The organism is Paenibacillus sp. W4I10 (assembly GCF_030816325.1).
Classification (GTDB): Bacteria; Bacillota; Bacilli; order Paenibacillales; family Paenibacillaceae; genus Paenibacillus; species Paenibacillus amylolyticus_B.
This window is the reverse complement of record NZ_JAUSXX010000001.1, coordinates 2,537,547-2,595,217: the sequence shown is the minus strand read 5'-3', so window position 1 is coordinate 2,595,217 and position 57,671 is coordinate 2,537,547. Positions and strand designations below refer to the sequence as shown.

At 43.7% G+C, this 57,671-nt stretch carries 63 protein-coding genes (1 of these 63 only partly in view); 57 read left to right on the top strand and 6 right to left on the bottom strand.

The genetic code is table 11. The features are described 5' to 3' along the window. A protein-coding gene (locus tag QF049_RS11390) for an acetamidase/formamidase family protein (RefSeq protein ID WP_307537495.1) crosses the window boundary here: on the top strand, positions 1–114 show its 3' end. 822 nt of this gene lie to the left of the window's left edge; 114 of the gene's 936 nt are visible here — the last part of the coding sequence; its start codon lies off the left edge, out of view; its stop codon occupies positions 112–114. Between the two features lie 113 nt (positions 115–227). Next, positions 228–752: an HAD-IA family hydrolase gene (locus QF049_RS11385; RefSeq protein ID WP_307537492.1), complete on the top strand. Its 525-nt coding sequence runs from the start codon at positions 228–230 to the stop codon at positions 750–752. 32 nt (positions 753–784) lie between these two features. Here QF049_RS11385 and QF049_RS11380 read toward each other — a convergent pair whose 3' ends face one another. Next, positions 785–1,234, bottom strand: coding sequence for a DUF1569 domain-containing protein (locus tag QF049_RS11380; RefSeq protein WP_307537489.1), 450 nt, complete (start codon positions 1,232–1,234; stop codon positions 785–787). A gap of 157 nt (positions 1,235–1,391) precedes the next feature. Here QF049_RS11380 and QF049_RS11375 point away from each other — a divergent pair, with 157 nt between their 5' ends. The 8 genes from QF049_RS11375 to QF049_RS11340 all read left to right on the top strand — a co-directional run bounded on the left by QF049_RS11375 (position 1,392) and on the right by QF049_RS11340 (position 6,840). Then, on the top strand, positions 1,392–2,168 hold the full coding sequence (locus QF049_RS11375) for a class I SAM-dependent methyltransferase (RefSeq protein WP_307537487.1): 777 nt from the start codon (positions 1,392–1,394) through the stop codon (positions 2,166–2,168). 44 nt (positions 2,169–2,212) lie between these two features. Next, positions 2,213–3,037, top strand: a complete 825-nt coding sequence (locus tag QF049_RS11370) for a methyltransferase domain-containing protein (RefSeq protein ID WP_307537485.1) — start codon at positions 2,213–2,215, stop codon at positions 3,035–3,037. Between the two features lie 90 nt (positions 3,038–3,127). Beyond that, positions 3,128–4,060: a hypothetical protein gene (locus QF049_RS11365; RefSeq protein ID WP_307537483.1), complete on the top strand. Its 933-nt coding sequence runs from the start codon at positions 3,128–3,130 to the stop codon at positions 4,058–4,060. 96 nt (positions 4,061–4,156) lie between these two features. Continuing rightward, positions 4,157–4,963 carry a phosphotransferase family protein gene (locus QF049_RS11360; RefSeq protein ID WP_307537481.1) on the top strand — a complete coding sequence of 269 codons (807 nt, stop codon included), beginning with the start codon at positions 4,157–4,159 and terminating at the stop codon, positions 4,961–4,963. 178 nt (positions 4,964–5,141) lie between these two features. After that, complete coding sequence (locus tag QF049_RS11355) at positions 5,142–5,588, top strand: GNAT family N-acetyltransferase (protein ID WP_307537478.1); 447 nt, start codon at positions 5,142–5,144, stop codon at positions 5,586–5,588. A gap of 45 nt (positions 5,589–5,633) precedes the next feature. Beyond that, a complete protein-coding gene (locus QF049_RS11350) occupies positions 5,634–5,954 on the top strand; it encodes a hypothetical protein (protein ID WP_307537476.1) in 321 nt (106 codons plus the stop codon). Between the two features lie 37 nt (positions 5,955–5,991). Continuing rightward, a complete protein-coding gene (locus QF049_RS11345; protein ID WP_307537474.1) occupies positions 5,992–6,516 on the top strand; it encodes a GNAT family N-acetyltransferase in 525 nt (174 codons plus the stop codon). Positions 6,517–6,564: 48 nt separating this feature from the next. After that, complete coding sequence (locus QF049_RS11340) at positions 6,565–6,840, top strand: hypothetical protein (protein WP_307537472.1); 276 nt, start codon at positions 6,565–6,567, stop codon at positions 6,838–6,840. A gap of 129 nt (positions 6,841–6,969) precedes the next feature. On the opposite strand, the gene QF049_RS11335 is transcribed toward QF049_RS11340, so the two are convergent. The 3 genes from QF049_RS11335 to QF049_RS11325 are packed head-to-tail and all read right to left on the bottom strand — an operon-like array spanning position 6,970 to position 11,334. Next, a complete protein-coding gene (locus QF049_RS11335) occupies positions 6,970–7,935 on the bottom strand; it encodes a sugar ABC transporter substrate-binding protein (protein ID WP_307537470.1) in 966 nt (321 codons plus the stop codon). Then, positions 7,928–9,517 (bottom strand): response regulator, encoded by a 1,590-nt coding sequence (locus QF049_RS11330; RefSeq protein WP_307543208.1) that lies wholly within the window; start codon positions 9,515–9,517, stop codon positions 7,928–7,930. The genes QF049_RS11335 and QF049_RS11330 overlap by 8 nt, the downstream gene beginning before the upstream one ends. Positions 9,518–9,522: 5 nt before the next feature. Continuing rightward, a complete protein-coding gene (locus QF049_RS11325) occupies positions 9,523–11,334 on the bottom strand; it encodes a cache domain-containing sensor histidine kinase (protein WP_307537468.1) in 1,812 nt (603 codons plus the stop codon). Positions 11,335–11,577: 243 nt separating this feature from the next. Between QF049_RS11325 and QF049_RS11320 the strand changes: the two genes are divergently transcribed. The 35 genes from QF049_RS11320 (at position 11,578) to QF049_RS11150 (ending at position 41,856) form a co-directional block, all read left to right on the top strand. Continuing rightward, the gene (locus QF049_RS11320) at positions 11,578–12,600 is read left to right on the top strand and encodes an ABC transporter substrate-binding protein (RefSeq protein WP_307537466.1); all 1,023 of its coding nucleotides are present in this window, start codon (positions 11,578–11,580) and stop codon (positions 12,598–12,600) included. An 85-nt stretch (positions 12,601–12,685) separates the two neighbouring features. Further along, positions 12,686–14,197: a sugar ABC transporter ATP-binding protein gene (locus QF049_RS11315; protein WP_307537464.1), complete on the top strand. Its 1,512-nt coding sequence runs from the start codon at positions 12,686–12,688 to the stop codon at positions 14,195–14,197. A gap of 4 nt (positions 14,198–14,201) precedes the next feature. Beyond that, positions 14,202–15,245, top strand: a complete 1,044-nt coding sequence (locus tag QF049_RS11310) for an ABC transporter permease (RefSeq protein WP_307537462.1) — start codon at positions 14,202–14,204, stop codon at positions 15,243–15,245. Then, entirely contained in the window at positions 15,235–16,209 is a 975-nt protein-coding gene (gene yjfF, locus QF049_RS11305; protein ID WP_091017081.1) for a galactofuranose ABC transporter, permease protein YjfF, read from the top strand. The genes QF049_RS11310 and yjfF overlap by 11 nt, the downstream gene beginning before the upstream one ends. A 108-nt stretch (positions 16,210–16,317) precedes the next feature. Next, positions 16,318–17,370 (top strand): ABC transporter substrate-binding protein, encoded by a 1,053-nt coding sequence (locus tag QF049_RS11300; protein ID WP_307537458.1) that lies wholly within the window; start codon positions 16,318–16,320, stop codon positions 17,368–17,370. 220 nt (positions 17,371–17,590) lie between these two features. Next, positions 17,591–18,655 (top strand): polysaccharide deacetylase family protein, encoded by a 1,065-nt coding sequence (locus QF049_RS11295; protein WP_307537456.1) that lies wholly within the window; start codon positions 17,591–17,593, stop codon positions 18,653–18,655. A 191-nt stretch (positions 18,656–18,846) separates the two neighbouring features. Further along, a complete protein-coding gene (locus QF049_RS11290; protein ID WP_307537454.1) occupies positions 18,847–19,407 on the top strand; it encodes an AAA family ATPase in 561 nt (186 codons plus the stop codon). Beyond that, on the top strand, positions 19,397–19,882 hold the full coding sequence (locus QF049_RS11285; RefSeq protein WP_307543206.1) for a GNAT family N-acetyltransferase: 486 nt from the start codon (positions 19,397–19,399) through the stop codon (positions 19,880–19,882). Before QF049_RS11290 ends, QF049_RS11285 begins: the two co-directional genes overlap by 11 nt. Positions 19,883–19,894: 12 nt before the next feature. Further along, positions 19,895–20,425, top strand: coding sequence for an AAA family ATPase (locus QF049_RS11280; RefSeq protein ID WP_307537452.1), 531 nt, complete (start codon positions 19,895–19,897; stop codon positions 20,423–20,425). 73 nt (positions 20,426–20,498) lie between these two features. Further along, complete coding sequence (locus QF049_RS11275) at positions 20,499–21,041, top strand: GNAT family N-acetyltransferase (RefSeq protein ID WP_307537450.1); 543 nt, start codon at positions 20,499–20,501, stop codon at positions 21,039–21,041. Between the two features lie 116 nt (positions 21,042–21,157). Then, positions 21,158–21,646, top strand: coding sequence for a DUF2691 family protein (locus QF049_RS11270; protein WP_307537448.1), 489 nt, complete (start codon positions 21,158–21,160; stop codon positions 21,644–21,646). Positions 21,647–21,973: 327 nt separating this feature from the next. Beyond that, positions 21,974–22,408: a hypothetical protein gene (locus QF049_RS11265; RefSeq protein ID WP_307537446.1), complete on the top strand. Its 435-nt coding sequence runs from the start codon at positions 21,974–21,976 to the stop codon at positions 22,406–22,408. Between the two features lie 37 nt (positions 22,409–22,445). Then, positions 22,446–22,802: an NIPSNAP family protein gene (locus QF049_RS11260; protein ID WP_373428343.1), complete on the top strand. Its 357-nt coding sequence runs from the start codon at positions 22,446–22,448 to the stop codon at positions 22,800–22,802. A 28-nt stretch (positions 22,803–22,830) separates the two neighbouring features. After that, the gene (locus tag QF049_RS11255) at positions 22,831–23,328 is read left to right on the top strand and encodes a GNAT family N-acetyltransferase (RefSeq protein ID WP_307537442.1); all 498 of its coding nucleotides are present in this window, start codon (positions 22,831–22,833) and stop codon (positions 23,326–23,328) included. Positions 23,329–23,330: 2 nt separating this feature from the next. Then, positions 23,331–23,873, top strand: coding sequence for a GNAT family N-acetyltransferase (locus tag QF049_RS11250; RefSeq protein ID WP_307537440.1), 543 nt, complete (start codon positions 23,331–23,333; stop codon positions 23,871–23,873). Continuing rightward, a complete protein-coding gene (locus QF049_RS11245) occupies positions 23,870–24,439 on the top strand; it encodes a P-loop NTPase family protein (protein ID WP_307537438.1) in 570 nt (189 codons plus the stop codon). Before QF049_RS11250 ends, QF049_RS11245 begins: the two co-directional genes overlap by 4 nt. Continuing rightward, entirely contained in the window at positions 24,433–24,894 is a 462-nt protein-coding gene (locus tag QF049_RS11240) for a GNAT family N-acetyltransferase (protein ID WP_307537436.1), read from the top strand. Before QF049_RS11245 ends, QF049_RS11240 begins: the two co-directional genes overlap by 7 nt. A gap of 68 nt (positions 24,895–24,962) precedes the next feature. Continuing rightward, entirely contained in the window at positions 24,963–25,397 is a 435-nt protein-coding gene (locus QF049_RS11235; RefSeq protein ID WP_307537434.1) for a GNAT family N-acetyltransferase, read from the top strand. A 45-nt stretch (positions 25,398–25,442) separates the two neighbouring features. Next, positions 25,443–26,387 carry a serine hydrolase domain-containing protein gene (locus QF049_RS11230; protein ID WP_307537432.1) on the top strand — a complete coding sequence of 315 codons (945 nt, stop codon included), beginning with the start codon at positions 25,443–25,445 and terminating at the stop codon, positions 26,385–26,387. A 20-nt stretch (positions 26,388–26,407) separates the two neighbouring features. After that, the gene (locus QF049_RS11225) at positions 26,408–26,875 is read left to right on the top strand and encodes an NUDIX domain-containing protein (protein WP_105598302.1); all 468 of its coding nucleotides are present in this window, start codon (positions 26,408–26,410) and stop codon (positions 26,873–26,875) included. A gap of 376 nt (positions 26,876–27,251) precedes the next feature. Then, positions 27,252–27,770: a GNAT family N-acetyltransferase gene (locus QF049_RS11220; protein ID WP_307537429.1), complete on the top strand. Its 519-nt coding sequence runs from the start codon at positions 27,252–27,254 to the stop codon at positions 27,768–27,770. Further along, positions 27,767–28,402: a hypothetical protein gene (locus tag QF049_RS11215; RefSeq protein WP_307537427.1), complete on the top strand. Its 636-nt coding sequence runs from the start codon at positions 27,767–27,769 to the stop codon at positions 28,400–28,402. The genes QF049_RS11220 and QF049_RS11215 overlap by 4 nt, the downstream gene beginning before the upstream one ends. A gap of 50 nt (positions 28,403–28,452) precedes the next feature. Next, positions 28,453–29,481 (top strand): alpha/beta fold hydrolase, encoded by a 1,029-nt coding sequence (locus QF049_RS11210; protein ID WP_307537425.1) that lies wholly within the window; start codon positions 28,453–28,455, stop codon positions 29,479–29,481. A 26-nt stretch (positions 29,482–29,507) separates the two neighbouring features. Next, the gene (locus tag QF049_RS11205; RefSeq protein WP_307537423.1) at positions 29,508–29,924 is read left to right on the top strand and encodes a hypothetical protein; all 417 of its coding nucleotides are present in this window, start codon (positions 29,508–29,510) and stop codon (positions 29,922–29,924) included. Between the two features lie 207 nt (positions 29,925–30,131). Next, positions 30,132–31,319, top strand: a complete 1,188-nt coding sequence (locus QF049_RS11200) for a glycoside hydrolase family 5 protein (protein ID WP_307537421.1) — start codon at positions 30,132–30,134, stop codon at positions 31,317–31,319. 204 nt (positions 31,320–31,523) lie between these two features. Beyond that, positions 31,524–32,063, top strand: coding sequence for a GNAT family N-acetyltransferase (locus QF049_RS11195; protein WP_307537419.1), 540 nt, complete (start codon positions 31,524–31,526; stop codon positions 32,061–32,063). A gap of 166 nt (positions 32,064–32,229) precedes the next feature. Beyond that, complete coding sequence (locus QF049_RS11190; protein ID WP_307537417.1) at positions 32,230–32,505, top strand: hypothetical protein; 276 nt, start codon at positions 32,230–32,232, stop codon at positions 32,503–32,505. Positions 32,506–32,516: 11 nt separating this feature from the next. Beyond that, positions 32,517–33,317: a phosphotransferase gene (locus tag QF049_RS11185; protein WP_307537415.1), complete on the top strand. Its 801-nt coding sequence runs from the start codon at positions 32,517–32,519 to the stop codon at positions 33,315–33,317. Positions 33,318–33,554: 237 nt separating this feature from the next. Continuing rightward, positions 33,555–34,436: an AraC family transcriptional regulator gene (locus tag QF049_RS11180; protein WP_307537413.1), complete on the top strand. Its 882-nt coding sequence runs from the start codon at positions 33,555–33,557 to the stop codon at positions 34,434–34,436. 22 nt (positions 34,437–34,458) lie between these two features. Further along, entirely contained in the window at positions 34,459–35,730 is a 1,272-nt protein-coding gene (locus QF049_RS11175) for an ABC transporter substrate-binding protein (RefSeq protein WP_307537411.1), read from the top strand. Between the two features lie 91 nt (positions 35,731–35,821). Continuing rightward, positions 35,822–36,727, top strand: coding sequence for a carbohydrate ABC transporter permease (locus tag QF049_RS11170; protein ID WP_105598307.1), 906 nt, complete (start codon positions 35,822–35,824; stop codon positions 36,725–36,727). Between the two features lie 5 nt (positions 36,728–36,732). Beyond that, on the top strand, positions 36,733–37,551 hold the full coding sequence (locus QF049_RS11165) for a carbohydrate ABC transporter permease (protein ID WP_373428342.1): 819 nt from the start codon (positions 36,733–36,735) through the stop codon (positions 37,549–37,551). 53 nt (positions 37,552–37,604) lie between these two features. Beyond that, the gene (locus QF049_RS11160; RefSeq protein ID WP_307537405.1) at positions 37,605–40,112 is read left to right on the top strand and encodes a hypothetical protein; all 2,508 of its coding nucleotides are present in this window, start codon (positions 37,605–37,607) and stop codon (positions 40,110–40,112) included. A 35-nt stretch (positions 40,113–40,147) separates the two neighbouring features. Further along, a complete protein-coding gene (gene bglB / locus QF049_RS11155; protein WP_307537403.1) occupies positions 40,148–41,218 on the top strand; it encodes a beta-galactosidase BglB in 1,071 nt (356 codons plus the stop codon). A gap of 137 nt (positions 41,219–41,355) precedes the next feature. Next, complete coding sequence (locus QF049_RS11150; RefSeq protein WP_307537401.1) at positions 41,356–41,856, top strand: DUF1648 domain-containing protein; 501 nt, start codon at positions 41,356–41,358, stop codon at positions 41,854–41,856. 74 nt (positions 41,857–41,930) lie between these two features. On the opposite strand, the gene QF049_RS11145 is transcribed toward QF049_RS11150, so the two are convergent. Continuing rightward, positions 41,931–44,207, bottom strand: a complete 2,277-nt coding sequence (locus QF049_RS11145) for an FAD-dependent oxidoreductase (RefSeq protein ID WP_307537399.1) — start codon at positions 44,205–44,207, stop codon at positions 41,931–41,933. 153 nt (positions 44,208–44,360) lie between these two features. Between QF049_RS11145 and QF049_RS11140 the strand changes: the two genes are divergently transcribed. The 12 genes from QF049_RS11140 (at position 44,361) to QF049_RS11085 (ending at position 57,336) form a co-directional block, all read left to right on the top strand. Next, complete coding sequence (locus QF049_RS11140; protein WP_307537397.1) at positions 44,361–45,128, top strand: helix-turn-helix domain-containing protein; 768 nt, start codon at positions 44,361–44,363, stop codon at positions 45,126–45,128. 199 nt (positions 45,129–45,327) lie between these two features. Continuing rightward, positions 45,328–47,148, top strand: coding sequence for a cache domain-containing sensor histidine kinase (locus QF049_RS11135; protein WP_307537395.1), 1,821 nt, complete (start codon positions 45,328–45,330; stop codon positions 47,146–47,148). Positions 47,149–47,171: 23 nt separating this feature from the next. After that, on the top strand, positions 47,172–48,023 hold the full coding sequence (locus QF049_RS11130) for a response regulator transcription factor (RefSeq protein ID WP_307537393.1): 852 nt from the start codon (positions 47,172–47,174) through the stop codon (positions 48,021–48,023). A gap of 168 nt (positions 48,024–48,191) precedes the next feature. Then, positions 48,192–49,508: an ABC transporter substrate-binding protein gene (locus QF049_RS11125; RefSeq protein ID WP_307537391.1), complete on the top strand. Its 1,317-nt coding sequence runs from the start codon at positions 48,192–48,194 to the stop codon at positions 49,506–49,508. 209 nt (positions 49,509–49,717) lie between these two features. Then, complete coding sequence (locus QF049_RS11120) at positions 49,718–50,599, top strand: carbohydrate ABC transporter permease (protein WP_076249702.1); 882 nt, start codon at positions 49,718–49,720, stop codon at positions 50,597–50,599. Between the two features lie 16 nt (positions 50,600–50,615). Further along, positions 50,616–51,512, top strand: coding sequence for a carbohydrate ABC transporter permease (locus tag QF049_RS11115; protein WP_373428229.1), 897 nt, complete (start codon positions 50,616–50,618; stop codon positions 51,510–51,512). Between the two features lie 185 nt (positions 51,513–51,697). Next, positions 51,698–52,246, top strand: a complete 549-nt coding sequence (locus QF049_RS11110; RefSeq protein ID WP_124114201.1) for a glutathione peroxidase — start codon at positions 51,698–51,700, stop codon at positions 52,244–52,246. An 80-nt stretch (positions 52,247–52,326) separates the two neighbouring features. Next, the gene (locus QF049_RS11105) at positions 52,327–53,175 is read left to right on the top strand and encodes an AraC family transcriptional regulator (RefSeq protein WP_307543203.1); all 849 of its coding nucleotides are present in this window, start codon (positions 52,327–52,329) and stop codon (positions 53,173–53,175) included. Positions 53,176–53,311: 136 nt separating this feature from the next. Beyond that, a complete protein-coding gene (locus tag QF049_RS11100) occupies positions 53,312–53,566 on the top strand; it encodes a hypothetical protein (protein ID WP_307537387.1) in 255 nt (84 codons plus the stop codon). 146 nt (positions 53,567–53,712) lie between these two features. Next, positions 53,713–54,312 carry a nitroreductase family protein gene (locus QF049_RS11095; protein WP_036670536.1) on the top strand — a complete coding sequence of 200 codons (600 nt, stop codon included), beginning with the start codon at positions 53,713–53,715 and terminating at the stop codon, positions 54,310–54,312. A 93-nt stretch (positions 54,313–54,405) separates the two neighbouring features. Further along, positions 54,406–56,037, top strand: a complete 1,632-nt coding sequence (locus QF049_RS11090) for an S-layer homology domain-containing protein (protein WP_307537384.1) — start codon at positions 54,406–54,408, stop codon at positions 56,035–56,037. A gap of 381 nt (positions 56,038–56,418) precedes the next feature. Then, positions 56,419–57,336, top strand: a complete 918-nt coding sequence (locus QF049_RS11085; RefSeq protein ID WP_307537382.1) for an NAD(P)/FAD-dependent oxidoreductase — start codon at positions 56,419–56,421, stop codon at positions 57,334–57,336. 121 nt (positions 57,337–57,457) lie between these two features. Here QF049_RS11085 and QF049_RS11080 read toward each other — a convergent pair whose 3' ends face one another. Then, positions 57,458–57,667, bottom strand: a complete 210-nt coding sequence (locus QF049_RS11080) for a hypothetical protein (RefSeq protein WP_091017011.1) — start codon at positions 57,665–57,667, stop codon at positions 57,458–57,460. Positions 57,668–57,671 lie beyond the last annotated feature (4 nt).

Genomic DNA, 57,671 nt, shown 5'->3' with positions numbered 1-57,671 from the left:
GATCGAGTGGAAGCGATTGCACTTGGAAGCGCGGTAATTGACCTGCGTATCACCCAAATTGTAAATGGCGTTAAGGGTGTGCATGCTGTCCTTCCACATGATGCTTTTAAGTAACTTTAGGCCTGTTATACGTCGTATTAGATGAACTTGGGGGTCGATAAAATGAAAGGCAGACCACAGATCGTTTTAGATATCGCAGGGGTTTTGTTAAGTAATATGTCGTTGACGTGCTGGAAAGATATGAGTCAGGAAACCAACCTATCGGCAGAATCTTTGAAAGTACACATTTTGCAGGAATCAAACGAAAGCTCTGGACAGGAATGATGAGGGAAGAAGAGTTCTGGCAATCGTTGAAGGAGATGTATCCCGAATTATCAATAAGCCGAGCGAAAGACATCTTGTACCATTCAATTGTTCCCTTACCAGCCGATCAATACCTTGAACGATGGAGTGAGTCCGCCGATATCCATCTACTCAGCAATCATTGCAAGGAATGGATTGAGCCGAATCTGAGCCGTTTAAGCTCATTTACCAAAAGTATAACCATCTCTAATCAAGTGGGTCTATGCAAGCCTGAGATTGAGATATACCAACGGGTCGAAACCTTCCTGGTAGCTGGAGAAGAGGTTCTATTTATAGATGATCAAGAGAAAAATTTACATTCTGCTAAGCTACTTGGCTGGGAGACTTTACTGGCTGACGAAGAAGGAGATTGGGTTAATGAAGTTGAGTTATTGCTATTTAGAATGTAATCCAGAAACCAATAAGTTCCGGGTATTACCTGCTAAACTCCAAATTGCTTTAGATGATGATCTAAATGCTTATATATGCCTTTACCCCATTGTTCGGCTGTTAATTTTCCGAAGAAGGGATGGGGGTGGCGCGAGAATTTTTCTGAAGCACCTTGTTGAAAGATATTAATCTGCTGCTCGAGTTTTTCTTTTTCTGCTATAAACTGTCGATGGTCATCAATAATGATTGTCGGGATCGTAGACATATTATGGGGCAAGGGCTTGTCATTATAAAACATTGGTTTTGCGAACCGTCCTATAAGTCTCCCAAGTAATCCTCTAGGTGGAAAAGCATTTCCTAAGGGGATATCATGAAATGCTGAACAGTGAGCCAGCATTTGAGAGACCTGCATCGTGCCCCATTCAGGGATGGAATTTTCACTAAGTTGATCCATGCGCTCTGTAATTTCAGCAGCATTTATCGTATCAAATATACTTTTCACAAGAACACCTCAGTCCTTCAGGATATATAATTTGAACTTGAACTATCATCATTCTATTATTGAAAGGTTTATCCTCTTACTATCAAGAATAATAAGATATGGTAAGTTTAGTCAATGTATTATGGGAAAATCACAATTGAAATCGGAGGATGCGAACTTGGAAAATAAGGAAACATTTAATCTCGTAGCAGATGAATATGAACGATATAGACCTGTCTATCCGAGTGAAATGTTTGATGATATTTTTACATACCTGAATCTTAATAAAGAGGATTCCATTCTTGAGATTGGCTGCGGAACGGGACAGGCCACAGGCGGATTGGTGAGCAAAGATTATACAAACATCACCTGTATTGAATTAGGCAGTAACTTGGCACAGTTCACCGCAGACAAATTCAAGTCATATCCATCGATTCAAGTAATCAACACTTCCTTTGAGGAATGGAATAACGAAGGAAAGCTATTTCAATTGATTGTGTCAGGAACGGCCTTTCACTTCATTGATCCGGAAGTTGGTTACCACCGGGCTTGGGAATTGCTAGAGAATACAGGCGGCATTGGTCTTTTCTGGACGATTCATGTACCGGTCTATGACCAGCTACACAATGAAATTCGTTCCCACTACATAGCATTAGCCCCTCATCTGGATGATTCTCAATATCCTTCGCCAGATGAAGTTATCCAGGAGCGTAAAGAAATAACAGAAAAATCCGGCTTGTTCACGGATATTGAGGTTAAGGAGTATAACTGGATACAGACTTGCTCCAGCGAAGAATATGTCGCTTTATTAAATACCAATTCCAAACATCAGCAGCTTTCTATTGATGTTCGGCGTTCACTTCTGGAGCGAGTCAAAGATTCCATTGATGCTGAAGGTGGAACGATCGATAAACAGCACAAGGTTGCTCTTTTCCTAGGGAAGAAGAAGGTCTAAGGATATATGTTTTTATTATTCTACTTAAGAACAGGAGAGAATATATGAGTGATCCGCGTTCAACATACAGTATCCAAACGGCAGTGTTAAGTTTACAAGAGGAATTAGAGAGGTTAAAGATGCAGGCGGTAATGGGGTGGTCCAAAGAATTCCGAAATCTAGAGTGGTATGGTTTGAAAAATGGAATGCGTGTATTGGAGGTCGGAAGCGGACCAGGTTACATTACAGAGCAACTATTGAACAGTCTGCCGGACAGCGAGCTTACCTCACTTGAGATTGATCGTTCACTGCAAGCACAAGCCAAAGAACGGCTGAAAGATATTCCTTCCAAGCGATTACAATTTGTAGAGTCATCCATCTACCAGATGGATCTGCCTGATGATTCTTTTGATTTTGTCGTGGCAAGACTTATCTTTCTTCATTTGAACAATCCTGACGAAGCTGCAAAAGAGATATATCGTGTACTGAAACCTGGCGGCCGCCTTGCCATTATTGATGTAGATGACGGCGTTTTTGGAGCAGTGAATCCTGATGTTCCTGCTTTGCATACGGTATTAATGAAAATTTCGGACTATGTGGCACAACACGGCGGTAATCGCTTAATTGGCAGAAGTCTGCCACGTCTCCTTTCTGAGAGCGGATACATCGATGTTGACATTGATTCTGTCCTTCAACATAGTGATGTACTGGGCATCGAAGGTTTCAAGCAGCAGTTTAATCTCAATCGTTTTATACATTTTGCTGAAAAAGGTGTGATCAGTTCGGAGGAATTTGCTCAGCTGCAACACGCTTCTGAAGCGATAAATCATTCGCCGGAAGCCTATGCCATGATGAATTTCATTACAGCTTGCGGCACGAAGCCATTGTAAGAACTGTGTACGTTTGAATTAAGCTTTACTTGCTCGGTGCTCGGACACTGTCTATGACAGACTAAGCTTCCTAAGAGACGGAGGATGGGAATGAATATCGCTCAAGCTTTCCAGGAAACTGTAGTGCGAGGAGATCATCAGGGTATGATTGATTTGCTCAAAAAATATGAACAATCCAGCAAGCTATCTGTCAATGAACGAGGTTGGGTCTACTGGAATATTTCCGATGGTTACGCCTTGTTAAGAGAGCCTGAACATCTTTATGCGAATCATCGGGCATTCTTCGAATGGGGGAAAGAAAACCTCGCCCCCGAGCAGTTACACTGGATCGTTTCGGATTCAACACAAGCGTTGTCATTATCTCGGGGGAACTACTTTGATCATTGGGTTGATTGGTACCAATATGCTTGTGATCATGCCCCGAAGTTGGATACCAACCGAGGTGCTCGATTCGAGAGCCATCGGGCTTTGGGTGGTTCGCTTTGGGTTTTGGAGAGATACAGTGAAATGGACAGTGTGCTTGAAAATATGAACCAACTCATACAAGAAGATGATACATGGTCCAATATTCTTTTTGCCCGGATTACATATAACAAACAGCGTCTGGCCTATCTGTATCATTCCAGTGACGTTAGAGAAGTAAATCTGCTTCTGGATGAAACGATGAATTTGGTAAACAAGATCGACTGGTCAGCATTAGGTCAAATAAAAAAAGAGGAAGTTGTAGGTAGCTGGGAACAATTGAATTCATCCAATAACTCACAGAGAGCTATTCACATTGCGATGAACAATCTGGCATGTATCTTGACAGATATTGAAAAGGTAGAGGGAAGTTTGGAGTTATTCAAGCGGCTGCAGGACAGTGGATATGCTTTGAATGGGTATGCTTTTTCTAAATATGTCTGTTCGGTCTGGAAGTCAGAGGGGGTTGAAGCTGTTAGGGAAGCGTTAGGAGCCAATAAATCTTTTGAAATCGCTGAACTGATTAAACATAGCCCTGTGCTTTCAGAGATCGAAGATTAGGTTTGAGTTTGTATAAAATAGGACTGCACTTCAAGGAATAAGAAAGAAGGAATGCATGAAGTGAACAATGACATCTTGTTAAACAGATTTCCAAATGTGAACATTGTTAAACTAACGGGTGGTTATACCAATACGACTCTTTTACTTGAGGGAACTGATCCGCAGATGATTGCTAAAATCTATCATGTAGATAATACAGATGCACGGACAGAAATAAACGCGCTAACGTTGTTAAATCATTCTGGTGTGACTCCTCGAATACATGATTGCTTTGAAAAAGAAAACAGGCTGTTTGTTATGATGGATTACGTTCCAGGTATAAACGCACAGATGCTGCTGGATCAAAATGGACGTGACCAAGGCAGAAAGATTTATGAGCAGCTTGGTATATATCTCGCCAGAGACGTGCACTCCATCAAACGATATGATTGCGAAGCAGAGCTGCCAGTCATAACGAAGTCCGCTATTGATGTGGAGGAACTGGAGTTTATCCCCTCTGGAATCAAAAGCATGGTAAAAGAAGTGTTGGACATTTCGGAACATGGGGAGCAAACTCTGATTCACGGAGATTACGGACCACATAATGTCATGTTATCCAACGATTCAATATTCATTTTGGACTGGGAGTGGGCAGGATGGGGCAATCCGTTGTTTGATATCGCATGGGTGGTGTGGTTTGTGCATCTTCATTATCCTCACATGGCAAAGGATCTGTCAGAAGTCTTCTTAAATGCATACACAGAACGTACAGATATTGAAGTAACAAATGATCTAATTAGGGCATATTCCACATCCAAAGTAATACAGATCATGAACCGAATCAAGAATGCTCATCCAGATGTACATAGGGAATGGCTGTGCAGATTAGAATGGACACTGCAAGCGAGCTTTGGCAAGGCTTAATCGGAAAAATTCGTTTAAACGCTTAAATATGTGAGAGGAGTGATGTGCTATGAGAAACAATACGAATCTGAGTAGAAGAAATGGAGTTGCCAGAGGTGTTTTTGTCTAGCGCAGAGGACCCAGGGAAGGGTTCTGAGGGATTCCTCTGTGTAATTCTCACTAGGAGGAATTTCAATCTATGATTCATTTAAAAAGTGTGTCGGTGGATAATTGGTATGCATGCACCCAACTGAGTGTAACCGAAGAACAGAAAAAAAGTTTTCCCGCGCCGGTTGTATATTGGATTGCTGAATCCAAGGTTGTGACCGATTTTCGACCCATGGCCATCTATGTTGATTCGGATCTGGTTGGTTTTGCTGTGTACTCAGATAAGCCAGATCATGACGATAACTATTGGCTTCTTGCGCTAATGATAGATACCAAATATCAGGGCAGAGGTTATGGAAGAGAATCGCTTAAGAAGTTGATTGATCTAATGAAAGAATCGCTGAATTGCAAATGCATCATGATTGGACACAGGCCGGAAAATGGTATCGCCGGGAATCTGTATGAATCACTTGGTTTTCAGAGAGTAAGTGAGGGATTGATCGATGGCGAAGTCGTTCGGCTTCTAAGATGCAAGTAGTGCCAAAAAACACGCGATTTGGATTGTAAAGGAGGTAGCTTTTCTTTGAAGCATGTACACATTATTTTCTCATTACTCTTTATCATGTTAGGAATTGTGATTATTACGATCTCGAAAATGATTGAAGAGGTGATTCCCAAGCTAGGGTATGCAGCATTCCAGTCAGCAGCAGCTGGAAGTTATACTCCGAGTGATTATCAAGTGAATTTTGCGCTGAATTATTGGATAGGCGCGATATGCGTTTTGGGTGGAGTTATCTGTTTATTAGCTAGAATGAATTGGGTTCAGAACTCCATCCGTGAAATGAATATAAGAAACAAAGCGTTTGATGAAACTCATCATGCCGACACAAGAGAACTGAAATAGACTATGATATGACATAAAAAAGAAAGGGCAGATCAATATGATTACATTCCAATACTTTGAACCGGAAGATTTTGATCAACTAATCGAATGGAGTGGAGATGAAGCGTTTCTGCTCCAGTGGGCTGGCCCGCAGTTCCATTATCCACTTTCCAGAGAACAGCTAGCAGATTATTTGCATGGTGCGAATGATAAGAACACTTCGAATAAGTTCATTTATAAAGTGCTGGATGAAACGACTCAGGAGATTGTGGGCCATATTGCTCTTGGCGGTATCGATCGCTATAATCGTTCAGGACGTATCGGTAAGGTGCTTCTTGGTAAGCCATATCAGGGTAAAGGCTATGGAAAGCAAATGATCGATGAGGCACTTCGAATTGGATTTGAAGAGGAGAAGTTACACCGGATCAGTCTGGGCGTATTTGATTTTAATGTCTCAGCCATCCGATGTTATGAAAAAGCGGGCTTTGTACAAGAAGGACTTATTCGTGATGCGAGAAGATACGAAGATACCTTCTGGAATCTAATCGAGATGAGCATATTAGAAAATGAATGGAAAAAATAGCTTCTCAAAAGGGATCATCATACTTGAGAGGAGGTTTACCCACTCGTCATGCTGAACATTCTGAAAAAGCTGACTTTTTGGTTTGTTATTTTCTCGCTAACCGTATGTTTTATTAATCTATCAGGGAACGATGATAAGAATATTCTGATTTACCTAACGAATCCTATAAATCCGTTGCTGAATGACTGGTTGACCAAAATAAATACAAATCCAGAGACGAACTCATTGTTCAGGCCGTTGATATACTTGTTCCATTTGATTTTTTGGGGCGGTGTGGGGTTCATCCTGGATCGGGTCATCATGAAGCTTAACCGTAAAGGTTAGATATGAACAACTCTCGGAAAAAGGTTATCTTTCTTGAGAAACACTTCGATGAACGGATGTAATAACAACGTGTACGATAATTTAAATGGGGATGTTCACCTGTCATCAGAATGACAGGAGGACATCCCCTTAATTAATTGCTTCCTGGTTTATTTCAAAGATCCCCGTATCAATGAATTCCTTCACAGGCACACCGTCGCTAGCGAGTAACAGGGTCTCCATCATTTTGGCACCCCAGACTCCTTCATTCTGCGAAATAACGGCAGACAATTGACCGTTGAGCAACCCGTTTTCACTGGTCGGGCTGTCACCGAACGCGATCAAATGCCGGTTAAGGCCTTTCGCTTTCCAGATCAGGGTAGAGGCAGAGACGGAAACAAAGTCGAGTCCGATAATCGCATTGAAGTGAGGGTGAGCTTGAATCATGTTCTCCATATCGGACATGGCGCGATCTTCATTCCCTTGATGATAACGAACCTCCAAGATTTCGATGTCTGTTTCACTGCGGATATAATCAATGAATCCATTAAGCCGCTGTTGTAAACCTTGCATCTCCTCCAAGCCATTCTCGACAAGAATCATACCTTGATTATGCAGGAGTCGTGTAGTTGTCATCGCGAACTGCTGGCCAGTGCGATAGTTATCGGCGCCCACATAAGCGATTCGATGACTGGATGGGACATCTGACTCAAATGTAATGACAGGAATACCCGCAGCTTGGGCTGCATCAATAACGGGTGTAAGTGCAGCAGCATCCACAGGAGAAATAGCTATCCCGTCCACATGCTGTTTGATCATATTCTCCATGATACGGATCTGTTGTTCGGTATTGGCTTCATCAGGTGCGTTTACAATTAACGTAATATTGTGTTTCCCTGCATACTCCGTTGCATCCTTCGTGATCATCTCATAGGTTGGATACGTCATTGGATAGATAATACCGAAAGTTTTGCTCGCTGCAGATTTCTCTACAGGTGAAGTCGCAGGAAGTGTTGCAGCCATCTGCTGTGGACGAATGTTTGCCGAACCGAATGAAATGATCATCGGGAACACAAGTATTAGTGTAAGTAAAAGTGCAAATCTGGCTTTATTCATACATTGGCTCTTTTCTCATATCTGATGGTCTGGTCTGCGATGCCTCGGTCCCTTGAGTTCGGTATTCTCTTGGTGTAAAACCTGTTGTTTTCTTGAATATATTAGAAAAATAGTGAGAGTCATTGTAACCAACTTTGTAAGCAACCTCAAAGGTTTTGTTGTTGGTTGTTTTCAGCAGCTCCTTGGCTTTGCCGATTCGAATCTGGGTTAGATACTCCGTTATCGTTTGACCGGTTTCCTGACTGAAAATCTTGCTAAGATGACTTGGACTGATTCTGACGTGTGCAGAGATCATCTTCAACGAGACCTGTTCGTTATTGTATTCACGAGATACATAAGCTTTCACCTGATCAATGACGTCACTGTATTTCCCGGAGCATGCTGCTCTTCTCTGCCATAACAGGTTAAGTAGGGAGCACAGATATTGAGTGCAATCTTCCCAGCACGTAATCTTCCGAATTGTCTGCTGTAAGGAAGTAATGTTCTCATCCGAATGGTCACTCATGCGGAACAACTGATTCGCGAGCCGAAACGACTCTAGCGTAAGATCATTCAACAAATAGAAGCCATACGAGGAGGACTTCCAGTCGAAGGACTGTAATGGAGCGGCAAACTCCTGCACAAAATGGTCACGCAGATTGGGGCTGCCGATTTTGAGGAATTCAAGAAAAGAATTCCTGTCGAGAAAAAGAGTCGTGTGCTCATCCGGGTTGATTTCACGTAGAGAAGCTCTGTTCTGAAGGGTGAGCCGGGTAATATATTTATCCTCCTCCGCTTCCAGATACGAGACATGGATTCCTTGCAGACGCTCCTGCTGACTGCCAATGCCCAGAATAATATTACATTTGAACGTATGTTCAAGTTCCATACGAACCTGCCCGCGAAGCTGCTCCAGATATACGGATATGCTGTCATCGGAGTGATACTTGAGCAGAAGCACCAACTCGGTTCGGCTTCGAATATAAGGAAGAAGTTCAACGTGGGGATCACGAGTTTCCTCCAGTATGGGAAGTAGCTTCTTCATCAGGGATTCCGGGTCCCGGGAATCATCTGTTAATCGAACGTCGATAATGACAATGGTATAATACCTGGCCGAGAGAGGAAGTGAGAGTTGTTTGGCTGATTCAATTGCATCGGTTGTACCGATGAGTCCTCCGCACAGATCGGCCAGCAGTTTCTCTTTGGTGATCGTCCGGTTTGTCATGCGTTGATGTTCTTCATCCATTTGTTTGCTGACCTTATGCAGCATTTGGATTAGCTCTGCTGCACTAATGGGCTTTAGACAGTACTCGGTCACCCCAAGTCGGATGGCCTCCTGGGCATAGCTGAATTCATCATGACCACTCATAATAATGATTTTGATGTCAGGTTGTTGAGTGCGAACGATGGAGGTCAGTTCCAATCCGTTCATAAATGGCATTTTGATATCTGTAATCAAAATATCCGGAGCCCACTCATGAATTAAAGGTAACGCAAGCTCGCCGTCGGGTGCATCCCCGCAGTAGTGAAAACCTTCCTTTTCCCAATCGATGCAGCTCCGTATATTCTCCCGAATTCCAATTTCGTCATCCACGATCATCACCTTTTTCAACGGTTAACCTCCTTGCTTTTGGGGATACGAATCATAAATGTGCTGCCTTCCATATACGTACTTTCCATTTCAACACCATAAGATGGTCCAAAATATAGTCGAATCCGGTGATGTACATTGAGCAGACCGAATCCGCCTTCCTGCTCGTCATCTTGGGGTGAACGGGAAGCGGCCGGCTTCTCCAGCTCTTCACGTAATTGTGCCAATCGATCCGCAGACATGCCAATTCCGTTGTCCTGTACGGTGAGAATGATGCTATTGTCCTCTACATATCCGTGTATGGATATCAGCCCTTGACCGCGTTTGTTCTTGATCCCATGATAGAGCGCGTTTTCAATCAGGGGCTGCAGCGTCATTTTCAAAATGGGATAATCCTGAAGCTCACGATCAACGCTGATCTCGTAGGTGAGAATATCGTGGTACCTCATCTGTTGAATAACCAAGTAACTCCGCGCATGTTCAAGCTCGGTTTGAATGGATACCCAGTCGAATCCTTTGTTCAGACTCAAACGAAAGAACTTCGAGAGGGCTTGCACAAGTTTGATTACATTTTCTTTTTTCTCTGCTTCAGCCATCCATAAAATAGACTCCAACGTGTTATACAGGAAATGAGGGTTGATTTGAGCTTGCAGCGTACGTAGTTCAGCTATTTTCACCTGTTCATTCTCCCGGATGCTCTTTTCGATTAGCATTTTGAGCTTATCCAGCATCACATTGAAGCTTTTGCCCAGATCAGCAATTTCGTCCGAGCCGTGTGGTGTGACTTTGGCTTCCAAGTAACCGTTTGCAGCTTTACGCATCTTGTTCATCAGAATTTGGATGGGAAGAATCAGTCGATTATTCAGGAAAAAATATAACGATATTGCAAAGAAGGCACTTAACAAAACCGTGATGATGATCAATTGGCGAATGCTATTGGCCTCTGCAATGATTTCCTGATAAGGAGCTACCCCGATCATTTTCCATCCGGTCTGTTTTGAGGTGCTGTATACAACAAACTGGGGCTTGGATCCTGCAGACAGAATAAAGCTGTCGTGCTGTAGATGTAAAGGGACCGATCGGATCTGATCCATCATGGTTATGGATGTCGTGGTGGCATCCGGCCTGAAGAGTGTATTTCCGTGTTGATCACTAATATAGAAAAAACCGGAATCCTTAATGGGGGTATTCGTCAAAAAATCATCAATGAACGAATCATTTAAATCAATTACTATGAACCCGATGACCTCATGTGTAATTCTCTCTTTGACCGTGGTTATAATTGAAAGCGCATTCTGTTTAGGGTAAGCAAACCCATCCAGCCTGTTATATTCGGCATAGGCTGCAGAATGAGGAATGCGCAGAATGGCATCCGGATACTGTATCAGATACTTGAAGTACGGGTTACGCAGCGGATTTCGTTCCAGCTTGAACACGCCTTTTCGTTCACTTATGCCTTTTCCATAAAAATTCACGAACGAGATATTAAGTACCTTGTCATACTTGTAGGTTTCCCGATAAAGATTGTATGTCTGAAGGATGGCTTTGGCTTCCGGGTAGGACTCCGATTGAGAATACAGATATTGAAGCACTTGCGGGTTCTTGCCCAGTTCGAGCAGCCGTTCCGTATCCTCAAACAAGATGTCAATGTTCCTGGCAAGCTGGTCGGCAACCAGTTGTGTCGAGGCCTTGTTATGATTGGATACGACCGTATAGGATTTGTGGTAAGAAATCAATCCAACCACGATCAGTGGTACTGAACTGAGGATGATAAACATGCTGAGTAATTTAAGCCTGAGGCTTGAAGCAATCCATTGAATGAGTTTCAACGTATTCCACTCCATCTGAAGGGATCAAAAATGTATCATTAGTATAACATGATTTTCTAATATGTAAGAGAATCGCTAAATACTACACAATAAAACAAAAAAATTACACTTTTTAAACTCCATTTTTTGAAATTACTAAATTATTACATAAATAAAGTATGAGACTCCATATAAGCTCGGAATGAAAGCGTTCTATAATGTGGTCACACCACAAGGTGAAACGAAAAAAGGGAGGATCACAACATGCGAACCAAAAAAAAGTGGGGACTTGCCATAACATTGGCTATGGTGATGCTGGTCAGCACGGCATGTAGCAGTACCAATGGAGGAGCAGGCTCCGATAATGAAACTTCAACAAATGGCAATGGGGGTACACCTGCCAGCGCCAAAACAATTACGCTTGGTTTTTCGCAGGTTGGTGCGGAGAGTGGCTGGCGTTCGGCGAATACCAAATCGATTCAGGATTCAGCCAAAGAAGCGGGTTATGACTTGAAATTCTCCGATGCGCAGCAGAAGCAGGAAAATCAAATTAAAGCTTTGCGATCCTTCATACAACAGAAGGTGACGGTGATTGCTTTTTCCCCTGTTGTAGAATCCGGTTGGGATACCGTATTAAAGGAAGCGAAGGATGCAGGCATTCCCGTGATTTTGACGGACCGTGCTGTGGATTCCCCGGATAAAACCCTCTACAAAACCTTTATTGGCTCCGACTTTGTAGAAGAAGGACGCAAAGCAGGTCAGTGGCTTAGTGACCAATACAAGGACACACAAGACGAGATCAACATTGTTGAGTTGCAGGGTACAACAGGCTCCGCACCAGCGAATGACCGTCAAGAGGGCTTTATGGAATTGATTGCTTCCAATTCGAAGCTTAAAGTGATTGCTTCACAATCGGGTGACTTTACACGTGCCAAAGGCAAAGAAGTCATGCAAGCTTTCCTCAAAGCACATAAAAAAATAGATGTTCTCTATGCACATAATGACGATATGGCACTTGGTGCAATTCAGGCCATTGAAGCGGCAGGATTGAAACCAGGCGTAGATATTACCATTATCTCTGTGGATGCCGTGAAGGATGGGATGCAGGCTGCTGCTGATGGCAAAATCAACTTTATCGTTGAATGTAATCCGTTGTTAGGACCTCAATTAATGGAAGCGGTTCAATCGGTAGTAGACGGGAAAGACATCGAACCCCGAATCGTTACGGATGAGACGACCTTCACATCGGAGCAAGCCAAAGAAGCATTGCCAACACGCGAATATTAAAAGCAGATTCGTATAACACCGAAAAGTCATTTTTCGACCAGGCTGTCGCTAAATGACTTTTTTCCATAACAAAGGAGAGGGTTATATGGCCGAGCAAGCACCCATTTTGCAAATGACAGGCATCACCAAACAATTTCCCGGGGTTAAAGCGCTGTCCAGCGTCAGCTTTCGCTTGTTTCCGGGCGAGATTCATGCCTTGATGGGTGAGAACGGAGCGGGGAAGTCGACGCTTATTAAAGTTCTGACCGGCGTTTATTCCATTGATGAAGGAACGGTAAGCATGGATAACCGGGATCTTTCGATCTCCGGTCCGCTTGAAGCGCAAAAGGCGGGAATCAGTACCGTTTACCAAGAGGTCAATCTCTGTCCCAACTTAACGGTTGCTGAGAATATTTTCATCGGGCGGGAACCGATGCGATTTGGCAAAATCAATTGGAAGCAAATGAACAAAGATGCGGAGAACCTTCTGCGAGACAGATTACATCTGTCCATCGACGTTAAGGCTCCTTTACAGACCTACTCGGTCGCGATGCAACAACTGATTGCAATTGCAAGAGCACTCAGCATCTCGGCAAAAGTGCTCATATTGGATGAACCCACATCCAGTCTGGACAAAAACGAGGTTCAGCAACTGTTTCGTATTATGCACAAATTAAAGAGTGAAGGTCTCGCAATTCTTTTTGTTACTCATTTTCTTGATCAGGTATACGAAATGTCGGATCGTCTAACGGTGCTCCGTAACGGGGAATTGGAAGGAGAGTACATAGCCGCAGAACTTCCACGCATGGAACTGGTTCTCAAGATGATCGGCAAGGAGCTCGAGGTGCTTGAGGAACTTCCGAAGGAAGCGGATGCTGCCCAGGCGGAGTCGGGAGAACTGTTAATTACCGCTAAGGCACTTGGACGCAAAGGAGCAATTGAGCCTTTTGATCTGGACATTCGCAAGGGAGAAGTCGTGGGCTTGGCTGGGTTATTGGGGTCTGGTCGTACCGAGATCGCTCGCCTTTTCTTTGGTGCAGATCGTTCAGATGTAGGCAAGCTGCTCGTTGTAGATACAGGAAGTACGGTCAAGTCGCCGCGTCATGCAATTGATCAGAATATTGCTTTTTGCTCCGAGAACCGTAAAACCGAAGGCATAATTGATGATTTGACCATTCGGGAGAACATTATTCTGGCTTTACAAGCGACACGAGGTTGGTCCAAACCAATCTCACGCAAGAAACAGGATGAGATCGCCGAAAAGTACATCAACCTGTTAAATATCCATCCGAAAAACCCGGAGCATTTAATTAAAAATCTGAGCGGCGGTAATCAGCAAAAGGTGTTGCTTGCACGGTGGCTGCTGATGAACCCCGATCTGTTGATTCTCGATGAACCTACGCGTGGAATTGATATCGGTGCAAAGACTGAGATACAGAAGCTGGTGCTCTCTCTGTCGAAGCAGGGCATGGCCGTGCTGTTCATTTCGTCCGAGCTGGAAGAAGTGATTCGTGTCAGCCACCGGATTGCCGTAATCCGGGACCGCAAAAAAGTGAAAGAACTTAGCGGGGATCAGATCCATCAACAGCAAATCATGAAAGCAATGGCAGGAGGTTAAAGAGATGGCGGGCAAGATGCGTAAACATCATTTGTTTTGGCCGTTATGTATGCTTGGTTTACTTTTAATCTTTAATTTGCTGTACTCTCCGGATTTCTTCTCCCTCGTCATGCGTGAAGGGAATCTGTATGGCAGCTTGATTGACATTCTCAATTTTGGAGCGCCTTTGATTCTGGTATCCATCGGCATGACACTGGTGATTGCGACGGGAGGTATCGATTTGTCCGTGGGCTCCATTGTAGCAATCTCCGGTGCCGTGGCTTGTATGAGCATCAGCAGAGGAGTAGATCAGAGTTCCTTCGGGCTTGTGTTTGGTGCACTTGGATTATCTATAGGTCTCTCACTGATCTTGGGCATATGGAACGGGGCGCTGGTTTCGGTTGCCCGGATCCAGCCCATTATTGCAACGCTTATACTGATGGTAGCCGGACGTGGGATTGCGCAATTGATTACGAGTGGACAGATTATTACCGTATCCAATGCCAACTACGCTTATATCGGGGCAGGTTCGCTCGCAGCATTGCCTTTTTCCATCTTCATCGTATTAACTGTGCTACTTATTGCCTCACTGTTAACGAGAAAAACGGCACTGGGACTGTTTATCGAATCGGTTGGAAGTAACGCAAACGCGAGCCAACTGGCAGGCATTCGTTCCAAAACGGTTATTCTCACGGTATATGTCTTCTGTGGACTGTGTGCCGGCATTGCCGGGCTTATTCTCAGTTCAAATGTATCCAGTGCGGATGGAAATAACGCAGGTCTGTGGTATGAACTCGATGCCATTCTTGCTGTAGTCATCGGGGGTACTTCGCTCAATGGTGGTCGTTTCTATCTAATGGGTACCGTCGTTGGAGCACTCATTATCCAAACCTTAACAACGACGATCTATATGATTGGAGTCCCGCCAGAAGTTACACTGGTTGTCAAAGCCTTTGTTGTACTGGCCGTTTGTTTAATTCAATCCGATTCATTCCGCAATTCCATGGTGATCCGTTGGAAAAAACGGAAGTTTCCAGCCGAACAGGGGGTTAACCGCCATGTTTCTTAATCGTAAGTATCTCCCGGTCCTTGTCACCTTCGGTTTGCTGGCCGTGATGTTTGCTATAGGCTCTTTCCGGTATACAGGGTTCTTTTCCACACAGGTACTACTTAATCTTCTCATTGATAACGCATTTCTGATTATCACGGCGATTGGCATGACTTTTGTGATTGTATCGGGAGGAATCGACCTGTCGGTAGGTTCTGTCATTGCGCTGACGACCATCATTAGCGCAAGTCTGGTCGAGAAGCAAGGGTGGTCGCCTGCGATCGTTATACCGATGGTGCTTGTCATGGGTGCGCTCTTTGGCACAGTCATGGGGGCGATCATCCACTATTTTAAAATTCAGCCTTTCATCGTGACACTGGCAGGCATGTTTTTGGCGCGGGGACTGTGTTATGTCATTAGTCTCGACACCATTACCATTACAAATCCATTTTACACACAGGTTGCGCAGGCGAAAATTTCCCTGCCAGGGGGCAGCTTTGTCTCCATTAATGTGATTATTGCTCTGGTCATTGTACTGCTCGCGATCTACCTGGCACATTACACCCGGTTCGGGCGCAACGTTTACGCCATCGGCGGAAGCGAGCAATCCGCGCTGCTGATGGGACTGCCGGTTGCACGTACCAAAATCCTGGTGTACACGTTCAGCGGTTTGTGCTCCGCGCTTGCCGGTGTTGTCTTCACCTTTTACATGTTATCCGGTTATGGATTACACGCCATGGGTCTTGAACTCGATACCATCGCGGCTGTTGTGATCGGAGGCACCTTGTTAACAGGTGGTGTAGGGTATGTGGCGGGAACCTTTATTGGTGTATTGATCCAGGGGGCTATCCAAACTATAATTAGCTTCGAAGGCACGCTAAGCTCATGGTGGACCAAGATTGTGATTGGCCTGATGCTGTTTGTTTTTATTTTGTTCCAGCGACTTCTTAGCGGGCGTCGAGTATCCTCGAAATCACTGCATTAAGTTGATCGAATGAAATGATATTGAATAAGGATACCGACACAACGATATAACAATATGCGCTCTGCATTGGTTAATGCTGAGCGTAACATGGAGATGGGGGATGCGTGAGTGAGAAGACATGTGAACGGGTTGTGTTTGTTCATTCTATTGCTGCTTGTCGGCTGCACAACCCCTGAGTCTGAATCTGTTCCTCCTCCCATCTCGTCTAACAACTTGGAAACTCTTCCCTCTGTTGAGGAATGGATGGAATCAGCGGTAGCAAGGGATACCTCTACCAAACCGATTGTCTTGGGTTTTTCACAACTGGGCAGAGAGAGTGCCTGGCGTCTGGCAAACTCCACGTCTATTCGAAACGCTGCGGCTGAATCGGGAATCTCCCTTGTAATAAAAAATGCAGAACAGTCTCAGACGAAACAGTTCGAGGCTGTTCGGTCGTTCATCAGGCAAAAGGTGGATGTCATTGCCATTGCACCGGTCGTTGAATCGGGCTGGGATGGTATTCTTCAGGAGGCCAGGGATGCAGGTATACCTGTGATCATCGTAGACCGGTCAGTTGATGTCAAAGACACTTCACTTTTTGTGACAACGATTGGATCGGACTTTTATGAGGAAGGTGTGAAGGCTGGGAAGTACATTCAGGATCGGATGCGAAATCATCCGGGTTTGATACGGATTGCCGAACTGGAAGGCACGAGTGGTTCTACACCCTCTATCCAGCGTGGCGAGGGCTTTAGAAGCATTTTCGAAACCAGAGCAGATATCATCTTCTCACAAAGTGCTCCTGCCGATTTTACGGAGGACAACGGCAAACAAGTGATGAAAGAATTCCTTCAGGTCCCGGAAGACGAACGGCCGCAGGTTCTTTTTGCCCATAATGATGAAATGGCTTTTGGCGCCATACAAGCGATTGAAGAAGCTGGGTTGAAGCCGGGAGAGGACATTATCATTGTTTCGGTGGACGGCTCCCGCAAAGCACTTGAAATTCTAGCCAGTGGGAAAATCAACGCTGTTGTGGAATGTAACCCGCTGCTTGGTCCTCAGCTTATGCAGGCTACAAAAGAAATTATTGCAGGGCGTACACTCCCGAAGCGCATGGCACCCCCGGAGGACATTTTTACACAGGAGAGTGCTAGACGGGAGATGTACAACAGGCGATTCTAGAACATGCAAAAAAATAGAACTTTTTGGATAAAATTCAATTTACTTTAAATAAACTTATCGTTTATACTAAACTCACCTTGAACTAAAGTTCTTTTCTATGAGAAAAGACGTAGCGGTTTACATACTTTTGAAAGCGCTTTTTTTCGAGGGATGAAAATCCGATAAAGAGAGGGAGTGTAGAAGGTATTATGCTGTGAATATATTACGAGGAGGTAATGTTATGTTCAAAGTAAAGCTGGCAAAGGCGGTAATATCTCTCGCACTTTTCGGTACCTTGTTTTCTATTCCGGCGGTGCCCGATGCTCGTGCTGCAGATGCAAGTTGTCCGAATGGTTATGTAGGTCTGACGTTTGATGATGGCCCATCTGGAAATACAACAAACATGCTTAACGCGTTGAAGCAGGCCGGTTTACGGGCAACGATGTTCAATGTTGGACAAAATGCACAAAATAATCAATCTCTGGTTACTGCACAAGTAGCAGCTGGTATGTGGATTGGAAACCATTCCTATACACATCCGAATATGACTACATTAAACAGCTCTCAGATGTCGTCAGAGATTACTCGGACACAGCAAACGATCCAGTCCATTACCGGAAGTTCACCTAAACTGTTCAGACCTCCTTACGGTGCGACAAATGCGACCTTGAAATCCGTTGTGAGCCAAAATGGCCTGAAGGAAGTACTCTGGAACGTAGATTCCCAAGACTGGAATGGTGCCAGCGCAGCCCAGATCGTGGCAGCTGTGAATACGATGAAAAGTGGTGACGTCATTCTAATGCATGATCAGTACCAGACGACACTTCAAGCCATTCCACAGATTGCACAAAATCTGAAGAATCGTGGCCTTTGCTCCGGCATGATCTCACCGACGACAGGTCGGGCAGTCGCTCCTGATGACGGCACCACCAATCCCCCAGGTACTTCAACAAAAGTGGAAGCTGAGAACATGACCAAAGGTGGACAATACACCGGCAATATCAGTTCTCCTTTCAATGGTGTGGTCCTTTATGCCAACAATGATTTGGTTAAATACACTCAGAATTTTGCAATGAGCACTCATAATTTTTCACTTCGCGGAGCTTCAAACAATGCCAACATGGCTAGAGTTGATTTGAAGATTGGCGGACAGACCAAGGGGACCTTTTACTTCGGGGGAAACAACCCTGCGGTGTATACGCTTAATAATGTTACTCATGGCACAGGAAACCAAGAGATTCAGCTGGTTGTAACCGCAGATGACGGGACATGGGATATATACATCGATTACTTGGAAATACATTAACAAGCTTAGGGCTGATTGAAAAATAATGCACTATGATGAAATCCCGTTGGGTTGACCCAATGGGATTTCATCATGTTTTTGGCCATTTTGTAACACAAAAGTGGAAGGAAAACATTTATAATGGATGAAATTGTATGTGAAGAATCTGGTTTCTATTGAAAAATTTCATTGAATAGAAGTGGAGTGATCAAATGATCATTATGATTAACGGAGCGTTTGGTTCGGGAAAAACTTCTGCAGCAGAAGCACTTCAGCCCTTAATTCCTAACAGCATGATCTACGATCCTGAAGAAATAGGTTATATGCTGAGAAAACTTCTTCCAGAGAATTGTAGAGAGGAAAGGGAATGTACGGATGATTTTCAAGATATCGATCTGTGGAAAATTCTAACCGTAAAGACGGCTACAGAAGTAAAGCAGAAATACAACAAACACTTAATTGTCCCCATGACCATCTATAAAGAGGAAAACTTTAATTACATCTATAATGGGTTGAAAGAGATCGATCAGGACATTTATCATTTTTGCTTAACGGCTACAGAAGGGACGATTTATCATCGTTTGGCTAAACGCGGAGATGAATTTGGAGGCTGGCAGTATCAACAAGCACCTAAGTGTGTTGAAGCATTCAAGGATGAAAAATTTCAAACTCGCATTATTACCGATCATCTGGAGACCCGTGAAATCATCGAAATTATTTTGAAGAAAATGAACAGAAGAGGATGGAACCTAATTGACGACTGTGACTTTTGAAGAGGTAACCGAACAGCACCTCCCTGAAATTAGAGAGATTTATAACTATTATGTAATGAATACAACGATTTCGTTTCATACGGAGGAATTAGATCTTGATCAGATTAAATCCTCTGTGATGAACAAGGATACACGGTATAAAACTTACGTAATTTTTGAAAACAATCAAATGATGGGTTATGTTCTGATCACCCAGTATAAGAGTAAACAGGCATATGACATTTGCGGTGAAGTCACCATATATTTAAAGCCCGATATTTTGGGAAAAGGCTTGGGGAAACAAGCACTACGTTTTATTGAGAAGATTGCAAAAGAACAAGAATTCCATACCTTAATTGCGACGATTTGCATGGAGAATACAAGAAGTAAAACATTATTTGAGAGAAATGGTTACGAACAATGTGCTCTGTTTAAAGAGATTGGATATAAATTCGATAGAAAGCTGGATATTGGAAGTTTCCAAAAGATATTGTAAGGAGAATTCAGAATGAGTAAAAACCTATATATTATATCTGGCCCCCCTGGAGTAGGGAAATCTACAACTTCCAAGCTGTTAGTTCAGACTTTAGAGAAAAGTGCATACATCTCTGGAGATGCGGTTAGTCACTTTCCGGTTAAAGGGCGAGGTAAACCCTGGCTTGATAAGGATACAAACGACTTAACTTGGAAAAATATATCTAGTCTGGTGAAAAACTTATTGGATTATAACTACGATGTAGTTTTGGATTATGTGGCCTTTCCAGAAGATATTAAAGGATTAATAGCAGAATTGACAGACTATCATGTTCGCATAATCTATGTTGTATTAATGGTTGATCGTCAAACCATTATTCGTAGAGACCGTCTAAGAGCAGAAGAATATCAAATGAAAGAAAGAAGTATAATTCTGCTGGATGAGTTTGAAAATCATCTGGATTTGAGAGAAGATAACAAGCTGTATACTAATCATTTTACGGAAGAACAACTACCTGAAATAGTGAGTGAAATTATAAATAATGAGAAATATCGATTGAAGTAATTACTTTGTTACTATGCTACGAATTGTAAAAATGCAAGAGAGTTGAATAACCAATTCGTTGGGGGGATTATCGATGTCTCGTATTTATGGAGAAAGAATTGTGTTAAGAGAATACCAGGATTCTGATGTGGATTACATCAAACAATGGGTGAACGACCCAGAGATCACAGGGACATTATCAGATAATTTTTTGTATCCTCATTCGAGTTATGAGACGGAAGTCTTTTTCAGGACGATGGTTGAAGGCAAGTCTTCAAATAAAAGTTTTATTATTGGGTTAAAGGATTCGCTAGATTATATAGGTCAGATCGATCTGTACAAAATTGATTATAAAAACCGCTTTGCATGTTTAGCAATTGTAATAGGGAGAAAAGAATTTTTAGTTAAAGGTTATGGGAGTGAAGCAATCCGTGCACTACAGAAGTTTGTCTTCGAAGAGCTGAATTTAAACAGATTAGAACTTGAAGTGTACGAGTATAATGAGATTGCTTACAAATGTTATTTAAAATGTGGCTTTAAAGAAGAAGGAAGATACCGAAAGAAGATATATAAAAAGGGGAAATACTGGGATAGTGTTTGCATGAGTATCTTAAAAACTGAATATGAGCAGTTATAGTCTCAAGAGGCATAAAATTGGAATGTCAATATCAATAGCTTTGTGCAGTTGTATTCTTTATTAATTTCGATTACGTTTGTAATCCAAAAATCAAAAGATTAATGTACTAATTATATATGCGTAAAAAGGGTGAGCAGATGAACAGAGGAATACGTTTTGAAATACCAAATACCTATGGCCGCTTTCTTGGGGAGATTTTAAAACCAATGGAGGTATATAATTTCGATTGGTTTATTGGTGGAGAAGAATCCTATTTTATTGAGGGTGATACGCTAGGGAATGATCTTTTTCCGGATATGATTATTGGTATGAGTGGAGATGAATTACAGAAACTTATTGATACCAACGAGTATTATTTAATATTCGCGAATTTAAAAGCATTTCCAAAAGGCACACAAATAACAGATGTAATCACCTATGAAGATTATATGTTGAGTGACTGTCAGATGGTTCTTCTTGTGATCGATAGTATCTACGTCACGGTTTATTGTAAAGATCTAGAAAAAGTCGAGAAATTATATAATCATATAAATAGACAGGGATTTGAATCTCTCGAATATTTAACGGATGAGAATGATACGAGGACAGAACTATCGGTCTGGTGATAAAGGAGCTTGGGATTAACTGTTAAGGTTTGATAGACCATCCCATGCTTTCGCAGTACACGTAAGCGATTGGAATATTTGGTTTTGAAGCAACTGTATAAAGTAGAGAACAATATTATCATCACATACGTTGATATGCATTAACATAGCGTTGCGTCCTGAAAGGTGAGCAAACGCTAACGAATTTGAAACGTCTTATTCGGGGATTTGAAACGCCCTCCGAAATCTAAGAATCTGAGACACGCTATATCAGAAAAAATAGCCTTTTGTAGCGTTCTAGTAGATGAGGGTAGAATGATATGTTTTGAACCTCATTGGATCGCAAATATGTCAAACTATGAATTACATGGACTTGAACAATCCAAAATTATTCAGCTCGGTATTCTCCAAACATTATTCGAGGAGGATAGCAAAAGGAATAGTCAAGATGGAAATATCGGTATGAAGATTCCAATCCTGCTTAGCCAGCTTGGGTTGATAAATGTAGAATGCCGGGTGAGTGACAAGGTTAACTTCTTAGATCAACACATGGCAGATTCGGATAAGCAAAAGCTTTTTCATGCATTAAAAGAAGAAGGACTGGGACAAAAACCCAATGCTAGACATGAAGTTGTTACTCAATTGGTTGAAAGAGGACTTAATTCAGAAGAAGCGAATAGACAATATGAAGCAGAGAGTGTATTTGCTAGGGAGTTTAATGAGAACTCATGGTTAACCTATGCTCCGAACATAAAAATTACATCGGGAATCATGATGAGATAGGTCTATTGCTTCTATTACTCATAAGGAGGTACAGATGATGATATATAGGAGAAAAACCTATATTATTGCAACTTCTTTTGTAGAAGAGTTTAATACTTTATTTAATGATATTTTGTTGCCATCACAGTTGAAATACGGATCAAGACTGATTGGGAGATGGCACACACCCATCGATGATGAAACCAGTGAAATTTTTGCGATGTGGGAATACAATACCCTTGAACAATACGAAGAGATTGAGAAAAAAATAAAATCAGATACAGAACACGTAAAGCGAGTTCAAGCGCGTTTTGATCAGATTGGAAGACATCGGTATAAAGAAGTATTTCGTGACGAGATAAGGCAAGTGTTTTTCACATCAACAGTGGATCGCGAACAAACGATTTTGAAGTGAAAAAAATGAAGAAGGAGATGAGAGAAAAATGGAGACAGAACGACTTAATTTTCGGAAATATACCAAAAATGATTTTGATTTACTTTTTGAGATGACACGTGAGCCAAATATGATGAAATTTATAAGACATGGAGGACCTTGGACCAAGGAAGAAACCATGCAAAGCCTGGAAAAGTTCATCAACTGGAATAAAGACGATAAAGGGCTGTTCCTCGCATTTAATAAAGAGGATAACAAGTTAATTGGAACCTCTGGACTGATTCCTCAAATCATTGAAGGCAATGATGAGCTTGAAGTTGGTTACTGGGTTATAGAGCAATACTGGGGAATGGGTTACGGATATGAACAAGCAAAAGCGTGGAAAGAATATGGCATGGATCACTTGAAACAGAAAAGATTAATATCTTTAATTCAACATGGCAATGTGGGTTCTATGAAAGTCGCGCAAAAGAATGGCATGAAACACGAGAAGGACGTAGACATAATTGGGAAAAATGTAGCAGTGTACTCGATTGAGGTGAAGTGAATATGACCCCATTTCCTGAACTAGAAACCAAAAGATTGCTGTTAAGAGAGATTAAACAGAGTGATTCCCCAGACATATTTCAATATTTTTCGTCAGATGAAGTTACAAGGTTCTACGATGTAGAAAGTTTCACGAATACAAAACAAGCAGAAGAACTCATACAAAGATGGACTGAACGATTCGAAAATGGTCAGGTCATCCGCTGGGGTATTGCTTTGAAATCGGACAACAGAATTATTGGAACATGCGGGTTTCATGGTTGGATGAAACAACATCATAAAGCTGTGATGGGATATGAATTAGCACCGGAGTTCTGGCAGCAGGGTTACATGACCGAGGTAGCTCAGAAAATCGTTGAATATGGATTCAAGAACCTTGAATTAAACAGAATTGAAGCATTTGTAGAGCCAGAGAACGCGGGATCAAGAAAGTTGCTTGAGAAAATTGGTTTCAGTGAAGAAGGCATATTGAAAGAACATTATTATTGGAAAAATCGATTTGTTGATAATGTCCTCTATGCATGTTTGAAGAAAGAATATGTATGAGAATACGAATTATTGGATCTTGCGGCAGTGGAAAATCAACATTAGCCAAAGAATTGTCATATAAATACGGTATTCCTTCCTATGAATTAGACAATCTCATATGGGACAGAAGCGCCGAAAATTTGAGATATCCTGAAAGTGTTAGGGATGAATCCGTCCAATCTATTGTCAGTTCAGAAGCTTGGATCATAGAAGGAGTACAGTGCAAAGATTGGACAATAAAGTCCATCCAGGAAGCGGATTTGATTTTTGTATTAGCTCCAAATGTTTTCATTAGAGATTACCGGATTATAAAAAGGTTTATATTGTCCAGATTGGGCTTGCAACCGTGGAATTACAAGCAGTCATTCAAGAACTTATGCAAGATGATTGTGAAATGGAACCATCAATATAATATAGGTGCAGCCATAGATGCGATTAACGAAAATAACAAGACAGCAATGATCACTAAGAATAAAAAACAAGTGATACAGTTGATTGAACATCAATTGGAAGCGGTTGTAAGTGAGAGTGAAAAGAACGTTAGAATTAATCAAGGATTGTCGAAAGAGGAGGTGCAGTGTTGAATATAAAAATACTACCAGTCACCGGAGAGAATTGGGAAGAGGCGCTGAAGATCTCTTTGTATGAACACCAAGCGTCATTAGTTCCATCTGTTATTGAGGGAATCGCTTACGCCTATATAAAACCGTGGGATGAAGCATTTGATCCTTACGTACTTGAGATCGATGGGAAGATATTTGGTTTCTTTTATCTGAGTTATACTCCAGATAGTACAGATAATTACTGGATTGGTGGTTTTCAAATCGATAAATCCTATCAAGGTAAAGGAATGGGAAAGCGCGCTTTAAGAGCCATTCTAGATTACATTACGAAACTGCATCCGTTGTGCAAGGTTATTTCATTAACGGTTGAACGGGATAACGAAATAGCACAGAACTTGTATAAGAGCATGTCCTTCATTAGTGAGAATAGAACCAATTCAGAAGATGAAGTGATCTACAGGTTGGTAATAAGGTAAGAAATTCTAATAGTGAAAAGATTACATGTGAGGATTTTCTAAATGAGGTGACTTAAACATTGAATAGTATGAATCATGAGGAAGAATTACAAATCGCATTTGATGATAATGAAGAAGACTATAAAACCCTTTGTAATAACTTATATAACTATAATGTCTCTGAAACAAATGGGTTATTAAATAAGCCTGGAAAGACAATAAATCTTTTTTTACGGGACAAGACAGGTAAGGCAGTTGGTGGGATCTTCTGTGCTACATATTGTGAAACATTATATATTGATAATTTTTGGATAGATGAGGAACACAGAAAGAAAGGATATGGGAAATCTTTAATCATGCAAGCAGAAAGCATGGCTTCTGAATTAGGATGTAAGCTTGCACACACAAGCACATTTTCATATCAATCACCGAAATTCTATCAAAAAATGGGCTATGAAGTGTTTGGATTAATTGATGAGTATCCTGATGGAATCATTCAATATTTTATGAAAAAAAGATTATAAGACGAGTACCTAACATAGTATTGGATTTAACCAAAGGTGAATTTTATGGAGAAACAAAAGGATGGCGGAAAGTATGCGAGCCATAAGGGAGTGTTATATATTACTGAATATAATGATCTTGAACGAGAGATAAAAAGAAATAAAGCGGAGAGCTGCATATTATACCGAGAAAACTCGATTCAATATGAATATTATCGAAATCGAAAAACGAAAGAAAAACAACATAAAGTGAATTCAATTACCAAAAGTGTGCTCTCCGCATTGATGGGAATTGCTATAGAACAAGGCTACATTGAGCACGAGGATATTCCAATTGTAAATTATTTTAACGATTTGGGTGATAGCAAAAAGGGGATTACGATTAAGCATCTATTAACGATGTCCTCGGGCCTGCACTATCCGGGAAATGAAGCGATGATTCCATCTAAGAATTGGACGAAATTTGTTCTTGAGCAACCTGTTGAATTCGAACCTGGAATGCAAATGAAATATAGTTGCGGGAGTTCGCATATACTTAGCGCCATATTGCAAAAGACTACTCATATGAACACCGCTGAATTTGCTAAAAAGCACTTATTTGCACCTCTAGGTATTAACGATTTTCATTGGTATCAGGATACACAAGGCATTGCGGTTGGGGGCTTTGGTTTGCGAATGAAGATCGAAGATATGCTGAAGTTTGGGGTGTTATACGCTCAGAATGGGGAGTGGAATTCGAAACAACTCATCTCTCCTGACTGGATTGCTAGAATTGTAAGTCCTTCTCTTACTTCCAACACCTTATATAGCTACCACTGGCGCTTAATGAAAAGCATCAAGCAAGAAGAAGCTGAAAATAAAACGTTTTATGCTATGGGTATGAGCGGTGGAAGAGGGCAATATATCTTTGTTAACCAAAAGCGAGGATTGGTTGCGGTATTCACAACAATTATATCCGATAATAGCTTGTTACCACTTCAGTGGTTTAACAATTATATATTGAAAGAATAGTTGTTTATGGGAGAGATAACATGAGCCAATGGTTTGATCTAGATGAACTTGATCCAGCGTTAATCAAATTTGCAGTGATAATCGCTAAATATAACCATAAATTCATCATTATCAAAAATAGGAAAAGAGGAGGTTGGGAAATCCCAGGAGGCAACAAAGAAATAGGGGAAACACTTTTACACACGGCAAGTCGAGAACTCTATGAAGAGACAGGGGCAGTACGCTTCGAATTAATACCTTATGGTGTATATGAATGGAATGGGAGCTTTGGTATGGTTTCTTATGCTGAGGTTAAATTGCTGGAGAGCTTACCGGAGTCTGAAATTGATGAAATAAAGCTTGTGGATGTATTACCTGAAGGGATGAACTTCGGAGATATGTTTTATCGTTTCTCAGACAGATGGGATGGACTTGAGAACTATGAGCTTAAGAAATACACCATTGAAATAAATCATTTGAATGAGTTACCAGTAATTAAAATAAGCTAGTTTTAGTTGGAGGAACTCTATTTTGAAACTAAAGGAGATGAAAAGAATTAGTGAATAAGAATAAGGGACTCATCATGTCACTATTACTTTTATTGCTTTTAATTTTGTTATGGGATTCCTTTCGAACTTCAATTTTTGAAGCAGTTACTGTTCAAAAGATTAGTGAAAATGAAATGACTGTAATTAATTTTAATAATCTTGAAAGAACAATAGCCGTTCCAATGGATATATCTAAACTAATTGAAGAGAACAAGGAATACACTATTTTGTACGATAAAAGGGTCTTTGATAAATACAGACTTCGATCAATAAAGCCATAGGATTTTAGAAATAACTTAGGAAAGAATGGATGGAAACGACCATGATAACGTATAGAATGTTGACCCTTGATGATGTGAATCAGCTGCAGGAAATAGATCGCTCGGAACATATTGATCTCATCTATGAAATGAGAGAGAACCGATTGGTTGAGCTTGAACAAAATCATGAGTGCTCAAACTGGGATGAGATGCTTTTGAAAGAGATTCAAAATCGATATGTCTATGAATTAGAACAAGGTGGCATGGCATATGGCGCGTTTGCTGACGATCAATTAATCGGATTTGGTGTGCTGGCACATCAATATAGAGGAAAAGAACGAAATCAATTACAAGTTGACTTGATGTATGTCTCACGCGGGTACAGAAGACAAGGCGTTGGAAAATGTATTCTAAACGAGTTAGGTGAAGAGGCTAAGAAACGTGGCGCACAGTATCTGTATATCTCCTCCACAGAGACGAGATCAGCGGTATCCTTTTATAGAAGTCAGGGCAGTCAGATTGCAAGCGAGATTGATCAAGAACTTTATGACAAAGAGCCGAACGATATACACATGATAAAGGAGCTGGGCACATGACAACGGTTGGGATACTCGGAACCATTCATAATCCAGAACTCAGGGAGCGATATCATTGTTCCCTTTCTCTTTACAAGGATGTGATTACTGAGTTTAAACCAGATCTCATTTGTGGTGAAGTTCATCCGCAGAGTTGGTTGAGGTATCTGAAGGACAAACATGATAGAGGATACTGGGGAGAACCAGCCAGTGAGTATTGGGAATTGGTCTTCCCTTTATGCGAGGAGCATAACATCCCATTTGTCCCTATAGATTGGTTTGAATTAGATGTGTGGAATGCATTTGATCCATTCAACGGTTATTCGGGCGTGGAACGCCAAGAACTTGAACAACGGGATGATCATTGGTTTGCAGAGCAAATGGAGACATATCAGTTTGGCGAGATTCCTTTTAATTCAAAGGAGTTCGATCGTGTAACCAGACAAAAGTATGAATGGTTGCATCAGGTAAACGCGAAGGCACAGAACTTTCGCTGGGTGGTCCGTAATCAGATTATGATTCAAAGAGTCAAAAATACAATTGAAGCTCATCCAGGAAAACGAATCCTCTGTATCGTAGGAGCCGATCACAATTACATCTTCCAAGAAGAGCTGATGATAGAACCCGTTGAATTGTTGTATCCGTTACGATAGAGGAACCGTTGGTAGAATTACAAATGAAACTTATATTTAAGGAGCATTACATGCGCAAAAAAATACGTAAAACACTCAAATACAGCATACTTAGTATTATTTTAATGGTTATAGTAGCTCTGATATTTCCCACATGGACACCGAAAATTAAAGGTGAAAACAGCATTAGCATGTTAGAGCAGGTCGAAATTAACGGTACAGGGCATGAAGTCATGATCAGAGGTGTTGATTGGACTAACCCTATCCTGATTTTTGTGCATGGTGGGCCGGGATGCTCGGAGATTCCATACGTAAGGAAGTATCAGAAAGAGCTTGAGCAATACTTCACGGTGGTGCATTATGATCAACGTGGGAGTGGGAAGTCCTATCACTTTTTTGAGGATTACTCAAATCTAACAACAGATGTATTAGTAGATGATTTGTTAGCGTTAAGGGATTATGTATCTAAAGAGTTAGGTCAAGAGAAGGTTATATTAATCGGTCATTCATTTGGTACATACATCGGGATGAAAGCTGCGGCTAAAGCACCCACTCAGTTTCACGCTTATATAGGCATTGGACAGATGGCTAATACACTTCAGAGCGAACTGGAAAGTTTGGAGTACACGTACGAGCAAGCGAAACAAGCCGGTAATGCAGAGGACGTTAAAAAACTAGAGCTAATTCGCAGCTCGATCGAGCAAGGAAAGGACCTTACGCCTAGAATTTTGTTGCAAAAGTACGGTGGTGCAGCCAGGCTCATCCATGAGAATAGAGATTATATTTCAGGATTCCTTTTAAATCCCGAATACAATGGGCTGGATATGATTCGCTTTTATACAGGGATGTTCAGTTCACAAGACATCTTACTGAAGGAAGCATTTGATCAAAATTTACCTGATATTGTTGATCATCTGGAGATTCCTACCTATTTTGTAACTGGTAAATATGATTATATGACTACTGCGAATGCAGCACGTGATTATTTTGACGTATTGGATGCACCGATCAAAGATTTCGTTGTATTTAACGAGTCGGCGCATTACCCACAGTTCGAGGAGAAAGAAAAATTCGTAAAGTGGTTAAATGAGCTATTTTAATATGCATGGAGAGGAGCAAGATCATATTGTTAAATGATTTCATTGAGCTTGAAGAAGAGAGTGATGAGAGTTACCGGTGTTACACTCTGCAAAATACATTGCAAATATTTGAACATTGCATACAGGATGAGGATTTAAATGACGTCCGAATATATGTGTCCTCTAATACACCGTTAGTTTCAATTGATGATAAAATAGAAGATTACATTAAGTGGTTTTCAACTTGTGAGACTGTCTTTCGAGAATATTATGAGAATGAACTTCAGGAAAAAGTACATCAGAATTGGTTTAATGAGATTGAAGTCTATCGTGTAGATATCACATTTAACAGTATAGCCGACTACGGTGCAACAATATCTTGCGGAGATAATATCCTGCGCGATCACATCATGATTATTGATTTTGATAGAGAACACATTCAAGCAATTAAATTAAACGGATAGATGGATTATTTTGTAGTAAATAGTCAAAAAAGAGCAATAAAGATATCGCTTTATTTTCCATATATGTGTTATTATGTTGGTGCCAGACGAAATTTTCATTTGTTTGATCGATAGGAAAGGAGGCGCGAATTCTCGAATCATTCAATCTGAATCAATAGATTAACTGCACTGCTTGTTAAAAATAATAGAATAAGCGGAGGTATGGTTATGTTCAAAAAATGGAAGAAATTCAGCATCAGCAGCTTGGCGCTTGTGTTAGTGGCTGCCGTGGCTTTTACCGGATGGAGCCCCAAAGCATCAGCAGCAGACGCTTCGCAAGTGGTGGCTGAGATGGGTGCAGGTTGGAATCTGGGCAATCAGCTGGAAGCAGCGGTAAATGGCACACCGAGTGAGACAGCTTGGGGCAATCCTACGGTGACTCCGGCGCTGATCCAAAAAGTGAAAGCTGCGGGCTTCAAGTCTATTCGTATTCCCATCTCCTATTTGAATAACATTGGAAGCGCTCCCAATTATACAATTAATGCGGCATGGTTGAATCGAATTCAGCAAGTTGTGGATTATGCGTACAATGAAGGTATGTATGTCATCATCAATATTCATGGTGATGGGTATAATTCCGTACAGGGTGGATGGCTGCTTGTGAATGGTGGCAATCAGACTGCCATTAAGGAAAAATATAAGAAAGTGTGGCAGCAGATTGCCACCAAGTTTAGCAACTACAATGATCGCCTTATTTTCGAATCCATGAACGAAGTTTTTGATGGCAACTATGGCAATCCGAACTCGGCGTATTACGCCAACCTGAATGCTTACAATCAGATCTTTGTGGATACGGTTCGTCAAACTGGAGGCAATAACAATGCCAGATGGTTGCTGATTCCAGGTTGGAATACCAATATTGACTTCACCGTAGGTAATTATGGCTTTGTGCTCCCGACAGATAATTTCAGATCCTCGGCCATTCCTAGTTCGCAGAAAAGAATTATGATCTCGGCACACTACTACTCTCCATGGGATTTCGCAGGTGAGGAAAACGGTAATATCACGCAGTGGGGTGCAACGGCTACGAATCCTGCAAAGAAATCTACTTGGGGACAAGAGGATTACTTGGAATCACAGTTCAAGTCCATGTACGATAAATTTGTCACTCAAGGCTATCCTGTAGTGATTGGTGAATTCGGTTCAATTGACAAAACATCGTATGATTCAACCAACAATGTATATCGTGCAGCATATGCCAAAGCAGTTACAGCAAAAGCTAAAAAATACAAAATGGTTCCTGTTTATTGGGATAACGGGCATAACGGTCAACATGGATTCGCCTTATTTAACCGTTCGAACAATACCGTGACTCAGCAAAGTATCATTAATGCGATCATGCAGGGTATGCAATAGTTTACTGTCTATCTGTATCCGTGTAAACGGCGTGTTCCTTCAAAAGGGACATGCCGTTTTTTATGCTACCCGGAGATAAATTTGAACAACATTTACCAATGCATTTTACATAAGCGACATACAGAATTCATTAAATCCCACAATAGCTTTTATATACTTAATTTGCTTGATATAGCGAACTAAAAGGACTAGGTGGTAGACAGAATGTTAAAAAAACGTGATTTGCAGGAATGCCATTCACTGTACAGCTTAATGATGGACCCCGCAGTTTTTCCCTACGTTCGTTATGCATGCCAATCGTATGAGGAATATCTATTCCTGACTAAACAATTGATGGCTGAAGAAGAACAAAAAACGGTGATTTCCCGAACGATTTTGAATGAAACAGGGCAGCCTATTGGAACCATTGATTTATATCATATTGAGCATCAAACCGGTTTTTTAGCCACTTGGATCGGATCACCGTTTTTTGGAAATGGGTATAGCCAAAGAGCCAAATCAGCCTTTTTTGTTGAATTGTTTCTGGAACATGGGATTGAAACGGTATTTATGAAGATACGCAAGCAGAATATAAGATCCAGAAAAGCGGTACAAAAACTGCCTTATGTGAAGTTAGCCAATGATGTGTATCCAGATGTATATCAACGGATTAATATGAATGAACAGATGTATGATCTGTATTATGTTGGACGGTCAGCCTTTTTCGAAAATAGTATGGATCTGCACCAAGTGGTAGCTACGTAACTTATTCAGAGAGCGTCAACAGCGGCGTCAGTGATGACGCCGCTATTTGATATGATGATACAGGAACGGACCGTGAATATAACATGCAGGAATATGGAATAGAGAATCGAAAGACATTAAGTAGATAACCTCATAAAAAGTGGACGGTTAATCAAGGAGGCATGAAATGAATAATATTAACAAGATTTTGGGTGTAGTCCTCATGCTTGGCAGTGTGTTTATTTCAACGATGGAGAGAATTTCAACACGAGTCTCTGTCGCTATAGTAGAAGCAGGATACGCTTCAGGAGGGACCAGCGTACCCCTGTTTGCTCAGATGAACGAGCATCCAACAGGTTTACTCGTATACTTCATGTTCTTCGTTGGATTCATACTATTGGTCGCGGGATTCCCAGGGAGTTATAAGAAAAATCGTAATCATAGGCATAACAAGGAAGTTTAGCTTGAGGAGGGATGAAAGTGGCCAAGCAGGAGGAAGTGTTATCGGGAGGTAATGTGAATCAGGTTGTCCGAATAGGTGAGACGGTTCGCAGGCATGCGAAACCAAATCCATATGTGATTGAATTGCTTTTACATCTCGAAAAAGTTGGTTATGATCATGCCCCTCGATTTCTGGGAATAGATGAACAGGGGAGAGAAACGCTCTCTTACCTCGAAGGCATCGTTCCAGGCAATGACTACCCTGATCTAGAAGAATATATGTGGTCAGACGAATCTTTGATTGAAGTCGCGAAACTGTTGAGAAGTTACCATGATGCGACGGTTGGATTTACAACAACATCAGTATCAACGAACAGATATCCAGGCATAACTGAAGATGAAGTTGTATGTCATAACGATTTTGCGCCGTATAATGTGGTGTACAAGGATGGCCGTCCTCAAGGCATTATTGATTTTGATATGGCGGGTCCGGGTCCGCGAATGTGGGATATCGCCTATGTCTTGTATACATCCGTTCCACTCGCAGATTTCTCACCAGAGATGGACGGAAAGGGTGTAATGCCATACGTCAGCCAGGCGCACGGAACTGTTCGAAAAGAACGAATTGCCTTATTCATGGCTACGTATGGGCTGAGTGTTCCAGCAGATTTGAAGGATTGGGTCATATCCCGTATCCGTTTCATGTGTAAAACACTGACTGATCGTGCGGCTGATGGAGATGTCGCTTTTATGAAGATGGTCGAAGAGGGTCATCTGGCCCACTATGAGAAAGAAGTCATTTTTCTTGAAAACCATTGGGATGAATGGGTTTGAAAGGTAATACTAATGGACCGCGTGATAGCCTACGGGCTGGACAGCGGTTTTTTTGTTTCCATCTTTCGAATCCCTATGAATTCCTTTCTATTTATTTTCAACAATTGTGATCAACAATACAGCAATATAGTTCAGATTAGATCGAAATAACTGTGATACAATTCATTGTAAAGCGCTATCATTGTAAATTATTAAACTATATTGCTTTTTATATTCTGGGAAGGGAGATCTTTACTGATGCTAACCATACACACCCCGACGAATATTGCTTTGCAGGAAAATGAAGTTTATGTGCGATCAGAAGCAGATAATTTTCAGGATGAATGGCCTGTTCATACGCATAATGGGTATGAGATACATTATTTTATTCAAGGAGATGCAACCTTTCTAATCGGTGACCGAATATATAAGCCGCTGCCTGGAGATATGTTTATATTCAGAGGCGGTGTGCCCCACCGAATCAATCCTTCAAGAGAAATCGTGTACAAGCGAAGTTTTGTCAATTTCACGGAATTATTGCTATTGGACATGCTTGCTGTCAGTCAATTGGAGAATCTGATGTCCATATTCCGTCATCCCAATGGGTTATTGGTGCATTGGCCTCCGGAGGAGCGTGAGCATATCACAGCTATATTTAAGGGAATCAAGGAGGAGATGGGGGCAGGAAATACAGGGTACAAAACAATGGTCAAATTAAGTCTTACCCAATTGCTACTGCGGATTTACCGGAAAACAACCAGTGAGCAATCCGCCAATCCTATCTTATGTTCTTCCCAGAAGCAGACAAGCGTAAGCCGGGTTCTTCATTATTTAAACCAGAACTACAGGGAGAATGTTTCATTGGATGAACTGTCCAAAATACTCCATTTGAATAAATACTACATTTGTCATTCTTTCAAAGAGACGACGGGATATACCATAAGCAATTATGTTATACGGAAAAGAGTTGCAGAGGCCAAAAAATTGTTGTTGTCTACGGATGCACCGATTTTGTCCATATCTGAGACGCTAGGTTTTAACACACCTGTATATTTTAGCAGGGCCTTTAAACAATATGTGGGTGTATCACCACAGTTATTCCGTAAAAGTGAATTGCTTAACGAAGCCAAAATTCATTAGACCCTTCCAAGGAGATGTTGATATGACAAAAAGAACAACGTTTAAGCTCACCACTAGCATGGTATTGATCATGTTACTCATCGTATTAACTGCTTGCGGAAATTCAGGTACCAATGCTAATCCAAAACAAACAACTCTGGATTTCCTGTGGTTCTCTGATGGCAAAGAAGGAGAGGTCATCAAGGAAATCATTAAAGATTATGAGCAGACCAATACCAAGGTTAAAATCAACCTGATTGAAGTTGGCTTCAAGGACATCCAAACCAAATTAAAAACCATGTTATCCGGTGGAAAGCCACCTGCCCTGAGCCGGGTCACGGATACCGGATCATTTGCTAATCAGGCGGTTGATCTAACACCTTACGTGGACAATGCGGACCAATTCGAGGATCAATTTATTGACTCACTTAAACCTTATTATGTTATTAATGACAAGCTGGTAGCGGCGCCTATGGATGTCACAGCGAATGGGCTTATTTATAACAAAACCTTATTTGATAAAGCTGGCGTCAAAGTACCGACCTCTCCTGACCAGGTGTGGACGTGGGATGAATACACAGCTGCGTTAAAAGAGGTTATGGACAAAGGCGGAGCACGTTATGGCATGGTATGGGATGTCACACCGCATAGATGGTCCACTCTTTTGTATCAGAATGGCGGAAGCATCTTAACAGAGGATGGCACTGCGGCAGCGATTAACAATGAAGCTGGAATCCGTAGCATGGAGCAGTTCAAGCAGCTTCATCAAGAAGGGATCATGCCTGAATCCGTATGGCTCGGAGGGGAAAATCCGAACAACCTGTTCCGTTCCGGGACGGTGGCTACCCACTGGGCTGGCAACTGGATGATCAGCAATTACAAGGATATCACCGATTTTGAATGGGGAGTCACCTATATGCCAAAAGGAACACAACGTTCTTCCGTACCAGGCGGGAAGTTTCTGATGGCTTTCAAAGGCAGTGGATATGAGCAGGAGGCAGCAGAATTTATTGAATACTTAACGTCCAAAGAAGTGAATTCAAAATATAATCAGGAGTCATTGTTTATGAGTCCACGGAAGGACAGCGCTGTCCTGAATTATGAATTTGGCAAGGAGATGTTTGAGATCTTCGCGGATGAACTGAAGAACAGTTCGCCTCTTGCAGCTAATGACTGGTCCAGACAGACCATTATATCCAAAATTACAACGGACCTGAAAAATAATATTGTTGAGGTTCTATCCGATAAGGCAACTCCGCAGGAGGCACTGGATCGAACAGCCAAACTGATTAACGAGGCTATTGGCAGTCAATAAACGTAAAGCCATGTGGTTCATTCGTATACGGGGGCTTAGCGATTCCTGTGAAGCCTCCCTTTCGAATAACGCATAAGGAAGGGGCAAGCAGATGAGTGAAGGACAACGATTAAACAGGAATACGCTGGCAAAACAGAACAGGAAGCTCGTTATTGCTCCTTATCTGTTTATATTACCCAATCTCCTGATCTTTGGAACTTTTATCGTATTTCCCTCTTTATTGGGCCTCTATTATTCCTTCCATGTCTATGATGGATTGAACCCAATGAAGTTCAACGGGCTGGACAATTATATCAAAATTATAGGAGATCGGGAATTTTGGTCGACCATCGGACGAACGGGGATTTATGCAGCAATTGTTGTCCCACTAATATATGCAGCAGCGTTAGGCATTGCTTTGCTGCTTGCGCGCGAGATTAGAATGCGCGGGTTCTTCAGGGCCGTATTTTACTGGCCGACCATGATTTCTTACATTATCGTAGGATTGACCTGGAAGTGGATTTTTGGAGATTCATTTGGCATTTTGAATCATCTGTTAACCGTGGTTGGTGTGGAACCTGTCGGCTTTTTAACCTCTTCCTTTTGGGCAAATACGGCTGTAATCATCGCGACAGTATGGTCACGTGCAGGCTTTTTCATGGTCATTTTTATCGCGGGTTTGCAGGCTATACCTACGGATTATTATGAGGCTGCCCGCTTGGACGGGGCAACGGGAATGAAGGTGTTTCGCTATATCACGCTCCCGCTTTTGAAGCCCACAAGCTTGCTTGTTGTTATGCTGACTCTGATTGACGCGTTCAAAGCATTTCCACTTATGTTTGCGCTTACAGGTGGTGGGCCGGGCAAAGATACCACCTATATTGTTCAATATATTTATGAGATTGGCTTTAACAGACAGGAGCTCGGTCTGGCCAGTGCCATGTCGGTGATGCTGTTTATCCTTATTGGTGGATTCTCGGCTCTGCAATTCCGTCTATCGAAAGGAGGGGCTACGTAATGGTAATGAAGCCTATGGTCAAAGTTGTCATCTACAGTATGTTAACTGTTGCTGCAGTGGTGTGGCTCCTGCCTGTCCTGTGGGTCGTGATTTCTTCTCTGAAAACGAATAGCGATCTATACAGCTTCCCTCCCAAGTTGTGGCCGCAGCCCGTCACCTTTGAGCATTTCAAGGCGGCATTCAGCAAAGGCGATTTTGGCTTATATTTTATGAATAGTACGATCGTAACGGTGTCCTCAACGCTGCTGCTGTTATTGATTAATTCCATGGCAGGCTTTGCACTCGCGAAGTACCACTTCCGCGGAAGCTCGATCATATTAATTGCTTTTATCTCAACACTTATGATTCCGATTGAGGTAATCATGATTCCTATATTCAAGGTGCTGAGCGCACTTGGGATGTATAATAGCCTGCTCGCGATTATTATCCCACCAGCAGCAACCCCGACTGGTGTGTTCCTTATGCGGCAGTATTTGCTGAGCGTACCGGACGAGCTACTGGAAGCTGCACGGATGGATGGAGCGGGTGAATGGAAAATTTATTGGAGCATTATTCTTCCCATAGCGAAGCCGATTCTTGCGGTGCTCGCAATCTTCTCCTTCATGTGGAGATGGGATGATTTTGTATGGCCGTTAATTGCGATCAGTGACCCATCGAAATATACGATTCAGCTTGCACTTTCTAATTTTATTGGTGAATACAACGTGGATTGGGGAAGTTTGCTTGCGATGTCCGTCATCACGATGCTTCCGGTACTGATTGTTTTTATGGTTTTCCAGCGATATTTTGTCAGCGGTATGATTACTTCAGGAATGAAAGGATGAGTTGAATGTCAGATACCACCCGGAGTGGGATGGATACATTGAATTATAAACCTATGAAATTAGGTCACAATCAGGTCATTAATCATTGGATGATCAGCGGCATATATACGAAGCCTGTTGCCTTTGTTCCAACAACGATGGAGGGAGATATTAATGATTGGCTAATCGATGGTTTTGCCATTCATGAGAATCCATGCAGAAAGGAATTTGTAGAACATAGGAGAACGCAGCCTGTGAACCGATTTTTTGATCAATGGGGCGAGTTTCCTAGCCCGGGAGACGACTTCGTTGGAGAAGAGAACGGAATGCCTTGGGCACTGTATTCTCCTTGGAATAATCCACGGGTGGAGCAATCCGGATTTTGGTTTGTACCGACACATCTGCGTAGTTACGCGGCGACAAGACTGATTTCTCCGACTGCTCATACCGCCTCTTTGCGGATTAAGACCTATGGCAGTCTGACGTTGTGGGTGAATGGGGAAATGGTAACGGACTTTGCACCACTTACGCGTAACAAGGAACAGGAAATCGTTATTAAAGCTGAACTTGTAGCCGGAAACAATGAGATCTATGCCTGTTGGGAGGATCTGGCTGAGCGGGATACCATGTATGCTTTTGCGGTGGAATACCTGGGAGACGAGGAATTGGTGATTTCCCTGCCTATTGCTCCTCATTTGGCGGAGTCTGTAATATCGGCAGAGGAAGCCCTCGAACAGGCTTATTTTCCTTCGGATCTCTTCAGAGGTGAGCAGATTAAGCTTAAGCTGCCGCTTCCCTTACCGGACATCGTTAGAGAGGTTGATATTCAGTATGGCAATTTTTTTGACGGTACCGAAAATAAGACGATACACATAGCCGAAAAGGAAACGGACTTGGTCTTGGCGCATACGAATCAACTCGGTCATCATTACGTATACTTCACCCTGTCTATTTTAGTTTCAAATGTTGTACTAACCAAGAAGTTTGGCTGCCAATCCTATGATACCAGCTATGATGAGGCTGCTCAGCAAGCTGCGGATATTGAAGCCCGCAAATCCCTGGCTCTGCGATGCATTGCCGAGAAGGGCAGTCCCAATATTCATAAGGCCATCGCCATGCTCAAAACAGGAGGCAATCTGCAAGAAGCAGAGAGCATTTTGCTTGATGGTGTGGAAGGGATTGAGCAACGAAAGGATTGCAGTGACTTCTATCTGGTGGGGCTGTTCCGTCTTTGGAGAGATGAGCGAAATAGTGGTCTGTTCAGTGAATCGTTCTGGGATCGGGTAAAAGCAAGCATTCTGGGCTATCGATACTGGATTGATGAACCTGGCGATGATGTGATGTGGTTCTTCAGTGAGAACCATGCCTTGTTGTTCCATACCAATGAACTGTTAGCCGGACAATTGTTTGGAGATGAAACATTCAGCAACAGTGGTGAATCCGGTGAAGTACATCGTCAAAAAGCAGAGCAGAGGCTTGCATTATGGTTTGAGCGCTTTTTGGATGAAGGATTGGCAGAATGGAATTCAAGTGCATACATTCCGATTGATGCGGTTGGGCTATTGCATATCTATGAGTTTGCCCATAATGAACAGCTCAGGCAGCAAGCCAAAAAGGCAATGGACCTGTTATTCTATTATATTACCGTTCAGATGCATCAAGGAGTCTTGTCCACAACGTTTGGGCGCAGCTATGAGAAGGAACTGCTGGGTGGTTATTCAGCGGGAACCACTTCAATGTGCTGGATCGCTTATGGCGTTGGCAATGTAAACAATTATTCAATAAGCAATGTTGCCTTGAGTTTATCGGATTACAGTCCTCCAGCAGCATATCAGGAGCATCTGTTGCTTGGGGAGAATCAGCAATTGGTGTTCGCCAATCAGCAGGGCAAGGGAGGTTACGCCAAGCTCTATCACTGTCGGACTAAGGAATACTCCTTATCCTCAATCATTCGCTTCCGCCCAGGCAAGCCAGGTTATCAGGAGCATGTCCAGCATTTATCTCTGTCACCTGAGGCGCTGATCTGGGTGAATCATCCGGCAGAAATATACAAGCATGGGGATGGTCGACCTTGCTTCTGGGCTGGGAATGGGATATTGCCCGATGTTGTTCAGCATGAGGGGATCGCTTTGATGATGTTTGATATTCCTGCGGATAACAACTCTGACTGGACACATGCTTATTTTCCTACTCACTCCTTCACGGAATGGGTAAGGCATGAGAACTGGCATTTTGCTCGTTTGGATAAGGGTTATGCAGCTATATATGCGGCTAACGGAACGAGTATGGAGAGCAACGGGGTGACAAGAGAACGTGAGCTTATTTCCCCTGGCTTGCGTAACGCCTGGATTATAAGAGCAGGAAGCGAACAGCAATTCGGGTCATTTGACGCTTTTATCAACCAAGTTCGTTCTGCAAGCCCGCAATTCGACAGTCAAGTTTTAACTCTCACTCTAACAGACCCGGTATATGGTCCAATTCGATGGGGAATGAACAAGCCTTTTCATATTCAAGAAGAGGAAATCGTACATGACGGTCATGGAGTGAAGGGACAACTGAAGTTACTGGACATGGAGCGCTGAATCGTGTGCAAGAAACCAAGGGAGTGATAACCAACATGCTGAATCAAATGGTGCTGCAGGAGAGAATAAGCAAGGTATCTCAAGCTATGGAGTCTATGAAAAACACAAGCATCAATGAACAGTTTCCCATCGGACTAATCGACATACATCTATGGGAATGGCCGCAAGGTGTCGGTCTGTATGGCTTGCTTCAGCTCCATGAGGCAACGAAAGATCCTAAAGTGCTGGAATTTCTCGAATCATGGTACAATGCAAAGCTGATGGAAGGATTACCAGAAAAAAATGTGAACACCTGTGCTCCGCTTCTTACTTTGATTTCACTATGCGAGCTGACCGGAAACAAAGAGTACGAACATGTTTGTGAGGAGTGGAGCAGTTGGATCATGGATGGACTGCTGCGAACCGGAGATGGTGCGTTTCAACATATGATCACGGGAGATGCCAATGATGGTCAAATTCTGATTGATACCCTGTTTATGACGGTGCTATTTTTGGCCAAAGCAGGGGTTTACTTCAAGAAACCCGAAATGGTGGAAGAAGCCAAACGACAGTTTCTTGTGCATATCAAATATCTATATAACAAGAAAACCGGATTGTTCTATCATGGCTGGGATTTCAACGAAAATCATAATTATGGTGCTGTTCATTGGGGAAGAGGCAATGCATGGTATACGGCGGGAGTTATGGATTTCCTGAATATCATTCCGATCGAAGACGGGCTAAAGGCCTATCTGCTGGATACAGCAACCGCTCAAGTCAGAGCACTGAGCAAGCTTCAGGGTGAGGATGGCATGTGGCACACTGTGCTGGATGATCCAACCTCTTACAAAGAAACCTCGGCAACAGCAGCGATTGGATACGGCATTCTCAAGGGAATCCGGTATGGATACCTGGATGAATCCTATCGCCAGAATGGCTTGAGTGCGCTTGAAGCGGTGTTGAAACAAATTGATGATCACGGAGTTGTACAGCAGGTGTCCTATGGTACACCTGTGGGGCAGGATGCTCAGTTTTATAAAGATATAGCGATCAGTCCGATGGGCTATGGACAAGCACTTACGTTGTTTATCCTGATTGAGGGCTTACGGGTTCCAACCGCCGAATAGAAGAAGGCGGACTTGTACGGAGGATGGGGGATACAGTTTTCTGTATCCTCCTTTTGGTTTGAAAGGGCACCTATTTTGTTTTATACTCCTTTGAAGTGCCTCTACTAAATAGATTATTGAAGGAGTAGTGAACAAAATTGGAGCTCAAAGAACGTCCAAAGATAGCAATCAAGAAAACGAGAGTAGAAGTAGTGTTAGACATCACGACATTTATGTTGTTTATTATCTTTACGTTATACTTCACCCAGCAATGGATGACATTACCGAATGAGTTGCCGATACACTTTAATATGAAAGGAGAACCGGATGGGTGGGGGGGAAAGGGGGTCGTTTGGATACCATTAATAATCGGACTTATATTATGGATTGGTCTATCGACTCTTGAAAAATACCCACATACATATAATTACTTGAACTTAAATTTAGACAACGCAGAGAGACAATATACAAATGCTCGTATCATGGTTAATGTAATGAAGGCTGAAATAACACTGTTTTTCATGTATATAAGTTGGATGATCCTTGGTTTTTCCAGTGAAAAAGAGGCTAACAACGGTTGGTTGCCCATTGTTATATTCATTATCGTTTTATTTGGTTCAATTGCATTTTTTATATACAGATCCTTTAAGTTGAAATAGACCTCTTTAAAGGCATTGGAATAACCTCTAGAATTCATGAGAAATCCCAGGGGTTATTCCAATGTGTTTTGCGTTTAGCTTTTGCCTGTCAACCTTGGCTCCCCATAGGCCCGAATCTCGATTAACTCCGCGTACTTGCTTCCATTGGTGGCATCCATGTTCACTCTAAGCGCCTGTGAATACACAGGTGTATCCAGGGTATGAATGACTTTTCTTTTGCGGTTTTCCGTTACATTTACAATCTCGATCCATTCCCCAGACCGACTTAATACCTCCACCCGATAATCACGTACAAGTTCAGGCATGACGCGGAATGTCGTGTGATGGTGATGCAGATTAACCAGATCCTCGTTCACATCATCATTGAAGGTCAAATGCAGTTCAGCCAAGGTTTGTGGCTCTTCCCATGTCAGTTGGACCCATTCCGGTTGGCCAGACTGCATCGGTTGGGACATCCACTGCTGTGGCCCACCGTAAGGGCGATGGTAACCGTTGACTGTGTTTTCTGGTGAATAAGCCGTCGTCTCAGAAAGGGTACGACAGCAGAATGGCTGACGCGCCAACCCTTGCATGGACCATAATACAACGGGCTGATCCGTGGCATGATCCTCCAGATTTTTGGACACATGGTTTTCTTCTGTTTTGAAGAAGATCAGCACCCCGCTGTGTGCTTCTGTCGAATGGTAGAGTGAGACGGCTTTATTGGAGCGGATGATCATAAAAGCATTCTGTGGTTCTTCCGGTCGCCATTCGAGCGGAAGCTTCACCCACTGCGCAGTTCCTGTTGTAACGTTAACAGTCGCCGTAACTTGTAACGAATGCGGGACGTAGTTCTCCTTACGCCCCGTATCCCACAGCTCTACCGTCAGCGCGGTATCGCTGGATGCATCCAGCAGCAGCTCCAGGCCGCTGAGCACTGGATGCACAGGCAGCAGCAGGGCAACATCCGTACCCAGCGGGTACGTCTCGCCAGGCTGCTCAAGAGCGATGCCCGTCAGCGTGCTGGAGGCTGTAACCTTGGCACGCCGGGCCAGGTCCAGCTCATCGTGGCTGCGCACCCCGATGATGGAAGAGTCCTGCCGCAGCAACGTCTGCTGCAGGACCGCCAGATGCCTCGCGTACAACTCGCGCGGCGACACCCCCATGGCCGCGCAGAGCGCCGCGCCCGTACCCGCGGCTTCGCCGATGACCGCGCATGTTGCCATGACGCGGGTCGTGCCGAAGGCGACATGTGATGCACTGATGTCGCGCCCGGCCATGAGCATATTCCGCACATTCGCGGAATACAACGAGCGGAACGGCACGTGATATATGCCATCGGCATGCATATGCTTCGAGCCGCTCGCTTCGGCGTACATGCCCTGCGGGGGATGCAGGTCGATGGACCAGCCGCCAAAGGCAACGGCATCCGGGAACTCCCGCTGGCTGATAATATCGTTCTGGGTGAGCACATAGTCACCCGTGAAGCGGCGGTACTCCCTTTTGCCAGGCAGAGAACCAATCCACTCCAGCGTCATATTGTCGGCATCAAACTTACCGGAATTCTTGATATAGTCCCAGATCCCGTAGATCACGGACCACAGTTCATCACGGATCAGCTCATTGTCATGAACGGTGTCATGTTCACCGCCCCATTCAATCCACCAGTAATGACAACCGGAATCCCCGCTGCGAATGACCCGGCGAATCGGAATACTCGTCTGCGTGATATCCTTGGCAAAAGAAGGCGGGATATAACGGACAGGCGCACCAGCATCCTTGGTATAGAAGAGAAGTGTACTGCCCAGCGTGATCTGATCAGCCACCTCTGGTGCCCACTCTTCGCCATATTCGCTGCGGGCTTCCCGGCCGAGTGCAAACTTGGCTCCAGCCAGAAAGCCGACCAATCCATCACCCGTACAGTCCAGATAGATCTGACTTTCGAATCGGATTTTGCGCTCAGAACCCATCATCCACCCGGTAACAGAGGTGATCATGCGTTCATCTCCATCCCCAGTGGCCTCGACTTCATGTACATCCGTGTTCAGATACAGGCTAATGTTGGATTCAGCTCGAACGGCTTCCAGAATGATCAAGTCCCAGAGATAAGGATTGCCCTCTGGATTACGGTACTGATTCTCTACAAACAGTTCCCCCATGATACCCGTCTCGCGGGCATAGCGGTTAATTCCGTGGGCGGTAGCGCCGCAGACCCATACGCGTACTTCACTGCTGGAATTGCCACCGAGTACAGGACGATTCTGCACCAGAGCGACCTGTTGGCCCAGCCGGGCAGCAGATATGGCAGCGCATACGCCAGCAAGCCCGCCCCCGATGACGGTGATATCCGGTTTAACGAGTTCGTGCTTCATATGAACACCTCTCTCATTGAATATGGATGAGCCTAAGCTCAGATTTTCATATTTCATATCTATAATTTCATATTAGTTCTATATATTTACTTTTCAAATACACTATATTATCATCGAGCATATACTTTATTTCATAACAAAGGCAGGTGTGTCATGGACCTCCTTAATCACATCTACTGGAAGAAGAAAGCTGAATTTGCTCTGGCAGAAGATATCTACGATGCTTGGGTGGTCTTTGCCGTTGAAGAGGGCGTATTTCGTTATGAGATTGATGGGCAGACCGGAGAGGCGGGTTTTGCTGATCTGGTGTTATGTCCGCCCCACGTTCCTTTTCGCAGAGAGACGGTAACACCGCTGACGTTTCACTATATGCTGTTCCGTTGTAACTCCGCAGAGGGTGAGAGTCTCCTGCCGCCAATCGGAAAATCCCTCATTAATGATACGAAGCGTCTGGCTTCAACATATGCCTACCTGCGTCAGGCGAGTGAGGACAACGATGAGCCTACAACAGGATGGAAAACTCATCTGATGTTGGATTTGTGGCGGCTGTATCAATGGGAGCGCAGACAGAGCAGGTTAATGGAAACCAAGTTCACGGAGGATGCTCTGATGGCTGAAGCGGCAGTGTTGTTGGAGGAGTGGGCAGGAGAGGCGGTCAGTCTCCGAATGTTGGCCGAACATTTGGCTTTGAGTCCAGTCCAGCTCACCCGAAGGTTCCGGGAGGCCTTTCAAGAGACACCATCTGATTATTTGAAAGCGATTCGTCTCAAAAAGGCAAAAGCCTTGCTGGCAGATAGCCGTCTGACCCTCACGCAGATCGCCGAGAGATGTGGATATGAGAACGGATTTTATCTGAGTCGTGTATTTTCGTCCACCCTAGGAATCAGTCCCTCGGAGTATCGGAGAAGACATCAAGTATGAGGTAAAGGGTCTCGTCCATCTAGCCTTCCATCCATTCATTCATTCATTTCTTGCTTAGACCAGTAGAACATATCTGTGTAGTTCACATGGATGCAGGCAGCGAATATCACAAATCCATGCAAATCATTCGACCCCGGCTGTAAATGGCAGGCAGGTGCTATAATGGGGTCATTAATTGTAGGGGAGCGAGCACTAAGGAATGAAGAAGCCAAATTGGAAAAGTTGGTTGCCACAGCGGCTCAGATATCGTCTGTTCGGCGCGTTTGTGGTATTGATTCTTTTGCCGTTCAGTGCATTGAATGTCTACAATTATCAGCAGATTGAATCGCTGGTCGAGCAGAAAATCAGTGAGCAGAGCCATGAGCAACTAGTCCAGATGTACCGCTCACTGGAGGACCAGATGAGCATTGCCTTCAAAACGCTCATTTTTCTGGAACAGGATTCCGCGGTAAGAAGTGTGCTAACATCCCCGAACAGTCGTACGCCGCTTGAGAACAAGTCGCTGGTAGAAGAAAAGTTCAAGATGATCAACAACAGTTTCTTCCTATATAATCCTTCGGTGTACTTTACCTTGCTGGATTTTCATGATAGCGTTTACACTTCGTATTTGCCCAAAAAAGCACTGACTTATGGCCCCTATCTGGAACAATTCCGCGAACGTTTGGGGGAAATAACCATTCCAAAAGGCGGTACGGATTCACACTCGCTTCAACCGGAAGAACTTTTCTATCGCTGGGATGCACGGGATTCCAACCCTGTGCTCAGAGAGTTATCCTCCAGCCCATATCTGTTGTCGCTGTATGCTTACATGAAAGATAGCGGCGGCAAGCGATACGGGCTGGCACGAATTAGCATTGATTATTCCTACTGGTTCCAGACCATGCTGAAGGATTCCCAGAGTAATCAGGAGTATTACCTTATTACAGGTAGTGGAGAGACCATAGCCAGTTCATCCAAAACATCGGTGCTTTCCCCGGAGGTTACGCGTGAAATAGCTCTTCATCCGGCACAGGCTTATCTGACCGATCCAGCCTCGGATACGCTGATTAACTACGTGTATATCGAATCACTGGATTGGTATATGGTAAATCGTATTCCACTTTCCATCCTCTTTACAGAGATATCCGAGCTTAAACAGCGTTACTTTCTGACCTTTTTTGGTTTCACAGGAGCATTTGTAGTGATGGCTTTTATGATCTCGGCAACGTTTACGCGCCCTTTGTCGCACTTACAGAATAAGATGAAGGAGGTTGTCCGCAAAAACCTCAAGATTCGTATTCCCGAAGGCCGCAGCCGTGGGGAAGTGCTGGAACTGACACGCACGTTTAATACGATGCTGGATGATGCCAATCAGATGATCAACAGACTCAAGGCGGAGGAACGCCAGAAGGAAGCGGTACATTTTCATATGCTCCTCGCCCAGATGAATCCGCACTTTCTCCTGAATACATTGAATACAATGAAATGGAGCGCGATCCGCAGCGGGAATGAAGAGATCTCCGAGATGTGTGTTTCCTTGGGCAAATTACTGGAGATCAGCCTGAATTCACAGGTCGAATTGGTATACCTGAAGGACGAGATTGAGTTGGTTCAAGCCTACCTTCATATCCAGCGGATTCGTTACCGCGATAGCTTTGAGGTGACTTGTGAATTTGACGATAAACTGGAATATGCGCTGGTGCCCAAGCTGAGCTTGCAGCCGCTGGTGGAGAATGCCATTCACCACGGTGTCGGGCCACTGGAGCAGCTTGGTCAGATCCACATCGGAATTTATAGGCAAGACACAGGAAAGCTGATGCTGGAGGTGGCAGACAACGGAATTGGAATGGAGGAATCCCGGCGTCAGCAGATGACCCGCACGCGTCCAGGGATCGGTCTGTCTAACCTCAGGGAACGATTGCGGTTATTGTTCAAAGGCCAAAGTGAACTGGAAGTGATTGATACCAAGCCGGGGACATTAGTGAGGTTCAGTATTCCTTTTTTATTGTCGACGCCGTACGTACAGAAGCGATCAGACTAGACGACTGGAGAGGGGAATCTGGAATGTGGAAGGTATTGCTTGTAGAAGATGAGGTATTTGTACGGGAGTCGGTGCGAGAGATTATTTCCTGGGAAGAGCTGGGCTTCACGGTCATCGGAGAATCCGGTAACGGGACCGAAGCGCTGGCGATGATTATACAGGATACACCGGATCTGGTACTGACCGATATTGTCATGCCAGGTATGGATGGTCTGGAATTACTCAAACAGACCCGTCAGGCCGGGTTAAAAACCAAGTTTGTCATGCTCACCTGTATGGGGGAGTTCGAATATGTACGCCGGGCAATGGAATACGGGGCTTCCAATTATATTCTGAAGCTGTCGATGAGTGTGAATTCACTGCGTGATACACTCCGTAAAGTAAGTGCGGAACTGGGAGCTTCGACTGAAGCCCAGACGGAGACAGATCATCTTGAAGTGCCACCTTCCACACCGGTTCTCACATCAACGCCTGATTTGCCTAATTCTCTTACGGTCTCTTCTGCGCCCTTGCCTGAAACTGATCTTCCGTTCACACCTGTTCGTGAGCCGATTGTGAAGCATCCGGAGATTAGCAAAATAATTCAGTATATCGGACAGCATTACGATCAAGACATTACCGTCAAATCCATGTCACGATATGTGATGATGGGCGAGAATTATGTGAGTGCTTTGTTCAAAAAGAAAACCGGCCATACCCTGATTCACTACTTGCACGGGGTACGGATGGAGAAAGCAGCTGAATACTTGCGCGAGACGGATCTTCCTGTACAGGAGATTGGTTACCGGGTAGGATTCGGAAGCGATAATTATTTTATCAAAATATTCAAGCGTTGGACCGGTTGCACGCCCAGCCAGTATCGCCACCGCTCGTGACTTACAGGATGAGTAGAAGGAATATGTGTACCCAGTGCTTAGACAAGGTAGGGTAAATCCGTATTTTTGTTCAATCCGAATCATGGATATGTATCTTATGAACCCAGTAAGGTCCCTGCTACGATGTAACGGAAGGTACACTTCAATTCAGGGAGGTCATGTGACCAGATGAGAATCAAAAAAGGATTAACGGGATTAATCGTAGGTGCGCTGATGCTGGGCTTGCTTGCCGGCTGTGTAGGTAAAAATGAGACGAACGGTGGAGATAACGGAGGTGGAGCGGCAGGGGGGAAAGTGAAGCTCACCATGTGGGGGGCGGTGCCGCCTGAGAATGGTCCACAGGAGGTGGTAGATACCTGGAATGCGGAGCATCCTGATATTCAGGTGGAATATGTGCGGTTTGTGAATGATGATGATGGCAACCTGAAGCTGGATACGGCGCTGTCCACCGGGCAGAACGTCGATCTGTATGTCAACTACACCCTCACAAATCTGGATAAACGCATCAAGGGTGGGACAGCACTGGATCTGGGCGAGTTCACCGATTACAACATTGATGAGAAAATGGGAGAAGACGCGGCATCGTGGAAAGTAGACGGCAAATATTACGGTATGCCAACCAAGAAAAATGCGGCCTTTTTCGCACTAAATATGAAAGCGCTTGATCAGGCCGGACTGAGCGTTCCAACAGCCTGGACTTGGGATGAGGCCCGTGAATATGCACTCAAGCTGAAGGCTTCTGGTTTCAAGTACGGATTGGTGCAGCATACCGCTTCCTATGTAGACCCGCTCGATTCCGTTCTGGTGAAGAACGGCTATGTTAAGGCAGACGGTACTTCCAACCTTGATGATCCACTTGTTACCAAATGGCTGGAGACATTGAACGGAATGATGAAGGAGGATGCAACCACCCCTCCGCTCGGAGAGCAGTTGACTTCCAAAATGCCGGTGGAAAACATGTTCCTTGGCGGTGAGTCTGCCATGATTAACATCGGCGAATGGCTGATCCGTACATCAAACAATATGACCGAGTTCCCGCGGGATTGGAAAATCGCCTTTGCCCCTGTACCGAGACTGGCTGCACAAGAAGCAGATATGGTGAAGAGTGGAGGACTTGGTGACTTTATTGCAATCAATTCCAAGTCAAAAAATAAAGAAGCCGCATGGGAGTTCCTGAAATGGTACGCCGATGGGGGAATGATGCCGATGGCTGCGGGTGGACGTTTGCCTTCCTCTAATGCGGTTGATCAACAGACTGCCATTGATCATCTGCTGGGCGATTATGCCGATTCTTATGATAAGGAGTCACTGGAATTTGTGTTGTATGGTGACGAGACACCTACGTTTGTCCGCAGCATTGCGCAGGAAGTGGTTGATCTGCGTGCACAGGAGTATGAAAAGTTCTTCCTCGGTAACCAGACTGCCGAAGTAACGGTACAGAACATGGTCAAACGCCATAATGACTGGCTGAAGCAGAATCAATAGAATGCAAAAGTAATAAGTCCAAAGACCGTCCCTAATGGGGCGGTTTTTTGTATATAAGTAATAGAACAATTCCATGTTGTTTTCCTCCCGAAAGTCACTGCCGAAATACATAGTTCTGTGATATCAGGTACAGGGTTATGTTCCTTAAATGTTAGAGGACATCTTGTTATGCTTAATTCCAGAACAGATGTTAAGGAGTGGGGGAGCATATGCATAAATCCTGGATGAAACGGCAGAGCAGGCTCGGGTATCTGTTTATTGGGCCCAATATGATTGGCGTGCTGTTGTTTTTTATTATACCGGCTGTCTATTCGTTCTATCTCATGTTCACTGATTACAAATTCATGAGCCCGGAGACGAATTTCGTAGGGCTGGACAATATCCGCCGGATGTTGAATGATGATCTGTTTGGCGTGGCGCTGCGAAATACATTTGTATTTCTGTTAGCGGTTCCGGTATCGATGGGGTTGGCATTTATCGTGGCGGTGGCGCTGAACAAGTCGGTGTATTGGCAAAAAACGCTGCGTGCCCTCTATTTCATGCCCTATATCACCAGCGGTGTTGCCATCGCCTTTGTCTGGATGCTGCTGTTCCAGCCAACGTCGGGGCCGATTAACGGTTTTTTGCGCGGGATTGGTATTACGAATCCACCCGGCTGGTTATCAACAACTGAATGGTCCATGTATGCGATTGATATCATCTGGATCTGGTTCATGTTGGGTTACAACATGATTATTTATCTGGCCGCTTTGCAGGAAATTCCGGAGGAATTGATTGAGGCTGCACGGATTGATGGAGCCCGTCCTTGGCAGACGATACGCCAAGTGATTTGGCCTCTTGTGAGTCCAACGACCTTTTTGCTGCTGATCACGGGGCTGATTATGACCATCAAGAACTTTGGTATCATTCAAGCGATTACCCAGGGTGGGCCGGGGAACAGTACAACCGTCCTGTCGCTGTTTATCTACCAGAATGCCTTCCGCTACTACGAGATGGGCTACGCTGCTGCCATTAGCTGGGCGCTCTTTGCCATCATTATGGTCTTCACTGTATTGCAGTGGCTTGGTCAGAAACGTTGGGTTCACTACTAGGAGAGGAGGGATCGTTATGGAGAAACAGATTGCCGCGAATGCGAAGCCCACAGCTCCACATTCACCTAAAGTTAAAGTCCGCATGGAGTCCTTGAGCCAGATTCGAAAAATCATATTGACACTTCTGATGTCCGGGTTTGCCCTGCTGATGATTATGCCGTTCATCTGGATGATCAGCACATCGTTCAAATCTCCTGCGGACGTATTCACCTATCCCATCCAGTGGATACCCTCCAGCCTGAACTGGGAGCATCATATTAAGGTCTGGAGCGGAGCGGATACTTTTGCCACCTATTATCTGAACTCGTTGAAAATATCGCTAATTAGCACGATCGGAGCTGTATTTCTCTCGGCTTTTGCAGCTTATGGCTTCGCACGGATTCAATTCAAAGGCCGGGAGACATTGTTCCTGATCTATCTCTCGATGATGATGGTGCCACCGCAGGTGCTCTTTGTACCGAAGTTCCTGATGTTTGAATGGGTCGGCATATATAATACGCATTGGGCATTGATCCTGCCGGGAATGTTCACGATCTTTGGGGTGTTTATGCTGCGGCAATTCTTCCTGTCAGTGCCTTCAGAGATCTCGGAAGCGGCGTTCATCGACGGTGCTGGACACTTGCGTATATTCTTCAGACTGATTCTGCCCTTGGCGAAGCCTGCGCTGGCTACGCTGGCGATCATCGATTTCTCCTGGCACTGGAATGACTATGAAAATGCGCTAGTGTTCCTGATCGACAAAGATCTTTACACCGTGCCGCTCGGACTGCAGAACTTTATTCTGGAGAATAATGTGGATTATAACGGCATGATGGCCGCTGCCACGGCAGGCATTATTCCGATGATCATTGTTTTCCTGGTGGGGCAGCATTACATTATTCAAGGCGTGGCCGGAAGTGCCGTGAAGGGCTGAAGCTGTTACCACTGCAATCTATCATATAACCCTTTTGCTGAACGAAGAGATTTTCGCGGCAGAAGGGTTTTCTGTTGAAGGGAGAATAACGATTTTTCCGCAATACAATAGTTCAAACTTCGTATATAATATAAAATCATATGATGCTCTATGACTACATAACTATCGCGAGGTGCACTAGACTTATGCCAACCATCTATGACTTTACCGTAACCAGAACCAGTGGAGAACGTTTCCCACTCTATCAATATGAAGGAAAGCCTGTGCTCATCGTAAACACTGCAAGTAAATGTAAGTATACGCATCAGTTCGATGACATGCAGAAGCTGTATGACCAGTACAAGGATCAAGGGCTTCAGATTATTGGTTTCCCGTGTAACCAGTTTGCAGAGCAAGAGCCTGGAAGCAGTTCGGAAGCGGAATCCTTTTGTCAGATTAACTATGGTGTGAAATTTCCGATGTTCTCTAAACTGGATGTGAATGGAGAAGCGGCGCACCCGCTCTACGACTTTTTGAAAAGATCAGGGCCTTTTACTGGCTTTGATGAAACAGATATACAGGCCAAATTATTGAAATTAATGGTGGCTGAGAAGGCACCGGAATGGTTACACGGCGATGCAATCAAATGGAATTTCACGAAATTCCTGATTGATGCAGAGGGTCGTGTGGTCAGACGCTTCGAACCGATCGATTCCATCGACGAGATTCAAGAGAGTATTAAACAGCTTCTATAATTTCACTTTCATATATCCTACAGGGGCATGACACAAATCGTTTCCCTCTTCCGAACAGGAGGTGCATGAATGTGCCGAGCATGATGCAATTTAGTGCTTCACTGGAGTATAGTTACCGATCCACCAGCACGTTTAACCCAGGCAAGTCAGATGGATTCCATTCACATCCACATTATGAGATTTATTATTTTCATGACGGAGAATGTACCTATATCATAGGAGATCGGGTATATAATCTGGAGCCGGGTGATCTGGTGTTAATGCATGGCTTGACCCTTCACCGACCACATCCGAAGCCAGGCAGTGCTTACGAGCGAAGCACACTGCATTTTGATCCGTCTGCCATTCGCAGCAGCCTGCATCCGGACCGTATGGCTGAGGTCCTGAGACCATTTGAAGAACTCAGAAACTGTCGGGTAAATCTGAAGGGAAATAACCGCTCTGAATTCGAAGCTCTATTGCATGATCTTCATCGTCTTTCTCAAAGTCAGAGCAATTTCAGGCAAGAGCGAATGAATGTCAGACTGTGTGATCTGTTGTATTTTGTAGCAGAGATCTGCCAGGGTGATGTCCAGGAACAACTTCCCTCATCGGAGAGGGAGCGGCATGTCCAACACATTATTCGTTATGTGGATACCCATTATATGAAGGACATTGGTCTGGATGATCTGGCACTGGAATTACATCTATCCAAGCCATATCTGGCAGGTATGTTCAAGGAAATGACAGGTTTGACAATATTCAAATACCTGTATGACCGTCGCATCAATCAGGCGAAGCTTTTGTTTCAGTTCCAGCCCGAGATCACCGTGACAGAAGCAAGTCGATTGTCCGGTTTCAAACGCCTTTCGCATTTTAGTCGGATGTTCAAACAAAGTGTGGGATGTTCGCCTGATCTGTACCGTACCCAATTGCATCGCCAATCATAGAAGTCGTCTTTGAGCTGACCAGCTTGTCTGGTTGGCTTTTTTTGTTGATTTTCGTTTGAGGAATGCATCCCACTGTGTTTAGAGGACACGCAGAACAGGTAAAGAAAGGTAATGAACCCAGAGGAGGCGAATATGAATGAAACAGCGCACACCGGATCAGAATAACAGCGATACCCAACAGGAACAATCCCATGACAATCCTGAACAATATAAGACAGAGCACGAAAGTCTGCTCGACCGACATGAAGAAGAACAGACTGTAGATCCAATTCCGATGGAAGATCTGAATATGGAAGCTCAGGAAGAGAAGAATAAAGATCAGACAAAAAGTAACTCGTCTACGGAAGAGAAATACCGGGCGGATTATCGCAAAAAGACGGGCGAAGGATAATTCCAATTGTTGTTTTGGGCAAACTTGTTGAAATATTTTCGGTGAATGTATATTTAGTGAAAATAAATTAGTTTGTTGACTAATGTAGGTTACTATATTATAGTTACTATGTTGGCAGTTGAAAAAAATTTGGGAGGCGAATAAGAATGACAACTTTTTTTGATGCGTTGAAAAACAGAAGATCTTATTATGGAATCAGCAAGGAATCTACAATTTCGGATGCTAAAATCCAGGAAATCGTAGAAGAAGCGGTGAAATATACACCAACTTCTTTTAACTCACAAACATCCCGTGCCGTTGTATTGCTCGGTGAACAACATGATAAATTGTGGAATCACACAGAAGAAATTTTGCGTGAAGTAGTAGGCAATGAAGAAGCCTTCAAATCCACAGCAGAAAAAATGACTGGATTCCGCAGCGGATATGGTACGGTTCTCTTCTTTGAAGACAACAATGCGATCGCACAGCTTCAACAAAATTTTGCAGCTTATGCAGATAACTTCCCAATCTGGGCTAACCAATCCAACGGCATGTTGCAATTGGTAATCTGGACTGCTCTGGAACAAGAAGGTCTGGGTGCATCTTTGCAGCACTACAACCCGTTGATTGACGAGAAAGTGAAGCAAGAATGGAACATTCCTGAGAACTGGAGATTGATCGCTCAAATGCCATTTGGTAAACCAACGGCAGCACCGGGTGAGAAAGAATTCCAACCAATTGAAGAGCGCGTAAAAGTACACAAGTAAGCTTCGCATTCCCAACATTTAACCACATACGGCCTCGCTTCAATTTGATACGATGATAGTTGATCGTAATCCAATGAAGCGAGGCTTTTTAATGTGAATAATAGATTAAAAGACATAACGAACCAACGGATATGGAAAATGGCTTTATGCGGGTTATTAACACTTGGATCGGTGGCTGGATACGGCTCTATTGTTCAGGCTGCAACCGTGCAGCAACAGTTTCAGGATACACGCACCAGTTATGCGAAGGATGCCATTACACATCTGGTGGATAAAGGCATTGCTGCCGGTACGTCAGAGACTACGTTTGAACCGAAGAAAGCTGTTACTCGTGCAGAATTTGCGACGTTTGCGGTGAGATTACTAGGTTTGAAGCCCGTTAAAAATAATATAAATCCCTATCAGGATATAAGCATGAATGCTTGGTATTACGGCAACGTTGCCGCCATGACGAATCTTTTTATTCTGGAGGGTAAGGGTCAGGGAACGTTCCAGCCTAATGCTTCCATTACGCGCGAAGAAGCGGCTGCCCTTCTTGTTCGAATGTTGAAACAACAACCCATAGAGACATCACTCTTATCTTCAACGTATTTTGACGCAGCGGATATCTCGGACTGGGCACGTCCTTATGTGCAGACGGTATATCAACTTGGACTAATGCGGGGAAGAGGAGGCGTGTTTCGACCACATGACCAGGTAACGCGAGAAGAAGCAGCCGTAATGCTCGATGCCATTTTACAAAAAAAAACATGGTCTGAGCAATTAAAACGTGGGGATGAACTTGGCGTTCAGTTGGGCTGGCAATATAACTCCACTACAGCTGAATTCAAGAAGCAAGTGGAACAGTCTGAGGTCAATACGCTTGTCCCACGCTGGTTTTTCCTGAACAGCAGTATGAAAGTAACGGATCACGCAGACCCGGCATTGATCTCCTGGGCATCCGCCACCGACAGGCAGCTATGGCCATTACTTGGGAATCGTTCCGATTCGGCACTTACCCATCAGATGTTATCCAGCTCAGCCAACCGAGCGGCAGTGATCTCACAGGTAGCCGCTTATGTCAAAACCTATAAACTGGACGGCATTAATGTGGACTTCGAGAATGTTGATCCAGCGGACCGTGAAGGTCTGACGGCATTTGTCACCTCCTTGACGGCTACGTTGCACGCACTGGGTGCAGTTGTTTCTGTGGATGTATCGCCAGACCTGGGTACTGATTGGACGGATGCATTTGATTATGCCAAACTGGGCGCTGTATCGGATTATATGGTGCTGATGGGATACGAGGAACACTGGAACGGTGATCCGAAAGCAGGATCAGTGGCTTCTCTTCCATGGGTGGAAAAGGCTTTGGATACCATGCTCTCCGAGGTGGTACGTGCTAAAACAATTTTGGCCCTTCCGCTGTATACACGAGACTGGTCTTCAGTGAATCCAGCAACCAGCTCTTGGGACATTACATTGGCAGACCAGGGAATGCGTGCGCATGCTACGGGATCTGTAAGACGATGGGATGCAAGTCTGGTTCAATATATTATCGGGTACAACAGTAATGATAAGCCAAGATATATATGGGCAGAGGACAGTCGTTCGTTATCAGCCAAAGTGTTAATGAGTGAGCAACGGCAAATCGCTGGACTGGCTTACTGGTATATGGGCGGCGAAACAGCCGATGTATGGAACGCCATTTCAAATGCTTCGCGATTTGAATCGTATAACTTCTAAATATTCATGAATTGGATAGACTCAAGCGAACCGGGATGCTGCCGGATGGTTTGGGTCTGTTTGTTTTGGTATAAGATAAGCAATATGAGGAATCGTTTAAGCTTGGCTGAACGGTTTAATGTATAGAAGGACAAATAGTATATATTGAACTAAACATTTACACAAAACGGAGAGGACAGAACGAAGCTGAAGAAGCGAAGCGTGCGCCTAAAGCTTTCTGAAAGAAAGCTGCATCGAAAGCATACGCTTATCACCGGATTTAACCTTTGTAAAAGATAAAAAAAATCTGGGGATAACAGCGATCGGAAGGTTGTTCTGTCATCGGAGTGACCAGTGTGAATATTTGTTAGTTCAATATTATAGTTTAGGAGGAGAAGGAGCATGCGAGAGGTTGATTGCATAATTGTAGGTGGAGGGCTCGCAGGGCTTCAGGCAGCCATTCAGCTTGGACGTTATTCAGCTCATCAGGTGTTGGTAATCGACGCGGGAGAAGGCAGATCGACGTTGTGCCGGACTTATCATAATATCCTCGGTTTCCCCGATGGGGTATCCGGTGAAGAGCTTAGAGAACGAGGCAGGATGCAGGCAGAGCGGACCGGTGTATCTTTTGAGAAAGACCGTATTGTTAAAGCAGGACGTCATGGAGAGAAGATCCAATTGTTCGGTACTTCAGGAACTGAATATAGGAGCAAAACCGTGTTATTGGCAACGGGGCTCACAGATAGAGTTCCAGATATTCCGGGATTAACTCCGACGCTGGGCCGTACAGTCTATGTCTGCCCTGATTGCGATGGTTATGAGATTCAGGATCAACGTACGGTACTATTGGGATCTGGCGAACCAGGTGCCAATATGGCGATGATTTTAATTCAGCGTACGAATGATCTGTTATATATCAATCATGAGCAGGCTCCCATATCTGCAGAGGTGCATCGCAGCATGAAAGAGGCGGGAGTTCGTTATCTGGAAGCGGCTGTTCAGGAAGTACAACAGATTGAGGATGGCCATATCACCGGTGTTCTGACCGAAGATGGACAGATTTTTGAGTCGGAGCGTGGATTTATCGCATTTGGAGGCAACCGGGTACACTATGAACTGGCGGAGCAGCTTGGAGCTGTAATCGCAGATAATAAACATGTAGAAGCTGATCCACGCAGCTTGCAGGCAGCGACAAATGTTTGGATTGCCGGGGATCTGGGCCTGCACGCAGAACAAGCAACCGTTGCGATGGGTGAAGGTTCCATTGCCGCGATCTGGATTCATAAGGCGTTACAGCAGATGACAAAGGATTCACGTTGAATTTCACCTTCAAATATGAGGTTGATTATTTAATTGTTCATTACCAAAAAGTCCTCCCAAGCCATACATGTGGCAGGAGGACTTTTTGAGCTGTCTTTTGCTAGGGAGAAAAGGATTACGCTTATTTGTCTGATGAATCCGTTGACTTGGAAGAAGATGTCTTATCCTTCGAGTCATGGGAGAAGTCTTTGCGAATGTTGTCCACGATATCGCCAACCACGCCTTCGATCATATCGGTTGGTCCGGGATTATTTTTGTCTGGATGGATAACGGTATTCACTCCTGGTTCAAGTTCATCATTTTTCTTCTCATGTTTGGTTTTATCACGCATGGGA

Bases quoted from the DNA above. Each gene is read 5' to 3' on its own strand.
- QF049_RS11110 (WP_124114201.1), top strand. From the start codon at position 51,698: ATGCCAACCATCTATGACTTTACCGTAACCAGAACCAGTGGAGAACGT.
- QF049_RS11085 (WP_307537382.1), top strand. From the start codon at position 56,419: ATGCGAGAGGTTGATTGCATAATTGTAGGTGGAGGGCTCGCAGGGCTT.
- QF049_RS11170 (WP_105598307.1), top strand. From the start codon at position 35,822: ATGAGTGAAGGACAACGATTAAACAGGAATACGCTGGCAAAACAGAAC.
- QF049_RS11080 (WP_091017011.1), bottom strand. From the start codon at position 57,667: ATGCGTGATAAAACCAAACATGAGAAGAAAAATGATGAACTTGAACCA.
- QF049_RS11275 (WP_307537450.1), top strand. From the start codon at position 20,499: ATGTCTCGTATTTATGGAGAAAGAATTGTGTTAAGAGAATACCAGGAT.
- QF049_RS11135 (WP_307537395.1), top strand. From the start codon at position 45,328: ATGAAGAAGCCAAATTGGAAAAGTTGGTTGCCACAGCGGCTCAGATAT.
- QF049_RS11220 (WP_307537429.1), top strand. From the start codon at position 27,252: ATGTTGACCCTTGATGATGTGAATCAGCTGCAGGAAATAGATCGCTCG.
- bglB (WP_307537403.1), top strand. From the start codon at position 40,148: ATGCTGAATCAAATGGTGCTGCAGGAGAGAATAAGCAAGGTATCTCAA.
- QF049_RS11185 (WP_307537415.1), top strand. From the start codon at position 32,517: ATGAAAGTGGCCAAGCAGGAGGAAGTGTTATCGGGAGGTAATGTGAAT.
- QF049_RS11355 (WP_307537478.1), top strand. From the start codon at position 5,142: ATGATTCATTTAAAAAGTGTGTCGGTGGATAATTGGTATGCATGCACC.
- QF049_RS11165 (WP_373428342.1), top strand. From the start codon at position 36,733: ATGAAGCCTATGGTCAAAGTTGTCATCTACAGTATGTTAACTGTTGCT.
- QF049_RS11210 (WP_307537425.1), top strand. From the start codon at position 28,453: ATGCGCAAAAAAATACGTAAAACACTCAAATACAGCATACTTAGTATT.
- QF049_RS11120 (WP_076249702.1), top strand. From the start codon at position 49,718: ATGCATAAATCCTGGATGAAACGGCAGAGCAGGCTCGGGTATCTGTTT.
- QF049_RS11200 (WP_307537421.1), top strand. From the start codon at position 30,132: ATGTTCAAAAAATGGAAGAAATTCAGCATCAGCAGCTTGGCGCTTGTG.
- QF049_RS11100 (WP_307537387.1), top strand. From the start codon at position 53,312: ATGAAACAGCGCACACCGGATCAGAATAACAGCGATACCCAACAGGAA.
- QF049_RS11290 (WP_307537454.1), top strand. From the start codon at position 18,847: ATGATCATTATGATTAACGGAGCGTTTGGTTCGGGAAAAACTTCTGCA.
- QF049_RS11345 (WP_307537474.1), top strand. From the start codon at position 5,992: ATGATTACATTCCAATACTTTGAACCGGAAGATTTTGATCAACTAATC.
- QF049_RS11130 (WP_307537393.1), top strand. From the start codon at position 47,172: ATGTGGAAGGTATTGCTTGTAGAAGATGAGGTATTTGTACGGGAGTCG.
- QF049_RS11250 (WP_307537440.1), top strand. From the start codon at position 23,331: ATGACCCCATTTCCTGAACTAGAAACCAAAAGATTGCTGTTAAGAGAG.
- QF049_RS11145 (WP_307537399.1), bottom strand. From the start codon at position 44,207: ATGAAGCACGAACTCGTTAAACCGGATATCACCGTCATCGGGGGCGGG.
- QF049_RS11365 (WP_307537483.1), top strand. From the start codon at position 3,128: ATGAATATCGCTCAAGCTTTCCAGGAAACTGTAGTGCGAGGAGATCAT.
- QF049_RS11245 (WP_307537438.1), top strand. From the start codon at position 23,870: ATGAGAATACGAATTATTGGATCTTGCGGCAGTGGAAAATCAACATTA.
- QF049_RS11180 (WP_307537413.1), top strand. From the start codon at position 33,555: ATGCTAACCATACACACCCCGACGAATATTGCTTTGCAGGAAAATGAA.
- QF049_RS11280 (WP_307537452.1), top strand. From the start codon at position 19,895: ATGAGTAAAAACCTATATATTATATCTGGCCCCCCTGGAGTAGGGAAA.
- yjfF (WP_091017081.1), top strand. From the start codon at position 15,235: ATGTTTCTTAATCGTAAGTATCTCCCGGTCCTTGTCACCTTCGGTTTG.
- QF049_RS11215 (WP_307537427.1), top strand. From the start codon at position 27,767: ATGACAACGGTTGGGATACTCGGAACCATTCATAATCCAGAACTCAGG.
- QF049_RS11225 (WP_105598302.1), top strand. From the start codon at position 26,408: ATGAGCCAATGGTTTGATCTAGATGAACTTGATCCAGCGTTAATCAAA.
- QF049_RS11195 (WP_307537419.1), top strand. From the start codon at position 31,524: ATGTTAAAAAAACGTGATTTGCAGGAATGCCATTCACTGTACAGCTTA.
- QF049_RS11310 (WP_307537462.1), top strand. From the start codon at position 14,202: ATGGCGGGCAAGATGCGTAAACATCATTTGTTTTGGCCGTTATGTATG.
- QF049_RS11160 (WP_307537405.1), top strand. From the start codon at position 37,605: ATGAAATTAGGTCACAATCAGGTCATTAATCATTGGATGATCAGCGGC.
- QF049_RS11125 (WP_307537391.1), top strand. From the start codon at position 48,192: ATGAGAATCAAAAAAGGATTAACGGGATTAATCGTAGGTGCGCTGATG.
- QF049_RS11270 (WP_307537448.1), top strand. From the start codon at position 21,158: ATGCGTAAAAAGGGTGAGCAGATGAACAGAGGAATACGTTTTGAAATA.
- QF049_RS11190 (WP_307537417.1), top strand. From the start codon at position 32,230: ATGAATAATATTAACAAGATTTTGGGTGTAGTCCTCATGCTTGGCAGT.
- QF049_RS11255 (WP_307537442.1), top strand. From the start codon at position 22,831: ATGGAGACAGAACGACTTAATTTTCGGAAATATACCAAAAATGATTTT.
- QF049_RS11115 (WP_373428229.1), top strand. From the start codon at position 50,616: ATGGAGAAACAGATTGCCGCGAATGCGAAGCCCACAGCTCCACATTCA.
- QF049_RS11260 (WP_373428343.1), top strand. From the start codon at position 22,446: ATGATATATAGGAGAAAAACCTATATTATTGCAACTTCTTTTGTAGAA.
- QF049_RS11105 (WP_307543203.1), top strand. From the start codon at position 52,327: ATGATGCAATTTAGTGCTTCACTGGAGTATAGTTACCGATCCACCAGC.
- QF049_RS11235 (WP_307537434.1), top strand. From the start codon at position 24,963: ATGAATCATGAGGAAGAATTACAAATCGCATTTGATGATAATGAAGAA.
- QF049_RS11140 (WP_307537397.1), top strand. From the start codon at position 44,361: ATGGACCTCCTTAATCACATCTACTGGAAGAAGAAAGCTGAATTTGCT.
- QF049_RS11265 (WP_307537446.1), top strand. From the start codon at position 21,974: ATGTCAAACTATGAATTACATGGACTTGAACAATCCAAAATTATTCAG.
- QF049_RS11295 (WP_307537456.1), top strand. From the start codon at position 17,591: ATGTTCAAAGTAAAGCTGGCAAAGGCGGTAATATCTCTCGCACTTTTC.
- QF049_RS11315 (WP_307537464.1), top strand. From the start codon at position 12,686: ATGGCCGAGCAAGCACCCATTTTGCAAATGACAGGCATCACCAAACAA.
- QF049_RS11340 (WP_307537472.1), top strand. From the start codon at position 6,565: ATGCTGAACATTCTGAAAAAGCTGACTTTTTGGTTTGTTATTTTCTCG.
- QF049_RS11230 (WP_307537432.1), top strand. From the start codon at position 25,443: ATGGAGAAACAAAAGGATGGCGGAAAGTATGCGAGCCATAAGGGAGTG.
- QF049_RS11320 (WP_307537466.1), top strand. From the start codon at position 11,578: ATGCGAACCAAAAAAAAGTGGGGACTTGCCATAACATTGGCTATGGTG.
- QF049_RS11335 (WP_307537470.1), bottom strand. From the start codon at position 7,935: ATGAATAAAGCCAGATTTGCACTTTTACTTACACTAATACTTGTGTTC.
- QF049_RS11095 (WP_036670536.1), top strand. From the start codon at position 53,713: ATGACAACTTTTTTTGATGCGTTGAAAAACAGAAGATCTTATTATGGA.
- QF049_RS11175 (WP_307537411.1), top strand. From the start codon at position 34,459: ATGACAAAAAGAACAACGTTTAAGCTCACCACTAGCATGGTATTGATC.
- QF049_RS11370 (WP_307537485.1), top strand. From the start codon at position 2,213: ATGAGTGATCCGCGTTCAACATACAGTATCCAAACGGCAGTGTTAAGT.